This window comes from Methylotenera sp. (assembly GCF_029945535.1).
In the GTDB taxonomy this organism is placed as follows: Bacteria; Pseudomonadota; Gammaproteobacteria; order Burkholderiales; family Methylophilaceae; genus Methylotenera.
Genome location: NZ_JAQSCU010000001.1, coordinates 1 through 55875 on the forward strand (window position 1 = coordinate 1; position 55875 = coordinate 55875).

Sequence of the window (55875 nt, forward strand, 5' to 3'; positions counted from 1 at the left end):
CTAGTGCAATTTATATTGCTAGGTGGGTCAATTCTGAGTGCAATTCAACATATAGCATACAACTCAAATATTCTGCGTTCGCGAATGGCGAATATTTTAAATAAGCTATTGATATTTTTATTTATGTTGTTTATATTCTTTATTCGCGAATAGCGAATAAAGAATATATGAGAATTAGAATGGCAAAATCAATTGCTAACCCACAAATTTCTTTAAAACCACAAGATTTGGTGGTGTTGTTACGTCTATCTCTTGGTAAAGATGTGATGCCTACCTATGCGCAATTAGCGGATGAGTTGGGGATTACTGCGTCTGAGATTCATGCAAGTTTAGGGCGTGCGCAATTGGCGCAGCTGGTTTATAAAAATTCGCAAAATAAACCTTGCTTGGTGTTAGAGGCGTTTAAGCAGTTTGTGTTGCATGGCGCTCGCTATGCTTTCCCCGCTATGCGCGGTGAAATGACACGGGGTGTAGCTACTTTGTATGCAGCACCTCCACTCAAAAATATGATTGTGCAGCCCAATGACCCCCCGCCTGTTTGGCCTAGCGCCACTGGCGATGTGCGTGGTATGGCGCTGCAACCGCTTTACCCAAGTGTGCCCAATGCCGCACAACGTAACCCTGCATTGTATGAGTTGCTGGTGTTGTTTGATGCCTTGCGTGCAGGTAGCGCACGTGAGCGCGCACTTGCGCAAGATTTGCTTAATGAGCGATTGAGCGCATGAGCATGAATGCCAACGACCCCAATGTAGTGTTGTTAGAGTTGGTTGCGCACCATTTAGGCGATGCTTTGCATGCGCAAATGATGTTTGTAGGCGGCGCTGTGGTGGGTTTGCTGATTACCGACCCAGCCATGCCTGCCATTAGACCTACTGAAGATGTTGATTTGGTGGTGCAAGCCACTGTGTTACGTGAGTATCATCAGGTTGAAGTCGCATTAATAGCACGCGGCTTTGTGCATGATATGTCGGTTGATGCGCCCATTTGCCGTTGGCGTATAGGCGCAGTGGCTGTAGATGTAATGCCGATGGAAAAAACCGTACTAGGCTTTGCTAACCGTTGGTATCCGCTAGCGATGGATACTGCTAACGGTTTTACTTTACCCAGTCAAAAAGTGATTAAGCTGATCAGCGCGCCTGTATTTATTGCCACCAAATTAGAGGCCTTTGCTGACCGTGGTAAAGGTGATTTTTTGATGAGTCATGATTTAGGTGACATTATTGCGGTTGTTGATGGGCGAGAGTCTTTATTAGACGAATGCAAGGTTCAAGCACCTGAGCTGGTTGAGTATTTGCAAGCTCAATTTGCGACACTGCTTGCTAATCGTGCGTTTATGCAGGCTCTTTCTGGGCATTTGTCGCCCGATGGTGCCAGCCAAGCCCGCTTGCCTTTACTTGAGCGTAAACTGGGTGATCTAGCTAACTTGGTTTAGGTGGTTTGTAAGTATTGAGGTTTTAAGCTATGTTAATGAAAAAAACAAGAATCTAATTTAAATGAACGAAGCCGAAACTCGCGCGGAACATATAGACCCAGCCATTAAAGCCGCAGGGCGTTCGCCGAAAGTAAGATCCATCAACACTTCGCAGATAAGCAATCGGCTTTTATTGATTTTGTTTTAGGCCAATATATCAAACAAGGTGTAGATGAATTAAACCAAGAAAAACTAAAAGATTTAATCGGTCTTAAATATCAGTCCATTCACGATGCAACGACTGAACTAGGTAATACTTCAGAAATCAGGCAACTATTTGTAGGATTCCAAAAAATATCTATATCAAGCAAATTGGCAAGTAAATATTTAATTAACCTACAATTGACTTAAAATTGTACGAAGTAACTTTTGGTAACTATAAATGCTTAAAAATTACCTCCCTCGTTTTTATATAGTTAGCAAACTTTGTAACGCATTATTTTAAAAACTGGAGAACATGATGTCACATCACACTTACAAAATTATTGAGTTAGTAGGATCTTCACCCATCGGTACGGACGATGCAATTAAAAGCGCCATTGCCAAGGCATCTCTTACGGTTAAGCATTTGGAGTGGTTTGAAGTAGTTGAAACGCGTGGGCATATTGTTGATGGAGCAGTTGCTCACTTTCAAGTCACTCTTAAGGTGGGCTTTAGAATAGAAGATTAAACTTGGTTGCTTGTTTTAATGCCAATTAAAAAGCCCAATGATTTCTCACTGGGCTTATATTTTTCAATCAATTAACTGATTACTTATTCAGCTTATTTATTCATAACATACATTGTTACTTCAAAGCCAAAACGCATTTCTGTAGCTGCTGGTGTTGTCCACATGATTCAGTATCCTTTTTAGTTTGGCGACTCACAATGATTCGCTCCATGTGTTGCATTATGAGCGCATCTCCAAAACCTACCCTATGTAGTTGGCGTAATTATCCCTAATGATTTTGCTTAAATCACATTAATGTTCTGATATATATGTTGAGCATGTGCATGTACTTCGGCTTTATCAGCTTCGCTAAATCGATCTACGTTTTTAGTCATAAAGGCGGTGCGTGGGTTGCGACTAAAGGTATCGTAATGTTTAATTAAAAAATTCCAGTAAAGCGTGGTAGTCGGGCAAGCTGTTTCGCCTGTTTTAAGTTCTGGCTTGTATTTGCAATTGCTGCAATAGTTGCTCATGCGCTTAATATACGCACCACTAGCGACGTAGGGCTTACTGGTAAAGCGCCCGCCGTTGGCGTACAAGGCCATGCCAGCCACGTTGGGAAGCTCTACCCATTCAACTGCATCTACGTACACGGCAAGATACCAAGCTTCAACTTCACGTGGATTTAGTTCGGCTAAAATTCCAAACATACCCGTCACCATTAATCGTTGAATATGATGCGCATAGCCGTGCTGCATGGTGTCACTTATAGTTTGCTTCATGCAGTTCATGTGCGTATCGCCAGTCCAGTACCAGCTTGGCAGTGCACGTGTATGCTTGTAATGATTAGCTTCACCCATTTTGGGCATATCTAGCCAATATACGCCGCGTATAAATTCGCGCCATCCTAAAACTTGCCTAATAAATCCTTCTACACTGGCTAAAGGTAATTGTTGTTGATGATAAGCTACGACCGCAGCAGCAATGACTTCTCGCGGATTAAGCAATTTTAAATTAAGCGAAGCAGAAAGCAGAGAGTGCCATAAATATGGACTTTGGCTACTATTGGCTGATTGCCACATCGCATCTTGATGGTCACCAAACCCTGCCAGCTTATGTTTGATAAAATCATCTAAAAACCGAAGCGCAGCCGCGCGGGTGACTGGCCAAATAAAGTTTTTTAATGATCCTGGATGATTTGGAAAGTGCTTTTCTACAATATCAATCGCAGCCTGAGTAATGCCATCAATACACACCATTGGCGCTACAGGCACATTTTGCGGACCAGTTTTGCCAAAGGTTTTGCGATTTTCAGCATCATAATTCCACGCGCCGCCTAACGGCTCATTACCTTGCATTAGCACATCATATTTTTGACGCATTTGGCGGTAAAAAAACTCCATGCGTAATTGCTTATTGCCCTTTGCCCAATGTATGAAGTCTGCTTTGGAACACATAAAATGTGTGTCATCACGCACTACTAACTCAGTGTTCACTTCTTCACATAGCGCAATTAAATCTTGCTCTATTCGATACTCACCAGGCTCACAAACAATCACTTTTTGTGGTTTTAATACGCTGATTTTCTGTGCCCATGCGGCTTTAAGTGTTGCAAAGTTGTGTTCTCCTAACTTTAAATAACCACCTTGTAAGCCGCTTGAATATTGGCGAACGAGCTCTTCATAGAAATGACGCATGGCAGATAAAAATAAGACAATTCGCGCTTTGTGGCTCCAAACCTGAGTTGCTTCATGGTTCACCTCCGCCATGAAAATGGCATCTTGTGTAGAGTCAAAATCCTCTAATGCTGGATTATCAAGATTTAATTGGTCGCCCAAGATTAAAATAAGGTGTCGTGTCATGGATTCATTGGATTGAGTGTTGATTAGAATTACTTGGCGGCTTTGCGGCACTTGTCAGAACAATATTTGATCTCATCCCAGTTTTTGGCCCAAGATTTTCGCCACGTCATGCTTAAGCCGCATTGTGTGCAAACTTTGCTGGGCAAATTACTTTTATTGCCTTTAAATGTGTTTTTAATTTTCAACTGATAATTGCTGATTTACTCAGCAACCACTTGACCATCTTTGTAAGTGGTTGTGGACTTAATGCTGCCATCTTTCGCCCAAGCGTACTCAACACCATCTTTTTTACCGTGTATAAAATTCGCCTCCAGCCTTTTTTGTCCGTTGTCGTACCACTGCGTAAACATTCCATGCTCTTGCCCTGCTTGGTAATGCGCCTCTAGTTTAAGCTGACCATTTTCGTACCATTGGTTCCAAACACCATCTTCTTTATCGTCAACATAGCTAGTTTGAATCTGTTTACTGCCATTTGGGTAATAAAAAATCTCCAAACCTTCTTTTTTACCTTTTTTAATGTTTACTTCGTATTTTGGTTTGCCGTCTGCAAACTTCTCTACATGCTTACCAGTAAATGACTCATCAAAAAAAGTTTGTGCGCTAGCAATGCTGCTTATTGTAAATAACATGACAGCGATTAAATTGACGCTTAATTTATACATAATTTAAATATCGAATGAATTGAACACATAGGATGCCAATGAGATTGAAATGTTCCCGCAGGTGCTAAATTTAGCCATTTGTGGGTTGTAATACAGTCAGTCACTTCAAAAATGAACGTCATCACAAAGTACTAGTCTACGTTAGGTGTAATACAACACTTTTTTATAAAGGATATTGTATGAAAATTTTACAAATTTTAGCAGTAGCGGCTTTGGCATTAGGCTTAACGCAAATGGCATATGCAACCCATGATGGTAAAGATGGCATGCATTGCGACCATAAGCACACCATGCAAGATGCTGACACCAACAAAGACGGTGTAATAAGCCACGATGAGTTTACCGCGGCACATCAAAAAATGGCTGATGAGATGTTTGCTAAAATGGATACCAATAAAGATGGCAAAATCGACCAAGCCGAGCGAGATGCAATGAAAGACAAAATGGGCATGCACTCCAAAATGAAAGACCACAAAATGGAGGATATGGCTAAATAGCCTGACTCATTCAGCCTGTACAAAGCCACAACTTAGATTGTGGCTTTTGTATTTTTAGGCGGATAATTTATCAATTATTTATTAGAGGATTTAGCAATGACTTACCAAGTGTTAATTACTGGCGCCAATCGTGGTATTGGCTTGGAGTTCACTCAACAATATGCGCAAGATGGCTGGAACGTGTTGGCGTGCTGTCGCGACCCTGAACACGCTAGCGCCTTGGGGGCTTTGGCAAAAGCGCATGCCAACATTCGCGTATTGCATTTAGATGTAGCAGATTTTGCACAAATTGATGCGCTGGCTTTACAACTAAAAAATGAAAAGATTGATGTATTAATCAACAATGCAGGTGTTTACCCTGAAAGTAGTTTGGGCGATGCGGATACAAACGATTGGCTGAACGCGTTTAAAATCAACAGTATTGCACCACTAAAAATGGCTACGGCTTTTACTACACATATTGCAAATAGCGAACTTAAAAAGATAGCGACTCTTTCTAGCAAAATGGGCAGCATGAGCGACAACACTAGCGGCGGCAGTTACATTTATCGTAGTACAAAAACGGCTGTGAATATGGTGATGAAAAGCCTTTCAATAGACGTACAACCCGCAGACATTGCGGTAGTGACTTTGCACCCAGGCTGGGTAATAACCGATATGGGCGGCAGCAATGCATTGATAGATACAAAAACTAGCGTGGCAGGTTTACGTAAGGTGATTGAGAATTTGAACTTGAGTAATACTGGAAAATTTATTGCTTATGATGGTAAAGAGATTGCTTGGTAAAGCATAGTGCTATCACTTAAACATAGTCAAGAATGACTTGAATGAGCCTACTGCGCTTTAAACGGCGCACGCTCTTCTAGCTCGTTAGTATAAGCAGCAATACCTTGCGTTTCTAGTGTGACAAACGCCTTAATGGCATGTGCAAAATCAGGGTGTGAAATTTTGTGAAACGAGCAAGTTGGGCGTGGCTTAAAACCGCGAGCTAACTTGTGTTCACCTTGCGCGCCACCTTCAAAATACTGAATATTTTCTGCGATACAAAACTCTTGGGCTTGGTAATAACAAAGCTCAAAATGCAAGTTAGGCACATATTTCAGCCCCCCCCAATAGCGGCCATACAAGGTAGTTTGATGGTAAATATTCAGCGCAGCGGCTATTGGCTCACCCTCTAAATACGCCAATACCAGCAAAATATTCTGCGGCATACTACGGCCAATTTTCTGAAAAAATTCTGGAGTTAAATAAGGCGTTGAGTGATGTTCAAGGTAAGTGTTTTCATAGCATTCGTAGAAGAACTGCCATTGCTCCGGTGTAATGTCTGCACCTTTGATGCGTTTACAAACCACACCAGAAGCAGTCACTTTTTTACGCTCTTGGTGAATCTTTTTACGTTTATCGTGGCTGAGCGTACGTAAGAAATCTTCAAAATCCGTAAAACTGTCGTTTTGCCATCTAAACTGCACACCGTTGCGCTGCAGCCAACCAGCTTGCTCAAACGCTGTTGCAGAAGCGTCATCAGGGAAAAGCACATGTGCAGACGATAACTGATGTTTGTGCATAACTTCAGTAAACGCTTCTACCATCAACGCTTGTGTTTGCGGGCTATTTGCAATCAACCTCTGGCTAGTAATGGGCGTAAACGGAATCGCTGAAACTAATTTAGGATAGTAATTCAACCCATTGCGCTCGTAAGCCTCTGCCCATGCCCAATCAAATACGTATTCACCATAAGAGTGGCTTTTAATATATAGCGGCATTGCACCCACTAATTTGCCATCATCATGCACCAGCATTGGGTAAGGCTGCCAGCCTGTTCCTTTGCCAACTGAGCCTGAACTTTCTAAGGCGCTTAAAAACGCATGGCTGAGTAGTGGCATATCTCCCACCAGTGCATCCCAGCTTTGCGCATCAACTTGCTGGATGCTATCGGTGATTTCTAGAATCAAGCTCATTAATCGCTTATATTAAGCTGCAAAGAAATGGTCAGACTGACTTGGGGAAGTAACGTTGAATACAACGTAATGTTAGCTTGATAGCTAATAAGTGCGCTTTTTGGAGTTATTAGAGGCTTGCTTGCTTTTAGATTTTGTTGCTGCTGAGGCATCTGTTGCCTGTAACTTTTGCGCTTCTATCGCAGCTTCTGCAGCACCTCTACGTTCAGCTGCCCTAGATTGTGCATCTTGAAGCTCTTCTAATGAAATAACACCGTCTTGATTCGTATCCACTTGACTAAAAAGTCTTGCGATTTGCGGTAGCTTTTCTGTAGCTTCTTGCCTATCAATGGTGCCGTCATTATCATTATCTGCGTCGAGAAAGCGCTCTTTTAAGCTCTCTTGCATAGCACGACGACGCTCTTCGATTCGGTCATGATCTTGGTCGACCGATTTGGCGTAATCATCTAATGCTTTACGAATCTTTTCGCGATTCTCAGGGCTAAAATTAAGATTGAGCGTTTGTCGCATGCCATCGCCTGCGGCTTCTTCACCAGCAACTGGCCTTTCAACACTACCTGCTGCAATGAAGTTGGTTTTTCCTGCAGCGTCCACATTAAACGACATTCCAAAGCCCACACACATCGCGATGCATGTGTATTTAACTGTTAAAATAGGTTTTGAAGTGAGTTTAATCAATGCTCTAACTTTATAATAAATAAGTTGAAAAACAATCTAGCTTAACTTAACCGCATCATAATGAAGTACGATTGTTAACTGATTGTTTCATTGCACATTGAAATTGTAATTAATTGTAACGATAAAAAAGCGGTCATTTTCATCCCTAAAACTAAGTAGAGTTCGTCTGATTTAATTTAAAGCGTTATTTTAAATTGACTCAATTTAGCTTACACTTTGTAATAGTTTAGTATTCTGGTTTTTGACAAATGAATATTAAACTTAGTTTCATCACATTTGCATCAAAAGTCAATTTCAATTAACTGAATAATAAGACGCGAGCTAAATAACTATGGTTGATCAAAATAAAAAAATATTAGTCGTTGACGATGACGTGCGCTTACGTGAGTTATTGCAGCGCTACCTGACCGAGCAAGGCTTTACAGTGAAAGTGGCTTCTGATGCTAAGGAGATGGATGTCGTTTTAGCGGCAGAACCTATTGACCTGTTAGTGCTAGATTTAATGCTTCCTGGCGAAGACGGTTTATCTATTTGCAGAAGGATACGTGGCTCTGGTACTTTGTTGCCAATTGTGATGCTGACCGCGCGAGGTGATGAAGTAGATAGAATTATCGGCTTAGAAATGGGCGCAGATGATTACTTACCAAAACCATTTAATCCACGCGAATTGCTTGCCAGAATTAATGCGGTAATGCGTAGACACGAGCGTTTGCAACCAAGTGCACCTGCTGCGAATACCGATAGCGTGACCATTGGTGAATTTGTATTTAATGCTTCAACACGTTCACTGAGCAAAGATGGCGCTTCTGTCACCATTACCAGTGGGGAATTTGCCTTGCTAAAAGTATTTGTGGATCATCCACGTCAGCCGCTATCTCGTGATAGATTGATGCAACTGGCACGCGGACGTGAGCTAGATGTATTTGACCGTAGCATTGATGTGCAAGTATCCCGTTTACGCAAACTCATTGAACCTGATGCCGCACATCCACGTTATCTACAAACCATGTGGGGCTTTGGTTATGTGTTTATTCCTGATGGTGAAGTTGACTAAGGCCAAGATTGATTAGCAAAAGTAAATTAAATAGCGAGGACGATTAATTGCGTCTGAATTATTCACAAATACTTTTGTCTTTCAAAACATGACTAAACCAATTACAGAACACTCAGTTTGAAATTCACTTTTCTACCTAAAACATTGCTCGCACGAGGCATGTTGCTTATTGCCTTTTTGCTAGCCATTGGGCAAATTGCGTCATTACAAATCTTTGAGTACTTTGAACGAGAGCCGCGTGCAGAGGCCACTGCACTGCAAGCGGTTACTGTAGTGAATTACACCCGAGCATCGCTCATCGCATCGCAAGACAACCTCCGCCTAGCCCTGCTTTCTGAACTCACAGGTAAAGAAGGTGTACGTGTTTATTATGCCGACTTTATGGAGGATATTGAGCCCCTGCCCCCTGACCCGTTTATTAACATGGTTGCTGAAAAAATTAGAGAGCGCCTAGGCGTAGAAACGATTATTACCGTAAATCACTATGGCGTTCAGGGACTTTGGGTGAGCTTTAATATCGGGCAAGATGATTTTTGGGTGGTTATTCCGAAACTGCATGTTGAACGCCGCTTTCCTTGGCAGTGGTTAGGTTGGGGTGCATTGATATTGTTGCTCTCACTAGCAGGTGGTTACTTTATCGCCTTGCGCATTAATCGACCTATGCACTTATTAATGAATGCTGCGAACAGGTTGCGTAAGGGTGAGCAGCCCGAAAAACTGCCCGAAGGCAGTTTTGCTGAATTGCGTGAGGTGAATGAAACTTTTAATAAAATGGCAGATTCTTTAGCTGAGCTCGATGCAGAAAGAACCCTGATTCTGGCAGGCGTTTCACATGATATTCGTACGCCACTAGCGAGGTTGCGCTTAGCAGTGGAAATGTTACCCGACGAGGGTTGTGGCAGCCTAAAAAATGGCATGATACAAGACATTGCCGATATGGATAATATCATTCACCAGTTTTTAGATTTTGTGAAAGGTGTCGAAGGCGAACCCACACAAATGATTGACATCAACACCTTATTGCAAGCGGTGCATGATAGACAACTCCGCGCTGGGCGTGACTTAGTAGTGCAGTTAGCACCCACTTACTTTATTCCTATTAAGCCCTTAGCCATGCAACGCTTGTTGGATAATTTAGTAGGGAATGCCTATGCCTATGGCAAGGGGCAAGCACGCATAGCAGGCAAAGTCACGGCTGAACATATTGTGATAAGTGTGTTTGACAATGGTCCTGGGATTCCTGAAAGCCACTTACAAAAGCTACTACGTCCATTTGAAAGACTAGATACCGCACGCAGCAACGCAGGCGGTAGCGGCTTAGGTTTAGCGATTGCTGACCGCATTGCCAAATTACATCATGGTAAATTAGAGTTAATCAACCGACCAGAAGGTGGTTTAGAAGCTAGGTTGAGCATTCCGATTAAAAGCTAGATTTTTTAATTTTGCAACTATCTACCTTTTTTACTACTTTCAGACTCAAACCAATTAAGTTTGTCGCGCAACTGCACCACTTCTCCAATAATAGTTAAGCAAGGCGCTTTAATTTCCGCCATGGTAACTTGGTCAAACAAATCTTTCAGTGTTGCCACAACTACGCGTTGCTTTTGGGTCGTGCCTTGCTGAACCACAGCGGCAGGCATATCTGGCGATACGCCATGCGCGATGAGCTGCTCACAAATCTTTTCCATTCCAACCAAGCCCATGTAAATCACAACGGTTTGGCGTGGGCGCGACATCGCTACCCAATCTAGGTCTACAGTCCCTTCTTTTAAATGCCCTGTGATGAACAAGCAAGCTTGCGCATAATCTCGATGTGTAAGCGGGATGCCCGCATAGCTAGAAACACCATTAGCTGCAGTAATGCCAGGCACCACTTGAAACGGCACGCCGCGTTGCATCAAGGTTTCAATTTCTTCACCACCTCGTCCAAAAATAAATGGGTCGCCGCCTTTTAAGCGCAGTACGCGTTTACCTTCTAATGCTAGTCTTGCCAATAACTCGTTAATCTCTTCTTGTGGAAGCGTATGTTGGTCGCGAGACTTACCTACGTAAATGAGCTCTGCATCACGACGCACCAACTCCATCACCTCTGGGCTGACTAATTTATCGTACACACAGACATCACATTGCTGCATGAGACGCAAAGCCCTAAATGTGAGTAGATCTGGATCGCCTGGACCACCACCTACTAAATAGACTTCACCGTGATGCTTAGGGTCAGCTTTATCAGACAACAGATCATCTAACGCCCTTCTTGCCGCTTCATCTTGCCCGGACAAAATACGTTCGACAATCGGCCCTTGCAACACACCTTCCCAAAAAATACGACGTTGTTGCGTGGTAGTAAACTTTGCTTTGACTTTATCTCTAAATTCACCAGCAATTTCAGCGATGCGTCCATAACTTGCAGGCAACATAGTTTCAATTTTCGTCCGAATATAGCGCGCCAATACTGGAGCATTGCCTTCACTTGAAATGGCAATGACAATAGGCGACCTTTCAACGATGGATGCCATCGTGAAGGTACACAATGCAGGTGAGTCAACCACGTTCACAGGAATATTGAGCGCCTTTGCAGCAAGCGAAACGGCCGTATTTACAGCCTCATCATCCGTAGCAGCAATCACTAAACATGCACCTTCTAGCTGATTTGGCTCAAAGTTGGCATTGATATGAGTGATTTTCCCTGCACTCACTAAAGCACTTAACTCATGACAAAGCTCAGGCGAATAAAGCACCACAGCCGCGTTCGCTTTCAGCAGCATAGTGACTTTACGCGCAGCCACATCGCCACCGCCGATGACCACACAGCGGCGGTTAGTAATATTAATAAAAATTGGGAGTGCTTGCATGCCTAGCCTTTATTGCCTTGATTAACTGAATTCGCTACTTTAATAAATTTCGATGAATCACTTACTCTTTTAATACCATATCGATACATAACACCGCAGCCATAATCAGCACACGCGCCGTATCATTAGCGGCCACGCTGTTATCAATGGTCAGCATATAATTATCTGCGCTGGTAAATAGCTCTTTACCCAAACCAGCCCACTTTTTTGAAACGTTAGCGAGCTCTTTTTCGCCCTTCATAAACCTAAAATCCCAGCTAGTCCATTTGCCTTGCAATGTACAAATCACCGTGCCTTGTGCATCCAACACATCAAACTTGCCACCAATCGAAAAAAACTTGCGGCTGAAGGTACCCGCTAATTTACCTTGCTCATCAAACACTTCTACTCTTGAATCGAATATAGAAAAACCACGCTTCACGCTTAGAATATTTTGACCTTCTGGCGTACGCACTTCTACATCAAAGGGCGTCATACGCTTGTAATCGGTAAAGCGAAAAATCTTGGTAAAAATGCCAAGATTAGGTTCACGGCACTCTATGATTTTTTGATTGGTGCTAGGGTCATAAATATCGTAATTGTTAGCGGCTTTAAACATAGCCACTTGTTCTTTAACAAAAAATAGATTGTTACGAAGCACTGCGTGCATAGACGACCCTTGATATAATTTTAGGTGAGTTAGATAAAAACGTAATTTTAATGGATTAAGAAGTTAGCGCATACTTAAATCGTCAGCAGCACATTGATCAGGCTTTTTATAAGACCAAGGTAATTAGTACTAGGGTAGCAAAATGCGTTAAAATTATGCTTTACAAACGCACGCGGCTGTTGAAAAACAGCCTTGAAAACCAATATTGAAAACCTGCCTTGAAAACCACTGAAAATAAATTAGATTCGCTCACGCCCATTAGCAGTTCACCTAAAAAAGTGTTCATTAAAACTTTTGGCTGCCAAATGAACGAGTACGACTCATCGCGCATGGCTGATATGCTTAATGCGACCGACGGCATGGTAGAAACACTCACGCCTGAAGATGCAGATGTAATACTGCTCAATACCTGCTCAGTACGTGAAAAAGCTGAAGATAAAGTATTTAGCCATCTTGGACGATTTATCCCACTCAAAAAAGCCAATCCAAATTTAGTAATTGGCGTGGGTGGCTGTGTGGCGAGTCAAGAAGGCGATAACATCATTAAACGTGCACCTTACGTAGATGTGGTATTTGGCCCACAAACTTTGCATCGCCTGCCTGACATGATTAAAAACAGCCAATCTAGTGGTGTTTCTCAGGTAGATATTAGCTTTCCTGAAATTGAAAAGTTTGATCACTTACCGCCTCCGCGTATTGAAGGCGCCAGTGCTTTTCTCAGCATTATGGAAGGCTGCAGTAAATATTGCAGCTTCTGCGTAGTACCTTACACGCGCGGCGAGGAAGTCTCGCGTCCGTTTGAAGCTATTTTGACTGAAGCCGCACAACTAGCTGAACAAGGCGTGAAAGAAATTACCCTGCTCGGACAAAACGTAAATGCCTATCGTGCCCAATATAATGACCTAGAAGCTGATTTAGCGATGTTGATTGAATACATTGCTGAGATTCCACAAATCGAACGCATCCGCTTCACCACTAGCCACCCTAATGAAATGAATCAGCGATTGATAGATTGTTTCGCGAACATTCCAAAGTTAGCTGTGCAGTTACATTTACCAGTGCAAGCGGGTAGCGACCGCGTACTGATGGCGATGAAGCGCAACTATACTGCACTGCAATTTAAATCCACTATACGCAAACTGCGCGTGGCAAACCCTAACCTTACATTCACTTCAGATTTTATCGTAGGCTTTCCGGGCGAATCAGAAGCTGAATTTGAAGCCACGGCAAAACTCATGCAAGACGTAGGTTTTGATTACAGTTTTAGCTTTTTATACAGCCCGCGCCCGGGTACGCCAGCCTCTTACCTTGCCGACGAAACTTCGCAAGAAGTTAAATTGGCGCGATTAACAAAACTGCAAGCCATCAACGAAGAGTTAGGTAAAAACATCAGTACGCAAATGCTTGGCACCGTTCAACGCGTGTTGATTGAAAGTGCCTCGTGGAAAAACGCCAATGAGCTAGCAGGCAAAACCGATAACAATCGCATTGTCGACATTGTAGGAGATGAAAGCCTGATACACACATTTGTGAACGTGCGCATTACCGATGTGAGCAACCCTAAACGCTTACGCGGCGAAATTGTTTAATTATTGAAATTTGAGTCGTAATGGAAATCAACCTAACCCCAGAAGACAACACACGTTTAGCCAATCTATGCGGCGTACTTGATGAAAATATCAAGCAAATTGAGGATGCGCTAGAAGTACAAATCGCAAGACGTGGCGCGCACATGCGCTTTACAGGCGATGTTCACAATATGCGCTTGGCTGTGCAGTTGATTGAGAGCTTTTATATTCGCGCTAAAAATCCAATTGGTCTTGATGAGATTCAGTTGGGTTTAGTCGAAATCAATAAGCTCAAGCCTGAAGATGTAGCCACTTCAAACGCGCCAACTTTAATGACGCGCCGCACTGAACTACATGGCCGCACGCCTAGACAAATCGCCTATTTGCAGCAGATTCAAGACCATGACATCACTTTTGGCATAGGCCCTGCAGGTACAGGTAAAACCTATTTAGCCGTTGCCAGCGCAGTAGATGCGATGAGTCGTGACCGAGTAAAACGTATTGTTCTAGTGCGCCCAGCGGTAGAAGCTGGCGAAAAATTAGGCTTTTTACCTGGCGACTTAAACCAAAAAGTTGATCCCTATTTACGCCCTTTATACGACGCGCTATATGACTTAGCGGGCTACGACACCGTGAATAAAATGTTTGAACGTGGTGCAATTGAAGTAGCGCCTTTAGCTTACATGCGTGGGCGTACGCTCAACCAAAGCTTTATCATTTTAGATGAAGCGCAAAACACCACACCTGAGCAAATGAAGATGTTTTTAACGCGCATTGGCTTTGGCACTAAAGCCGTGATTACTGGCGATGTGACGCAAATTGACTTACAGCGCCATCAAAAAAGCGGGTTGGTTGAAGCACAAAAAGTGTTAAAAGACATCAAAGGCATTGCCATGACGCACTTTTTATCTGCCGATGTAGTACGCCACCCTTTGGTACAAAAAATCGTCAATGCGTATGAAGAATACGAGAAAAATAACGAGAAATAAAACCTTACAAGTAGTAAGGTATAATTGATTTTCCATTTGAAGATTTAGGTTTAAAAATGACGCCCAATAAATTTAGCAAACTGATGCAACGCGGACTTGGTTATGTCGAACAAACCGTACTAATTACCATTGCATTTGCCACTATTTTTGCGGTATTTCAGGCGATTACGCATATCTGGTTGGCTGGCGCGATCACGGTAGGTGATTTGCTATTGCTATTTTTATACCTAGAAGTCATGTCTATGCTCAACCACTACCTTGGCTCTGGTAACCTGCCTGTGCGCTATCCGCTATATATCGGCATTATTGCTTTGGCACGATTTTTGGTATTGGAAGTCGCGGAGATAGACGCTTGGCGCATGTTTGCGCTATCAGGCTCAATTTTCTTGATTGCGATTGCCATCCTCATCATCCGCTTCGGTCATGTGCGCTATCCTTATGTAGACTGCCCGACGCAGCAATCTAATAACAATTAATCACCTAATAACTTACTGCCAACTTAAATAATATGCCCAACCTTAATTTGGCAGTTCAATACGCATCAACCTTAGCTGACTTGCCCAGTAGATCACAGTTTAGACTATGGGCTAAAGCCGCTATTCGAGTTAATACCGAAGCAACGATAAGAATCGTCGATGAAGCTGAAGGCCGTGAGCTTAACAAAGCTTATCGTGGCAAAGATTATGCGACCAATGTGCTGACGTTTCCACTCACCGAAGAGCCGCACTTAATGGGCGACATTATCATTTGCGCGCCAGTAGTTGCCGCAGAGGCGCTAGCGCAAAACAAACCGCTTGTAGCTCATTACGCACATTTAACAGTGCATGGCATTTTACATTTGCATGGCTATGACCATGAAGTTGAAGCGCAAGCGGAGCTGATGGAAGGTTTAGAGACTGCAATTATCACAAAATTAGGGTATGCTGATCCCTATCTCATTACATAGGACGCCACTAATGGCTGCCGAGTCGGAAAAACCTAGCAACAAACCCACTAATCATAAGTTAAATAACAAGCCAAGCTTGTTGGAACGCCTCAGTCACTTTTTATTACGTGAACCTGAAGACCGCGAACAACTTGTAACGCTACTACACGGCGCTTACGAAAACAGCTTGATGGATGCAGACTCTCTCGCAATGATAGAAGGTGTGCTGCAAGTCAGTGAAATGCAAGTGCGCGACATCATGATTCCGCGCTCCCAGATGGATGTCATCGACATCACCGACCCTCCTGAGACCTTTATCCCACATGTGATTGAAACCGCGCACTCGCGCTTTCCTGTCATTGAAGATGACAAAAACGATGTAATCGGCATATTACTAGCCAAAGATTTATTACGTTATTACGCAGGTGAAGACTTTGAAGTACGCGATATGCTGCGCCCTGCTGTATTCATACCTGAATCTAAACGCTTGAATATTTTGCTCAAAGAGTTTCGCAGTAATCGTAACCATATTGCCATTGTCGTTGACGAGTATGGCGGCGTAGCAGGCATGGTGACCATTGAGGACGTGCTTGAGCAAATCGTCGGCGATATTGAGGATGAATACGATTACGACGAAGATGAAGACAATGTCATTCAAAATGCGGATGGTCAGTATCGCGTCAAAGCACTGACAGAAATTGCAGACTTTAACGAAATTATCGGCACTGATTTAACGGATGAAGAATTTTCGACCATTGGTGGTTTGGTCGTGCATCAATTTGGAAGATTACCAAAGCGTGACGACGAAATCACATTGAGCGGTTTGCGCTTTAGAGTATTGAAAGCTGACAGTCGCCGATTGCACACTTTGCTGGTAGAAGTGCTAACTGACACCAATGAAGGCTGACTTCATAGTTAAGTTGTAATAAAAAAGGGCTAAAAGCCCTTTTTTATTACTCTGATGATATCCAGTAATGTCGAGTACTACTTTTTCAATGCATCACGAATTTCACGTAACAACACAACATCTTCTGGCGTTGGTGCTGGCGCTGCAGGTGGTTCCGCTTTTTTCATTCTGTTCATCATTTTAACCATTTGAAAAATCACAAAAGCTAAAATCAGAAAGTTGATAGAAATCGTCAAAAAGTTACCGTAAGCAAGCACTGAACCCGCCTTTTTAGCGTCAGCTAAAGACAAACCCGCGGCTTGACCACTAAGTGCAACATACATATTTGAAAAATCTACATTGCCAATGATTTTCCCGATAATAGGCATAATAATATCACCCACCATTGAGTCAATAATCTTACCAAAAGCACCGCCAATAATTACACCGACAGCTAAATCCATTACATTGCCTTTTAAGGCAAATTCTTTAAACTCAGATGTCATGCTCATACGTTTCTCCCATAAAATTAAAGATGACCAATTAAATTAATTGTTGTAACAGCCCGTAATATAGGTTCTAAAGGTATTTCATGTCAATCGACACAATATTTTCACAGCGTTTACATTGTAAATTTTTGTTATCTGGCGCTATCAAGCTACAATTCAGCCCATGCAAATAATCACAAAAAATAGATTCATCAGGTCACTCACAGTTTTTTTACTTGGCGCTTTGTGCGTACTTGGTTTTGCACCATTCTATTTTTATCCTGCCAGCATTTTATCGCTGATTGGCTTATTCTACTTTTGGCATCAGGATTACACACCTAAGCAAGCAGCCATATCAGGTTTTATCTACGGTCTAGGATTATTTAGCACAGGTATTTATTGGATTTATATCAGCCTGCACGACTTTGGCAATATGCCCAGTGCAGCGGCTGGTTTAGCTACATTTTTGTTATGTGCATTTATGGCACTATTCACGGCCTTAGTCGGCGCATTAAGTGTAAAAATCTCAAAACCTCAATCCTCACAACTACTCATCAGCATTCCTATATTTTGGGGATTAGCTGATTGGACACGTAGCTGGATTTTCACAGGCTTTCCGTGGCTCACTATGGGTTATAGCCAAGTGCCTCATAGCCCATTGGCAGGCTACTTGCCGATTATCGGCGTATATGGAGTGTCTATGATCACGGTATTTATTGCGAGTTTGATTGGCTATTGGCTTGCTAAAAAACCGACATTAGTGATTTGGAAACGCTATTCTATTGCACTATTAGTGCTCATTTTAGTGACTGGTAGCCTATTAAAACTGGTTGAATGGACCAAGCCAACATCCAAACCAATCTCAGTGGCGTTACTACAAGGCAATATTGCGCAAGATATTAAATGGTCGCCCGAAGTCGCTGAAAAGACTTTAAGCTTATACCTTCACATGGCAGAAGCGAGTACAGCAAAACTCATCATCATGCCAGAAACTGCAATGCCAGTGCTTTCCAGCCAAATTCCGCAAGAACTAATTGTCCGTTTACAAACTCATGCAGTTAAAAATCAAGGTGCAATTCTAGTCGGCGCGGTTGAGCACGAAAATGATGAGTATTTCAACAGCGTATTGAGTATTGATGGCGGCAAACCTGAAGTTTATCGCAAGTCTCACTTGGTACCTTTTGGTGAGTTCATTCCATTAAAAGTCGCTTTCGGCTGGATTTATCGCGACTTACTCAATATGCCACTCAGTGACTTAACCAGAGGTAGTATTCACCAACAACCGATGAACATCGCTGATGAAAAAGTTGCCATCAACATTTGTTATGAAGACGTATTCGGCGAAGAAATTATCCGTCAACTACCTGCCGCCACGCTCTTAGTGAACGCTAGTAATGATGCTTGGTATGGTCAATCCAACGCGGCATTTCAACACATGCAATTCTCGCAGGCTCGCGCTTTAGAAACTGGTCGTACCGTTTTACGTGCAACTAACACTGGCGCTACTGCCATCATCGACCCTCATGGCAATGTATTAGCCCATGCACCACATTTTACTGAAACTACGTTGAATGGCATGGCGCAAGGTTACAGTGGCAGTACGCCTTATGTACGTTGGGGCAACTGGTTGTTTCTGATTATTTGCCTGATTGGCCTCACCGCTATCTGTTTGCCCAATTTTTTGGCAAGTAAGCGTAAAACAAAGTAAAATCACTACTTTCTTAAATACTACGATTTAAAGCTGTACCACTTAAATCTATTAGACTAGAACCATTTAGAATCGAACCTTAGAATCAAACCATGGCACTCACTTTTCAACAAATCATTCTCACCCTGCAAAACTACTGGAGCGATAAAGGCTGCGCATTACTGCAATCTTACGACATGGAGGTTGGCGCAGGCACTTCACACACAGCAACTTTTTTGCGCTCATTAGGCCCAGAGCCATGGAAGGCAGCTTATGTGCAACCAAGCCGCCGCCCAAAAGATGGTCGTTATGGTGAAAACCCAAACCGTTTGCAACATTACTACCAATTTCAAGTAGTGTTAAAGCCAGCACCTGCAGATATTTTAGAGCTGTATTTGGGCTCACTTGAAGCGCTTGGGTTTGATTTAAAAAAGAATGACATTCGCTTTGTTGAAGATGACTGGGAAAATCCAACGCTAGGCGCATGGGGCTTGGGTTGGGAAGTTTGGTTAAACGGTATGGAAGTCACACAATTCACCTACTTTCAACAAGTCGGCGGCATTAACTGCAAACCAATTACAGGTGAAATCACCTACGGATTAGAGCGTTTGGCGATGTATCTACAAGGCGTAGACAACGTTTACGACTTAACTTGGACAGATGGTTTGAGCTATGGTGACGTCTATCTGCAGAATGAAAAAGAGCAATCAACCTACAACTTTGAACACTCAGATGCTGATTTCCTGTTTACCGCATTCACGGCACATGAAAAACAAGCTTTGCATCTCATTGAAGAAAAACTCTCACTACCTGCTTACGAGCAAGTGCTAAAAGCTGCTCATACCTTCAACTTGCTAGATGCACGTGGCGCGATTTCTGTGACAGAACGCGCAGGCTATATTGGCCGCATCCGCAACCTTGCCCGTTCAGTCGCGGCAGGCTACTTGGAAAGCCGCGCCAGACTTGGCTTCCCAATGGCACCAAAAGATTGGGCAGATGAAGTATTAACAGAATTAGCTAAGAAAGCCGCAGCATGAGTACGCAAAATTTATTAGTAGAATTATTTGTAGAAGAACTACCTCCGAAAGCCCTGAATAAACTAGGCGAGGCATTTTCAAACGTATTGTTTGAAACACTGAAATCACAAGGCTTAGCTACTGCTGATTCAGTTGTAACTGCTTTTGCATCGCCACGTCGTCTTGCTGTGCATGCGACAAATATACTAGCGGTCGCGCCAGATAAAACCTCCACACAAAAACTCATGCCTGTAAGTGTGGGTTTAGATGCTAATGGCAACCCAACACCAGCCTTAATCAAACGTTTAAACGGTATGGGATTGGATGAAAGCGCTGTCGCAAATTTAACCAAGCAAGCCGATGGCAAAAATGAAGCTTTGTTTTTAGATGTTTTACAAAAAGGCGTTTCGCTTAAAGATGGCTTGCAAAGCGCATTGAATGAAGCAATCTCAAAATTGCCGATTCCAAAAGTGATGACTTACCAATTAGCAGATGGCTGGACGAGCGTGAACTTTGTGCGCCCTGCGCATAGCTTAGTGGCACTTCATGGCAATGAAGTGATTGCAGTTACAGCCCTTGGTTTAACTGCTGGTAATGCTACTCAAGGTCATAGATTTGAAGCTAAAGTTTCCCCAGTTGTTTTAAAAAATGCTGATAGTTACGCAGAACAATTGAAAACTGAAGGCGCAGTCATTGCCAGCTTTTCTGAACGCCGTGCAGAAATCGTACGTCAACTCAATGCTGCCTCAGCAAAACAAAACCTAAAACCCATTGAAGATGATGCCCTTTTAGATGAAGTCACCGCACTGGTGGAGCGTCCAAATGTATTACTCGGTCAGTTTGAAGAAATTTACCTAGAAGTACCGCAAGAGTGTTTGATTTTGACCATGAAGGCAAATCAAAAATACTTCCCGCTACTGGATGCCAATGACAAACTAACTAATAAGTTTTTGATTGTCTCTAATATCAGTCCAGATGATGCCAGTGCTGTCATCGGCGGTAATGAGCGTGTTGTCCGCCCTCGCCTTGCTGATGCCAAGTTCTTCTTTGACCAAGACCGTAAGAAAACTTTGGAAAGCCGCTTAGAAGGTTTGAATAAGGTGGTTTACCACAACAAACTCGGCAGCCAAGGCGAAAGAATGCAGAGAGTAAGAGTTATTACTGAAATAATAGCAATGATCACTAACCCTATGCTAGTTGCCGATGCACAAAAAGCTGCAGAGTTGGCAAAGACTGATTTGCTAACTGATATGGTAGGGGAATTCCCAGAGTTACAAGGCATTATGGGGCGCTATTATGCGCAGCATGAAGGCTTAAATAGCGATGTAGCATTTGCAATTGAGGACCACTACAAACCTCGATTTGCTGGTGATGAGTTACCTCGTAATGAAGTGGGAGTTGTAGTTGCTTTAGCAGACAAATTAGATACATTAGTTGGCCTATTCAGTATTGGCGAAAAACCAACTGGTGATAAAGACCCATTCGGCTTGCGCAGACAAGCATTAGGCATTATTCGCATGCTAATTGAATGCAAACTACCTCTAGAATTTAGCAAACTCATTGAAGGTGTTCTAAAGCAATTTAATGCTGAAGCTAGTACCCAATCTGCTACTGTTCAAGCTATTAAAGAATTTTGCTTCGATCGCCTAAGCGTAAACCTGCGTGAACAAGGCGCAAGCCCACAAGAAGTTGATGCCGTACTGTCGCTAAACCCTGAGATTTTAAGTGATATTCCACAGTGTTTAAATGCAGTACGCTCATTCTCAGCCTTGGAAGAAGCCCCTGCCCTAGCAGCTGCCAACAAACGTGTCGGTAATATTCTGAAAAAAGTTGAAGGCGAAGTAAAAGCTGAAGTAAATGCTAACTTACTGCAAGAACCAGCTGAAATCGCACTCAACGATGCATTAAGCAAAGTAAAACCTGAAGCTGATAAGTTGTTTGAAAGTGGCGATTACACAGCATCTCTTAAATCACTCTCAGCTTTAAAAGCACCTGTAGATGCTTTCTTTGACAATGTCATGGTAAATGCTGACGACCCTGCGCTTAAAGCGAACCGTCTTGGTTTATTGGCGATTTTGCACCAAACCATGAACCGTGTTGCAGATTTATCTAAACTAGCTAGTTAACCAACAAAGCGAGCCCCCCATGAAACTAGTGATTCTAGATAGAGACGGCGTGATCAATCAAGATTCTGCCAATTTCATCAAAAGTCCAAATGAGTGGATTTCTGTTGCAGGTAGCCTAGAGGCAATTGCCTTGCTGAATCAATCTGGCTTTAGAGTGGCGGTGGCGACTAATCAATCTGGCATTAGTCGTGGTTTGTTTGACATGACTACGCTCAACAGTATTCACGACAAAATGCATAGAGAGCTAGCCGTTGTAGGTGGGCGAATCGATGCGATATTTTACTGCCCTCATGCGGCGGATGAGCATTGTCATTGCCGAAAACCTGATACGGGCATGATAGAAGAAATTGGCTTACGCTTTTCAATGGAATTGGATGGTGTGCCTGCTGTTGGCGATGCGCTACGTGATTTACAAGCCTTCGCCAGTGCTGGTTGCCAGCCTATTTTAGTGCTTACAGGTAAGGGTGAAGCCACTTTAGCGGCATCCAAACAAAATCCTGAAAAAGCCTTACCGCCAAACACTTGGATTTGTGCAGATTTAGCAGAAGCTGTGCAGCGCATTGTCACCGATCTAGACTAAACCTAAACACACGGCTAAACACTCTCGAAAGTCAGTATGCTATTTTTGCGTTCTTTGTTGTTTTTTATCGGCCAAGTCATTACCGCGCCAATTTTCACGCTAGTTGCCCTGCTCGCCATGCCGCTTAACCCGATATTGCGTAACGATTTAATCTCAGGCTGGGCACGCAGTATGTTGTGGTGGCTAAAAGTTACTTGCAACATTCGCCATGAAATTACAGGCTTAGAAAACATCTCAGATTCGCCGACAATCGTCTTGTCCAAACATCAATCTGCTTGGGAAACACTGGCTTTTCAAGCTATTTTTCCAACGCAAGTTTACGTGCTAAAACGTGAATTATTATGGATTCCAATCTTTGGCTGGGGCTTAGCGATGTCATCGCCCATCGCCATTGACCGCAGCGCTGGTCGTGAAGCACTTAAAAAATTAGTGGCAAATGGTCAGGCTAGATTGAACCGTGGGTTTTGGGTAGTCATATTTCCAGAAGGCACGCGTATTACGCCAGGTGAACGCAGTAAATATCATATTGGTGGCGCATGGTTAGCAACGCACACAAAAACTCAAGTGCTACCAGTTGCACACAATGCAGGTGAATATTGGGCTAAAAACACGTTCATCAAAAAACCTGGCGTGATTAAAATGCATATCGGCAAGCCGATTCTGACTGCTGGCTTGAAAGCAGATGCATTAAATCATCAAGTAGAAAGCTGGATTGAAGCTGAGATGCTCACATTAAATTAATGAGCCACTCCCTAACTTTGCCCTCTGGCGACCAATTACATTACCAATTAGAACGCCGCCAACGCCGTACCGTAGGCTTAAAAATCACCCAAGCAGGCTTAGTCATACATGCTCCTAAACGCATTTCACAGTCGCAGCTTGAAGACATCATCGTGCAAAAGGCTGACTGGGTACTTAGAAAACTCGCCTCCGTCACCGCCAATAGAATTCCAGAAATACAGTGGCAACATGGCGAACAGTTACTATTTTTAGGTAACGCGATTACGCTAACAATTGAACACAATGCTCGTTCAAAAGCGGTGGAGTATGAGCCAGGTGTTTTGCAATTGGCGATGCCCAATCAAGATGAAATGTTAATCGCGCGTAAAGTGGTTCAGTGGTACAAAAAGCAGGCAATCACTGACTTTACAAGGCGTTTAGAGATTTTCTCAAGCAAACTTGGCGTTAAATTCACATCGCTCACTTTATCCAATGCAGCCTCACGCTGGGGAAGCTGCAACTCAAAAAAAGAGATTAGGTTGAATTGGCGCTTACTGCAAGCTCCGCCACATATCATCAACTACGTAGTTTGCCACGAGCTTGCGCACATCAAAGAAATGAATCATTCAGCCAAATTTTGGGCAACTGTTGCTAGCATATTCCCCGATTACAAAGCTGCTGAAAAAGAATTGAAAGCCTTATCACCACAACTACACAGGTTTTAAAGTTAACCATATTTAATATTATTTACATGGCTATCATGCTAATATTTTAAGCGCTACAACAACTTACGAAAATAACTGGAGGGGCAAAATGAACTTTCAAGATGCAGTAAAAACATGCTTTCAAAAATATGTAGATTTTAGTGGCCGCGCAAAACTACCGGAATTTTGGTGGTTCTTTCTATTCTGTTTCGCAGTCGCGGTGGTGTTAGAATTTGTAGGCAGCTACGTTTCATGGGCTTTTTCACTTGCAACATTCTTACCTTCATTGGCGGTAGGTGCACGTCGTTTGCACGACACAAACAAAAGTGGCTGGTTTCAACTGATTTGGATTATTCCAATTTTAGGTTGGATTGCGATGATTTACTTGTTGGTTCAACCGAGCGACCCAGCAGATAATCAATATGGCACAGCACCAAACAATTAAGCCAGGTTAGCCAATTCAATTATAAAAAAGGGGCTTAGCGCCCCTTTTTAAACTTCAAATTTTCGTATCAGAGTATTTGCTTAATATCATTGGTAATATCGGCAGGCTTTTCTCCGTAATCGACATACAGCCTTATTTTTCCTGTTTTATCAAATATATACATTCCAGCACTATGGTCTAAGGTATAACCGCCTTTACCTTGCGCTTCTACCTTCTTTGCGTATATTTTGAAAGTGGCGGCTGTAGCAGCGATAGTTGGCTCATCGCCTCTAAGACCAATAAATCGTTTATCGAATGATGGTACAAATTGCGCTAACACTTCTTGCGAATCTCTTGCTGGGTCTAGCGTGACAAACAACACTTGTACTTCATCAGCACGCGGCCCAAGCAACTTCATAGTTTGTTTCAAATCCAGCATCGTGGTGGGGCATACATCTGGGCAATGTGTATAACCAAAAAACAATGCCACCGCCTTTCCTTTAAAATCAGCCAGCGTACGAGTTTTACCTGTGTGATCAGTCAAACTGAATGATTGGCCAAAATCTGCGCCTGTAATATCAGTTGCGACCAACTGACTGGCTTCGCCCGCAGGCTTGCAAGCCGATAAAAAACTTAAGAAAACAACAAGGCATATTGATTTTAGTAAATGTTGCACAAAAAACTCCAAATAAGTTTTAAATTTATACGCTTTTGATTTTAACATGCGCTAAGAATTCCGCGCTTTAGTTTACAATAATGCTTTTACAAAATTCGTTAATAAGGCAGCAATAATGGCAATTCCAACCTCAATGGCAGACCGTGATGGCGTAATTTGGTATGACGGTAAAATGGTTAACTGGCGTGACGCGACTACACACGTTTTAACACACACTTTGCACTATGGCATGGGCGTGTTTGAGGGTGTACGTGCTTACAAAACTGATAAAGGCACTGCCATTTTCCGTTTGCAAGAACATACAGACAGATTGTTTCGCAGCGCGCACATTTTGCAAATGAAAATGCCATTTACAAAAGAAGAGATGATGGAAGCGCAGAAAGCAGCCGTGCGTGAAAATAACCTAGAGTCAGCTTATATGCGCCCAATGGCGTTTTATGGCGCTGAAGCGATGGGTATTTCTGCTAAAACATTGTCAACCCACGTGATTGTTGCCGCTTGGAAATGGGGCGCATACATGGGTCAAGAAGCGCTAGATAACGGCATTCGCGTAAAAACATCTTCATTTTCACGTCATCATGTGAACATCACCATGTGTAAAGCCAAAGCTAACGGCAACTACATGAACTCAATTTTAGCGCATCAAGAAGCTGCACAAGATGGCTACGAAGAAGCCTTGTTACTAGATGTAGACGGTTTTGTTGCTGAAGGTTCCGGCGAGAACATATTTATTGTTCGCAATGGCAAACTTTACACACCAGACCTAACTAGCGCGCTAGAAGGCATTACACGCGATACGATTGTTCAGCTTGCTGCTGAAGTCGGCTTAACTGTGATTGAAAAACGCATTACCCGCGATGAGGTATATGGCGCAGATGAAGCTTTCTTTACTGGCACCGCCGCTGAAGTGACACCGATTCGCGAATTAGATCGCCGCGCAATCGGAGCTGGTACAGCTGGTCCTATAACTAAGCAATTACAAAAAATGTATTTTGATGTAGTGACTGGCAAATCAGCTAAACATGCTGATTGGTTAACACTGGTTTAAATTTATATAGTTTAACTTTGTACAAGTTTAACTATTCACACCATTAGAATTTTTGGTCGTTATTCTCGCTTGGGCGGGAATAACGAATTGGGAGCAAATCAGTATGTCCAACATTAACGAAATTGAAGTCTCTGCAAAAGACCTACCTTTGCATTGCCCAACTGCTGAAGTTGCGCTTTGGTCATCTCATCCACGTGTATTTTTAGATGTAGCTAAAACCGGCCACGTTGCATGCCCTTACTGCGGCACAAAATACAAACTTAAAGCAGGCGAAGTAGTCGCGCACCATTAAACTTGTAGCTTTAAATTCACTTTAAAAGCAGCTACAGCACCAACACTTCTGCGTCACCGCCCCACAACTGCTCAATCACTACTTTAGCATTTGGATTTTCACTATTCGTCCAAAACTGCACGTTATTCATTGAAATATGCGCTTCCACCACTTGAGAGCGGTTTGATAACAATCCTTTTTCTTCTAACTGACGTTTCAACTGCTTTGCGACCGCCGCTCCAGTATCAATCAAGGCAACATTAGAACCAACCACTTGCTCAATCACGTGTCGCACAAAGGGGTAATGGGTACAACCTAGCACAATCGTATCAGCACCTTCCGCTAACAACGGCGCGCAATATTGCTGAATGAGCATCTTGGTATTGTCCGCATCCAGTTCGCCGCGCTCGATACACTCCACCAAGCCGACACAAGCTTGCGTCACCACTTTGACATTGCGACCATAGCTTTCTAGCAAGCCAGCAAACTGAGCACTTTTAAGCGTACCTGTAGTTGCTAGCACACCAATAATGCCATTTCTGGAAGCTTCGGCGGCTGGTTTAACTGCAGGCTCCATGCCTATGATTGGTAAAGAGTACTTTTCACGTAAGGAGTCAATGGCTGCGGCAGTCGCTGTATTACAAGCCACTACAAGCGCTTTGGCATCTTTAGCGATTAAAAATTCGGCAATTTCAAAACAGCGTGCTTGAATTTCTGCTGCTGTTTTGTTGCCATAAGGAGCGTATTTGCTATCAGCCACATAAAGCAATTGTTCATTCGGCAATAACGCTTGAATATGTTTTAAAACGGAAATTCCGCCGACGCCAGAATCGAATACGGCAATAGGTTTTTCAATGGGCTTATCAACAGGTGTTTCGTTAGACTTAATGGTTTGAGCGCTCATTACAAGGTCGTCATCAGTTACAATGCAAGTATTATAGAGGAAATATTATGGGAAACAGACTCAGTAAAATTTATACCCGCACAGGTGATAGCGGCACAACTGGCTTGGGTGATGGTAGCCGCATCAACAAAGATAGCTTGCGTGTTGAAGCAATGGGCGATGTTGATGAATTAAACTCAGTCATTGGGGTGATGATGACTGAGGCATTGCCCAACACGCTAGTAGATCCTCTTACACAGATTCAACATGATTTATTCAATGTGGGTGGTGAAATCTGCATTCCAGGCTATGTCATATTGCAGCAATCTCGCATCAGCGATTTAGAGAGCCTGATTGATGAACTCAACAGCCAATTGTCGCCACTTAAAGAGTTTATCTTACCAGGTGGTACCAAAACCGCAGCATACTGCCACCTTGCCCGCACTGTGTGTCGACGTGCCGAACGCAAGCTAGTTGAGCTTCATCGCAATGAAAAAGTCACCGATATTTCACTGCAATATTTGAATCGCTTGTCCGATTTGTTGTTTGTCATGTGTCGTGTCATTAACAAAGAGGCTGGCGTGAGTGACGTTCTTTGGAAAAACGAACATGCTTAATTTTTAGCTTAATTTTTAGAAGTTCTCTTCGTAAGTTATAATTCGACCATGATTAAAAAACTGCTTGATAGAATTTTTAAGCCCAATAGTGCCAAACCTGAGCACGCTAAAGTCGCCGCGGTTAAAACGCAGCAAGCGCATACGCATCGCCCGACACTTAGAACTAAAAAAACAGCACATAAAAATGTCGATAGCGTTAACCATGGCGCAACGGTAATTGCGCATAAAACACATAAAATTGACCGTGACTTGTTAAGCAACGCTGCGCTAAAAACCACAGAAGGTTTACATAAAGCAGGTTTCGAGGCTTATATTGTCGGTGGCGCTGTACGCGACTTACTGCTAAAACGCACACCAAAAGACTTTGATGTTGCGACTGATGCCACGCCAGAAGAAGTGAATCGCATATTTAGACGCTCACGCATTATCGGCAAAAGATTCAGATTAGTACACGTACTCTTTGGTGATGAAACCATAGAAGTTTCAACCTTTCGCGGTAGCCACCTAGAAACTGAAGGTAATCCAAAAGGTGACTCTAAAACCACGGATTCAGGTCGCATCATCCGCGACAATGTATTTGGCTCAATAGTAGATGATGCCGTTCGCCGTGACTTTACGGCAAACGCGCTGTATTACAACCCGGCAAGCCAAGAAGTACTGGATTTTCATCATGGCTATACGGACATAAAAGCTGGCATTCTACGCATGATAGGCAAGCCAGAAACACGCTATGCCGAAGACCCTGTGCGCATGTTGCGTGCGGTTCGCTTGTCTGCAAAGTTAGGGTTAAAGATAGACCAAGCCACACAAGCGCCTATCGCCAAAATGGCAGATTTACTGCAAGACGTGCCCCCTAGCCGCTTGTTTGATGAAATGCTCAAGTTGTTTTTGTCTGGTCATGCCATGGAAAGCGTCAATGCTTTACGCGAACAACACCTGCACCATGGATTACTGCCGATGTTAGACGTAGTGCTTGAACAGCCTATGGGCGAGCGCTTCGTTATGCTGGCACTTAAAAATACCGATGACCGCATCCTTTCTGGCAAATCAGCTAACCCTAGCTTTTTATTTGCTACCCTACTTTGGCATGAAATGTTAGCGGCTTGGGAAAGCTACAAAGAAGAAGGTCAGCACGCAATTCCAGCACTACATATGGCAATGAGTGAAGTAATTGCCACACAAGCTGAGAAAATGGCGATTCATAACCGCTACACTGCCACTATGAAAGAAATTTGGGGCATGCAACCACGTTTTGAACAGCGCGCTGGCAAACGACCTTTTGGCTTGCTTACACACCCACGCTACCGCGCTGGCTATGATTTTTTACTTTTACGTTGTGAATCTGGTGAGTTACCAATGGAATTAGGCGAGTGGTGGACTGAGTTCGCTAACGCTGATGGTGAAGGTCGTACCGCCATGTTACAAGCAGATACCGCACCTAAAAAACGTAAGAAAAGAAGCCGCAAAAAACCTGCTGGTACAAGCTCGACTGTTAGCACAACTGAGTAAATTCCTGTACTTATGAAACAAGCTTTTGTTGCGCTAGGGAGTAATTTAGCAAATCCAATTTCACAAGTAGAATCTGCCTTTGCAGCACTTGAAAACCTACCAAGCACGCGTGTAGTAAAGAAGTCATCTTTATATAAAACGGCGCCGATAGGCTATGAAGCTGATCAACTAAACCAGATTCCAGACTTTATAAATGCAGTAGCAGAGCTTGAAACAGATTTAACCCCGCTTGAGTTGCTCGATGCGCTTTTGGAAATTGAAAATCAGGCTGGGCGTGAACGCCCTTTCCCAAACGCTCCAAGAGTGTTGGATTGTGATTTATTACTTTATGAAAATGTAAGTATGGAGTCCAACAAGCTCATATTGCCACACCCAAGAATGCATCAACGCGGTTTCGTTTTATTACCATTATTTGAAATCGCAGCACAATTATCCATCCCGAATCATGGCAAAATAGCGACATTGATTCATGAGCAGCAATTTACTGGCATTACAAAACTATAGGCAGCACACTAATCGCATGAGCATTTTTAATAAATACCCTTATATCGTTGTTGAAGGCCCTATTGGCTGCGGCAAAACTACGCTAGCCAAAATGTTAGCCGATAAGTTTCCTGTAGATTATTTATCTGAAAAAGCCGAAGCGAATCCATTTTTGCCGCGCTTTTATCAAGATGCACAACGTTATGCATTGCCTACACAGCTGTTTTTTTTGTTTCAGCGCGCTAATCAGATGAAAGATTTGAGCCAGCGTGACATGTTCGCCAAACCAATTATTGCTGACTTTTTCTTAGAAAAAGACCCGATATTTGCGCGACTGAATTTGGATGATGAAGAGTACGCGCTATATCACAACATTTATCAGCATTTGCAATTAAAAGCGCCTAAACCAGACTTGGTGATTTACCTACAAACGCCTATTGACGCACTGATGGAGCGTATTGAAGAGCGCAGTGTCACTTACGAACAAGACATTCCGCGTGAATATATAGAGCGTTTAGCAAATGCGTATAGCGAGTTTTTTCATAATTATGACGCTTCACCAGTACTGATTGTGAATAATGAAAAACTTAATGTGCTAAAAAATGAAGATGCGCTGGATCTGTTGCTTAACCGTATTATGCAAATTAAAGGTCAGCGCGAATTCTTTAATCCGAACTTTGATTAGCTTTCCAAATGAACTTAGCCCAATTACATGAAATGGCGGCGGCAGGCGAGAAAATCGTCATGCTGACTAGTTACGATTCCACTTTTGCCAAGCTTTCTGAAGAAGCTGGTGTAGATATCCTACTTGTAGGCGATTCACTGGGCATGGTGCTGCAAGGCGCAGAAAATACGCTCAATGTCAGTATGCATCACATGACTTATCACACCAAAAGCGTCTCTGCAGGAGCTTTAAATACCTTTATCATGGCGGATATGTCACTTGGCAGCTATGAACACGATAATGAAGCTGCTTACAAAAATGCTGAATGGCTGATTAAATCAGGCGCACACATGGTGAAATTTGAAGGCGGCGGTAGCAAGGTGAAAACGGCTCGTTACTTAGTGGAACGAGGCATTCCAGTCTGTGCACACTTAGGCTTTACGCCACAATCAGTCAATCAGCTTGGCGGCTACAAAATTCAAGGTAAAACCGATGAAAGCGCCGCGCAAATCATGCAAGATGCTATCGCCATGAGTGAAGCTGGTGTTGGTTTTATTTTACTGGAAATGGTGCCTGCTGCCTTAGCCAAAAAAATCACCGAAACCATTAAAACACCAACTATAGGCATAGGTGCTGGGGTTGATTGCAGTGGGCAGGTATTAGTCCTTCAAGACTTACTTGGCATATACACCGGCCCTGCTCATAAAAAACCTAGTGAATTCAAATCACCACGTTTTGTAAGAAACTTCTTAAAAGACACCAACAGCATACAGGCTGCGGTTGCCGCTTACGTCAAAGCGGTTAAAGATAAAAGCTTCCCAGCGCTTGAACATAGCTATTGAGTAAATCACTCCATGCAAGTTATTAAAACCATAGACGAATTAAGAAGCGTTTTAAAAAACCAGTCAAATATCGCCTTTGTGCCAACGATGGGCAATCTGCATGCGGGTCATATTCAATTAGTTGAAGTCGCTAAACAGCAAGCCGAATGCGTGGTGGTGAGTATATTTGTAAATCCACTACAATTCGGGCCAACTGAAGATTTAGCGAGCTATCCTCGCACCTTGGAAGCGGATTGTGAGAAATTAAAAGCCGCTGGTGCGAGCATTGTTTTCACGCCTAGCGTTGAAGAAATGTATGCTGAATTTGACGGCAATAACCTCAATCAGACGATGACAATTACGCCGCCACCAATTGCCAATGAGCTATGTGGTGCAACGCGACCAGGTCACTTTGCTGGTGTTGCCACCGTAGTAATGAAGCTGTTCAATATGGTACAACCGAGTATTGCCGTGTTTGGCCAAAAAGATTTTCAGCAATTATTCATCATCAAACAAATGGTGAGACAGTTTAACTTGCCAATTAACATTATTGGCGTGGACACAGTACGTGAGCCTAGCGGATTAGCAATGAGTTCGCGAAATGGCTACTTATCCAATGAGCAACGTGCAGTTGCAAGCCAGTTAAATAGTGCATTAAAGGACATTGTTCAATCGGTAAAGAGTGGCAATAAAGATTATTCTCAACTAGAGAAAAATGCTAAATCCATACTCAATAGCCAAGGATGGCTAGCTGATTATGTTTCGATACGTTCTAGCCTAACGCTACAGCCTGCAAGTAGCACAGATAATGATTTAGTTGTTTTAGGCGCCGCTAAACTAGGTAATACCCGTCTAATCGACAATCTTACTTTCAATATTTAATACATCTTCCCAGGCAATATTTGAAAATAAAAGCCTGAGTCGCACCGCTATTATTAGTGGTGAATAGATGTTAAGTTACTATAAACCGTTGAATACACTATAATACTGTTTTTTCTATCTAAGAGTTTTCTGCATTATGCAAAGAACAATGCTTAAATCTAAATTACACCGTGTACATGTGACACACAGCGAACTTCATTACGAAGGCAGTTGTGCGATTGATGAAAACTTGCTTGAAGCCGCTAACATTAGTGAGTACGAGCAAATTCATTTGTACAACGTAACCAATGGTGAGCGCTTTAGCACATACGCGATTTTAGCTGAGCGTGGCTCAGGCATTATCTCGGTAAATGGTGCAGCCGCTCACAAAGCAGCGCCTGGCGATATTATGATTATTGCCAGCTATGCGAATTATAATGAATTAGAACTACAAAAGTTCTCTCCCCAACTTGTGTATGTGGACAATCACAACCACATACAATCTCAACGCAATGCAATACCAGCACAGGCCGCTTAAATGACAATTGATGTAAACGCAGTAAACTATTTAGAAACAATGAAACAAGCGGTGATTGATGCCATCGAAGATATTAAAGGCTTCGATATCACGCCTATGGATGTTCGCAAACTTACGAGCATGACCAGCTATATGATTGTTGCATCTGCAACATCAAGCCGCCAAGCAAAAGCGATTGCCGACAACGTGCGTGAAAAGCTTAAAGAAAAAGGCTATCACATTCGCGGTACTGAAGGCGAAAAAGAGGGCGAATGGGTACTGGTCGATTTAGATGACATCGTTGTTCACATCATGGTACCAACCACACGTGCTTATTACAACCTAGAGCAACTATGGGGCGAGGCTGAAAGCCGCCGTGGCCATATCAAAGCTGAGTAATTAGTTCATTCGCCAGCAGGGCTAGTACATGAAGCTGCGTATTATCTCTGTCGGCCACAAAATGCCAAGCTGGGTTGAAACCGCTTGCGCAGAATATACCAAGCGCATGCCGCGTGAAGCCACTGTTGAAATCATCGACATCAAGCCTGAAAAACGTGCCGCGGGCAACAGCACTGAGAACATCCAACTCATTGAAGCGAAACGTATTTTAGAAGCGGTCGGTAAAGACTTCTGCATTGCCTTAGATGAGCGCGGGCAAGAAGTCACCACACTACAACTTGCAGATAAATTCAAAGATTGGCAAGCTTCAAGCCGCGACGTTGCACTCATCATTGGCGGCGCTGACGGGTTGCATACTTCAGTCAAACAAAAAGCTGATTGGCTATGGGGGCTTTCTAAGCTCACATTGCCGCATGCGATGGTGCGCGTATTGCTGGTTGAGCAACTTTACCGCGCACACTCTGTCATTACCAATCATCCCTACCATCGCGAGTAAATATGTCTCAAGCACAGCAAAAATCAACCTATGAAAAATCTTTAGTTTGGTTTAGACGTGACTTACGAGATTACGACCATGCAGCGCTATACCACGCATTAAAATCCTCTAAAAATGTGTATTGCGTCTTTGTATTCGATACCGCTATTCTTAGTCAGTTAAATGATAAAGCGGATCGCCGAGTAGAGTTTATTTGGGAAAGTGTGCGTGAGTTAAAAACCTCGTTACAAAAACACGGTAGCGATTTAATCGTACTGCATGGCAAAGCTGGCGATGAAATTCCAAAATTAGCCAACTCACTTTTAGTGAATGCCGTATTTACCAACCATGATTACGAGCCTAGCGCCATTGCTCGCGATGCGCATGTGGCTGAGCAGCTCAGTATAAACAATATTGCTTTTCATCATTACAAGGATCATGTGATTTTTGAAAAAGATGAAGTATTAAACCTCTCTGGTAAGCCTTATGGTGTATTTACCCCTTATAAAAACATGTGGCTTAAAACAGTTAATGATTTCTTTTTCAAAGCTTATCCAGTAGACGCCTATTTAAGTAATTTGACTAAACTTAATGCCAGTCAGTTGATAAGTTTAGAAGACTTGGGGTTCAAGCGCACAAATTTAGCCAGCATGAGATTGCCTACAGGCATGAAAGGCGGACTAACACTCTTTAATGACTTTAAAGAACGTATGAGTCGTTACAAAGATGCGAGGGACTTTCCTGCAATAAAAGGCGTTTCGTATTTATCCGTACACCTACGTTTTGGCACTATCTCTATACGCCATCTAGCCCGCGAGGCGATGCAAGCTGCCAACACTGGGGCGCAGACTTGGCTAAGTGAACTTATCTGGCGTGATTTTTATGTGCAAATATTGCATCACAACCCAAGCGTTGCCGCAGGTAAAGCTTATAAAGCAGAGTTCGAATCTTTAAAATTTCCAAATGATACCGCACTTTTTCAAGCTTGGTGTGATGGCAAAACGGGCTACCCGCTTGTAGATGCCGCTATGCGACAACTTAACACCACAGGGTTTATGCATAACCGTTTGCGTATGGTGGCGGCGAGCTTTTTGGTGAAAGACTTACTGATAGATTGGCGCTGGGGCGAGCGCTATTTTGCTGAAAAATTAATCGATTTTGACTTAAGCGCCAATAATGGCGGCTGGCAATGGGCTGCCAGCACGGGCTGTGATGCCCAACCTTGGTTTCGCATCTTTAATCCAATCACGCAAAGTGAGCGTTTTGATGCACAAGGAAAATTCATTCGTAAATACGTTCCAGAATTGGCAAAATGTAACGACAAGGAAATTCATGCACCTTGGCTGATTCCGCCATTACGCTTACAAGAGCTAAATTTAAGCATAGGGAAAGACTACGCAGTTCCAGTAGTTGACCACGCCACACAAAGGTTGCAAGCACTAGCGCTCTATAAAAACATATAATATGTTTTATATAAGACATAAGTGTTATATAATTTACGCGCAATAACGAAGCACGCAGAAATACAGAACTTAAGTATACTCATACACATGTTTTAATTATTTGAAAGATCACTATGGCACTCGTTTCATTACGTCAATTGCTAGATCACGCTGCTGAGCACGATTACGGCCTAGCAGCTTTTAATGTTAACAACATGGAGCAAGTTCACGCCATTATGCAAGCGGCGGATGAAGTGAATAGCCCAGTAATTCTGCAAGGATCAGCTGGTGCCCGCAAATATGCAGGTGAAGCTTTTTTAAGGCATTTAGTGTTAGCCGCCATAGAAACCTACCCGCACATCCCCGTTGTCATGCATCAAGATCACGGCCAATCTCCCGCAGTGTGCATTCAGGCAATACGCTCGGGCTTTTCAAGCGTGATGATGGATGGCTCACTAATGGAAGATGCAAAAACGCCTTCCACTTACCAATATAACGTCGATGTGACCAGAAAAATCGTAGAAATCGCGCATGCGATTGGCGTGTCTGTTGAGGGCGAACTCGGTGTACTAGGCTCTTTAGAAACGGGCTTAGCCGGCGAAGAAGATGGCTCTGGCGCAGTTGGCGTATTAAACCACGACCAAATGCTCACCGACCCAGAGGAAGCCGCCGACTTTGTGCGTAGAACAGGTGTAGATGCATTAGCCATCGCCATCGGAACTTCACACGGCGCTTATAAATTTAGCAAGCCTCCAACAGGTAAAACCCTTGCGATTAGTCGCATAAAAGAAATTCATGCACGCATCCCCAACACGCATTTGGTAATGCATGGCTCATCTTCTGTGCCGCAAGAATGGCTACAGATTATCAATGAGTTTGGTGGCGACATGGGCGAAACATATGGCGTGCCCGTAGAAGAAATTGTCGAAGGCATTAAGCACGGTGTGCGCAAAATCAACATTGATACAGACTTACGCATGGCTTACACAGGTTCAATTCGCAAATTTTTCACTGAAAAAAGAAAAGAACTCGACCCAAGGAAATTCCTTAGCGCCTCTACTGTTGCCATGCGTGCCATTTGCAAAGAACGCTACGAAGCTTTTGGCTCCGCAGGGCAAGCTGCACTCATTAAACCTATCTCATGCGATCAAATGGCTTTACGTTATAAGGCAGGTGAATTAGATGCGATCGTTAAATCAAAGTAACTCGACTTATAAGTCAAAAATATCGCTGATCAAAAGTCTAGCGAGTTAGAAATAAGGAATAAAGAAATGCGGCGTAACCTAGTAGTAGGCAATTGGAAGATGCATGGCGATATCCATAGCAATGAAATTCTACTCAACACACTGATTACTGGATTAAGTGATTACAAAAGTGCTGATTATGTCGTTTGTGTTCCAAACCCATACTTACACCAAACAAGGTCATTACTAGAAAACACTGGTATTGCATGGGGTGGACAAAACGTTAACCAGTTCGAAGAAGGCGCATTTACTGGCGCCGTTTCCCCGCACATGCTCACAGATCTTGGCTGTACTTACGTGTTGCTAGGGCACTCGGAAAGACGCGTGTTGTTTCATGAAACCAATCTATCCGCCGCCGCTAGATTTGATGCCTCGATTAAAGCTAATCTAACTCCAATTTTATGTGTAGGGGAAACCTTAGCTGAACATGATGCAGGGCTGACAGAAGTCATTGTCGCAAGCCAAATGGATGCCGTAATGGCAACCCTTAATGATGAAAATTTTGCCAAGGCGATGGAACTGAATATGGTGTTTGCTTATGAGCCTGTGTGGGCGGTTGGTACAGGCAAAACTGCAACACCAGAACAAGCGCAAGAAGTACATCAATTTATAAGGCAACGCATCGCTAGACGTAATGCTGAAGCAGCTTCAAAAGTCCGTATTATTTACGGCGGCAGTGTGAAAGCTCAAAATGCTGCTAAATTATTCAGCATGCCAGATGTTGATGGCGGCTTGGTTGGCGGCGCATCATTGAATGCAGAAGAGTTTATCGCTATTTGCAAAGCAGCTAACGCTTAGATTAGTGCAGAGAGGTCCTACAGCTTTGTTGCACGTAAAACATCTTTTGCAGCATTAAACCAGCTTTTTATATAAGCATCTCCCAAGAGAGATTTATCACTTTCAACTTGCTCGATAAACCATCGAATCATGCCATCCCAATCGGCAAATTTACCTGCAGGCATTAAAGTCCATCCCAATTGCTCAAGTGTCCAGTGTGATTTAATGCTGTTTGTTAGCATGGAACAACATACCCAGTTTTCCACTTCATCTATACCGTTTAGCGCTACAGCCTGAATATGGTCGATGGTAGGAAATATCTCCCAATAAGCAAAATGGCCAGAATCCATCTTTCCATTTTTATGATAAGGGAATGCTTTATCTATGCGTTTTGAAATGACTCGTAGTGCAGGAGGGTAAACTAATTTAGTGCCTTTATATCTATCAATAAAACCGTCACGCAAAAACACTCTCGTCATTTCTCTCGGAGTATACGACCTTCCAGATTTAGTAGTCGGGGCAAATGGATAATCTCGGAAAATTACGGCTTCAGCCTGAACCCGCTCATTAAGCGAAAGTAACTTGCAAACCTCCTGAATCGTGGCACTTCTGTCGACCTGCATAAATATTGCTAACTAGAGCTATTTCCGCTTAGAAGTGACTTGGTGATAAGCAGCAATTCTATCTATTTCGCTTTTACAGCCCATCATCACTGGTACGCGCTGATGTATGCCACTAGGCTGCACTTCTAAAATACGCTGTGAGCCAGTCGTTGAAGCACCACCAGCTTGCTCAACGATAAAACTCATAGGATTAGCTTCATACATTAAACGCAACTTCCCAGACCGTGACTTAGTGTCAGTTGGGTACATAAACACACCACCTCGCACTAAGATGCGATGCACTTCTGCCACCATTGAAGCCACCCAGCGCATGTTAAAGTCTTTTTTACGATCGCCCTCTTCGCCTTGCAAACACTCATCAATATAGCGCTGCACAGGCTCTCGCCAAAAACGGTAGTTCGACATATTGATAGCGAACTCCTGCGTTTCTTTAGCAATCTGCATATTGGGATGCGTTAGCAAGAACTCATTAGAATCTGCATCTAACGTGAATCCATTCACGCCATTACCAGTAGTGAACACCAACATAGTAGAGGTGCCATACAAGGCATAACCAGCGCATATTTGAGCGGTACCCGGCTGCAAATAGTCAGCTAACTCTGGTTTATTACTTGCGCTTTTCAGAATAGAGAAAATAGTACCAACCGAAATATTCACATTCACGTTAGACGAGCCATCGAGCGGATCAAACATCAATAGATAATCACCATTTTTTTTGTGCTTATCATCAACGTCAATCACATCAACCAACTCTTCAGAAACCATCCCAGCAACGTAGCCACTATGCTGACAAGCTTCAACAAAGATGTCATTAGTAATCACATCCAAGGCTTTTTGCACTTCGCCCTGCACATTCTCAGAACGCAAGCTACCCATATTGCCAGCTATAGCGCCTTTATCAATGGCAACAGCAATTTTTTTACATACGTCCACCACGTCACTTAATATGGCATTAAGCGCAACACTATGTTCGCCTTGCAAATGCTGCTTTAAAAACTCTGAGATCTTGATATGCTTAGTCACACGGCTTCCTATATTTAGACGTCACATGATGAGTGACGAGTGAGTTTTATTAAGTTAAATCTACTTTGATAATTGTGCCACTTAAACGATTACTCCGCGAGCAAATCATGAAAAGCACACAAAAAGACCAGTTACATCCTCGATTCAAATAATCCATTACCCTATTAAAATTAAGGCTCACATAAGCAAATGCTGGACAATGACCATCCGCTAAGTTAAAGTAATGGTAAGTTTTTCCGTAGTTGCTCATATAGTTAGCTTAGCGGTTTATAAAATCACTTTAAACAACTTTTATGATAAAACCAGAGAAAAACCACAATTTGGGGTCTTGAATGCGTATTAAAACAATAAAAAATTATAAAACTATTATCCTTGCCACTTGTGTGCTCACACTTGCAGCGCTATCGGGCTGCGCTACACAAAGCAATAAAGATCCGCTTGAAGGATTTAATCGTGGCGTGTACAAATTTAACGATGTCGCCGACAAAGCAGTCATTAAACCGGTAGCTATTGCTTATAAAACCATCACGCCTACGCCGATTCGTACAGGATTTAATAACTTTTTTAGCAACCTAGGCTCACTCACCACCGTTTTAAATGACTTATTACAGCTTAAACTTGCTAATGCATTTACAGATGCGGGTCGTTTTGTCATCAATAGCACGTTTGGTATTGCTGGATTTATTGATGTAGCAGGTAAAGATAATATACGAAATCATAAAGAGGATTTTGGTCAAACTCTTGGTTACTGGGGTGTGGGTAACGGTGCTTACTTGGTTTTACCACTATTAGGGCCATCAAGCTTGCGTGATACGACTGGTTTGGTATTCGACACATTTACTACCGATCCGATCACCTATCCTCGTAACATTGGTCAGATTAGATTAAGCAACCAATTACGTGCTGCGCAATTTTTGGATAAACGCACTGAGTTACTGACTGCATCTGACTTGGTTGATGAGGCATCGCTAGATCCATATGCATTTACACGTGATGCTTATTTGCAAAAACGTGCGAGCTTGGTTCAAGATGGTTTAGTGCCTGAAGAATTAATCAAAGATGACTTTGAAGACGTTGATACAGAAACTGCGATAGACCCTGTGAAAGCAGATACTCCAGCTCAATAGACTGTAAAAAGTAATAAAAAAAGCTCCATTACTGGAGCTTTTTTTATTCAGCGTCACTAGTTTACTCGCTGGCTACTGTCATACGCTCTATTAAAATAGAACCCACTTGTTTTGAACCTTGTATACAAACATCATTGCCAATCGCAATGATCATTTTTAGCATTTCGGCCATATTGCTGGCAATGGTGATTTCTTCTACAGCATGAACAATCACACCATTCTCAACCCAAAAACCAGCAGCACCACGTGAATAGTCGCCAGTAACCATATTCATGCCGCTACCTAGCAGCTCCGTTACCAACAAGCCCGTTCCCATTTGCTTTAGCAGGCCCGCGAAGTCTTGCGCGCCAGATTGCACAATTAAATTGTGGTTTCCCCCTGCGTTACCAGTAGTTTGCATACCCAACTTACGTGCCGAATAACTGCCCATCACATAACCTTGCAATACACCGTCTTTTACTAATTGTCGCGAGTGTGTTGCCACGCCTTCGCTATCAAACGGGCTACTTGCCAACCCTTTTTTGAGGTGTGGTTCTTCATAGATATTAAGTAGCGGTGAGGCGACTTGCTTATCTAAGCTATCCAATAAGAATGAAGACTTGCGGTATAAATTGCCACCTGAAATTGCATTAATTAAACTAGAGATTAACCCGCTCGCTAATGGCGCTTCAAACATCACTGGCACTTGGCAAGTTTTGATTTTTTGTGAATTCAATCGCCTAATTGTTCGCTCACCAGCCCTCTTGCCAATAGCTGCGGCTGATTCTAAATCTGCGGCTGCGCGAGCGGTGCTATACCAATAATCGCGCTGCATGTTATCGTCAAACTCTGCAATGACTGAGCAACTCACGCCGTGACGCGAACTTGGATAGCCGCCGGTAAAGCCATGACTGTTACTATAGGCAAAGTATCCTGTACTTGTGGAAACACTAGCGCCTTCTGAATTAGTAATACGTGTATCTACACCCAGCGCAGTTGCTTCACATTCTTTTGCAATGACTATAGCTTCTTCTACCGAGATATTCCAAGGATGATGCAAGTCTAAATCAAGAACATCTTTCGCCATTAAATTCGCGTCAGCCAAACCACAAAACTCATCTTTTGCTGTGTATTTAGCAATATTGCAGGCTGCTGCTACCGTATCTTTAATCGCTAACGGGCTTAAATCTGAAGTGCTGGCATGGCCTTTTTGTTGACCAAAATATACCGTAACGGACATGCCTTTATCGCGATTGTATTCAATGTTTTCAACTTCGTTCAAGCGCACTGAAACGTTTTGACCTATGCTTAAGCTGAGCTCAGCTTCCGCCGAGCTTGCGCCTAAATCTTTTGCAACTTTAAGCACATCTCTCGACATTTGCTTAATTTCATCTAAAGAATAACTAAATCCAGAATCTGCCATAACTCTTCTACTATAAAAATACACACAAAATACTAAAGGAATGTCTATCAACATCTAGACTGTTATAATACCGCACTATGAAACCTCAAATATCAGCAAAACCTAAAAAGACCGCTAAAGACCGCGAATTAGACAATGAATTCAACAAGCAAGTTGAATCAGACGTTGACGAGCCTATTAGCAAAACCAAACTTAAAGCCGAAGCTGACGCGCAGCAAGCGCTTGGCGTTAGGTTATCTGAGTTGCCTAAAGATAAACTGCTTAAGTTAGATTTACCTGATGCAGTAACAACAGCTGTGCTCGATACTAAAAAAATAACGGCGAATGGCGCCATTAGACGCCATCGCCAATACTTAGGTAGATTGATGCGTGAGCTAGATAACGCGCCAATACTTGAACAATTAGCGCGCTGGGATGGTAAACATACGGCCGAAAATGCTTATTTTCATGGCTTAGAGCGCTGGCGTGATCGCATGATTGCTGACAGCAACGTACTTTCTGAGTTTATGGCGCTACACCCAAAGACAGATAGCCAGCAATTGCGTACCTTGATTCGCAATGCGCAAAAAGAACTAGAAGCCAATAAGCCGCCTAAGAGCAGTCGTGAGATTTTCAAATTGCTACGTGAAATCACGCAAGAATCTCAAGGCAATAGCGATGCTGACACTAGCTATACGCCTACCGATGAATTAGACAAAGGCAATTAAAGTACATTATTTAATGCCTTTGAAATAGCTAAAAAAGTAAATATGCTAAGCGCGCTCATCATCATTTTTATCGTTACCTATGCAGCTATCGCGCTTGAACATCCAATTAAAATAAATAAGTCAGCCTCCGCCTTGCTTGGTGCGGGTTTGCTGTGGACTATTTACGCGGTATTCAGCAACAACGACTCCCAAGTTAATCATCAACTGAGTGAATCGGTAGCCACTACAGCGCAGATCGTATTCTTCCTGATTGGTGCTATGACAATCGTTGAAGTAATAGATGCTCATAATGGATTTGAAGTCATTACATCTCGCATTAAGACTACTAAGTTATCGAGTTTAATGTGGCTTGTTGGTTTTGTGACTTTCTTCTTGAGCGCAATATTAGACAATTTAACCACCACCATCGTCATGATTTCGCTCATGAAAAAACTCCTAGATAAAAAGGAGGATCGTCTTCTATTTGCATCTATGGTTGTCATCGCAGCCAACGCTGGGGGAGCGTGGTCTCCTATCGGTGATGTCACTACAACCATGCTTTGGATAGGCGGGCAAATCACCGCCGCCTCTATTATAAAAGGTCTTTTGCTAGCATCTTTAGTCAACTTGATTGTGCCTCTATCTATCGTGAGCTATTCACTTAGAGGAAAAGCTGTAATATCGCCAGTTAAGCTAGAAAACACTATCACTTTGCAATCCAACGAATTCGAGCGCAAGGTAGTATTTTTTATGGGTTTAGGCATATTGGTATTAGTGCCCGCATTTAAAACCTTAACGCATCTACCTCCGTTTATGGGCATACTATTTGGCTTGGGCTTATTGTGGTTAGTCGGTGATTTATTACACCGAAATAAAGATGATCAAGACAAGCAACACTTATCCCTAGTCCACGCCCTCATGCGCATAGATATGAGTTCTATCGTTTTCTTTATCGGCATATTACTTGCTGTTGCGACGCTAGAACACAGTCAGATTCTCAGCTCTCTAGCTACATTCCTAGATCAAACTATTGGTCGTCAGGATGTCATAGTTACTATCATGGGCTTAATTAGTGCCATTGTGGACAACGTTCCCTTAGTGGCAGCCTCAATTGGAATGTATGACCTTACAACTTATCCGCCAGACAGTTTCTTGTGGGAGTTTGTTGCCTACTGTGCGGGCACTGGCGGTTCAATTTTAATTATAGGTTCAGCAGCGGGCGTTGCGGCGATGGGCTTAGAAAAAATACAATTTGTTTGGTATCTTAAGAAAATAAGCTGGCTAGCCTTGATTGGCTATTTAGCAGGCAATACCACTTATATTTTGCAATACAACATCACGCACTAAATATCGCTAGATTTATTTGAATCTTAAACCTAGCGATATACATTGAATTTTCTACTATTTTCGTGAGTTCAGCGCAACCGTAGCTTTAACATCCTCATCACCATGACGGAAAAGAACATCTACAGTTCGACCTTGATAGCGTTTCACCGCTCCAAATAAGTCATCGGCCTTCTCAAGCGCAACATCACCTATTTTAAGTAAAGTGTCACCGGTGGCAATCTTAGCTTTAGCGGCTGGCGAGTCTTTAATCACGGCTATAACCTTTAGGCCAGGTTGCACCACGCCCTCTTCACTTGGGTTAGGCGAAGCTTTCACCAACTTAATGACATGCACGCCAAGTAAAGGCATAGGCAGCTTTGCCCAATAACTAGCGTAATGAATGGTTCTCTCATTTTTAGCATTCTCTTCATTAACTTCTTTAATCATTTTATCGCCAGTTTCCGTGCCATCCATATTCACCATATTGGTGGTTAGCGAGGTAGGTTTATCAAAAACCAAAACGGTATCAGCTTTAATTTTCTTTCCATAAACTCTAGCTAACTCTGCAGGTACTTTTGTAGAAACAAATTCAGAAGTTCCCATCATGTCATACCCGTTTTCTAGCATACGGGTAGTATCTGCTTCTTGATTTTCACCTATTTCTAAAGTGGTGTCAGGTGAGGCATCCAGGGATTTAAGTTGGTGATCATTTTGCTCAACATATTTTTCTTCAAACAAATTTGAATTTGCTTTAACCACCTCATAAGCATGTGCTTTGGGTGCTAATAAAACAGCACCTAAACCTAGAAAACTCAGCAATATCAAACTGCCAGTCACTCGTCTCTGCAACACTAGGGTCCGCGCTTGTCTTTTCTGATTGAATTGCTGGTTATTTGGCTGCATAAAATGTCCTTTACCTTGATAATGTTATGATTAGCTTTTTTAAGCTACTTAACTCTTTTTTAACTACTTAACAACAGACAAGCGAATGACAAAAGAATTCATTAAAATTGGTTTAGTTTCAATTAGCGACCGCGCAAGCAGCGGCGTGTATGAAGATTTAGGTCTACCTACACTCAAAAACTGGCTTGATAGCGCGCTTGCTACGCCTTATCAAATGATTGCACGATTGATTGCCGATGAGCAAGATGAAATTGAATCCACCCTCATTGACTTGGTAGATAGTGAAGAGTGTAGTCTGATTTTAACTACAGGCGGCACAGGCCCAGCCTTGCGCGACGTGACACCAGAAGCAACACTCGCTGTTGCTGATAAAGAAATGCCGGGATTTGGCGAGCAGATGCGTCAAATTAGTTTAAATTTTGTGCCTACGGCGATACTGTCACGCCAAGTTGCAGTGATTCGTAAGCAGTGTTTAATCATCAATTTACCAGGTCAGCCGAAAGCCATCGCACAGACGCTAGAAGGTTTAAAGGATGAAGTGGGCAATACCAAGGTGCATGGTATATTTGCCGCCGTGCCTTACTGCTTAGACCTGATTGGCGCGCCTTATATTGAAACTAATGAGGTTTTGGTTAAAGCATTTCGACCAAAATCCGCAATAAAATAGCATCATGACAACACCTATCAATAACTTTCTACAAAAAATAAAAGGGAGCAATATGGAAAACAGTCCTTCAGTACAGTCGTCGATTAAATATATCGTCATAGGTGTCATTGTGGTGGTGTTGCTCACTTGGTTATGGCCTTTGCGCAGCGTGCCTACAGGTAGTCGTGGCGTTGTCACTGTCGGTGGCGCGATTAAGGGCATTGAAAGCGAAGGTTTCATGTTAGTTGCCCCTTGGCAAACTTTAAGCATTTTCAATATACGTGCTGAAGAAGCTGCAGTAGAAAACGCTGATGGCAGTACTAGTGACACGCAACCCGTGCGCGTGAGCCTCACGGTGCGATATAGCATCAAACCAGATAAAGTCGCTGAAGTATTTGAGAAGTATAGCCACGATGGTAATTTACAATCTTACGTGCAAACTGCCACGCAAGAAGTGTTTAAAGCGGTGACGGCAAGATATACCGCGCCAGATTTAATCGGTAAACGCTCTTTAGTTTCCAGTGACATTTTAGATGCGCTGCGCAAAAAATTAGAAGTCTATGGTGCTCAAGTGATTAATGTGGATATGCGCAACTTCTCATTCTCTCAAGACTATATGGCGGCCATTAGCGCCAAAGTGACACAAGAGCAATTACGTCTTGGCGCAGAGAATAAACTTAAAACCGTTGAGTCCGAACAAAAGCAAAAAGTCGCTATCGCCGAGGCTGAAGCTAGTGCGCTAAAAGCCCAAGCAGATGGCGAAGCGTATCAAATATTGAAATTAGCCACCGCGCAGGCTGATGCGCTGAAAGTGCAAAATGCTGCTTTAGCACAAAATAAAGACGTGCTGGAGTTACGCCGCATTGAGGTAGAGCAAACTAAAGCTGCAAAATGGAATGGCCAATTACCATCCGCAGTTTATGCAAGTGCGCCAATTCCTTTCTTTAATGCGCCATCCAGTAGCTCTAAATAGTGCCCATAGAATTTAAATTTAATGACGCCAGAGTTTAATTTAATCAAACAATACTTCACTCGAGCCACGCGTGATACGAAGTTGGGCATTGGCGACGATGCAGCATTAATTAGCCTATCAACAGGCATGGAGCTTGCCATTTCAGCAGATATGCTGGTAGCGGGTACTCACTTTTTTGCAGGTTGCGATGCTTATCAACTGGGCTGGAAATCGCTCGCCGTGAATATCTCCGACATGGCCGCGATGGGCGCGAACCCAAAGTGGGTAACATTGGCCATTGCCTTGCCTGAAATTAATGCGTCATGGTTAGCCGAATTCTCACGCGGTTTTTTTGCATGCGCCGATAACTTTAGTGTCGATTTAATCGGTGGCGACACCACGCGCGGACCACTGACCATCAGCGTGCAAATCATGGGGGAAGTACCGATTGGCAAAGCAATAAAACGCAGTGGCGCGAAGGTTGGAGATGAAATTTGGGTATCTGGTAAATTAGGAGATGCAGCTATCGCCTTGCAGCACATGCTAGGTAAAATAACATTGCCAATAGACGTCCTTACCACATGTGCAAAAGCACTACATGAACCGCAACCACGAGTGACCCTAGGTTTAGCATTGCAAGATATAGCCAATAGTGCGATTGATATTTCAGACGGCTTACTGGCAGATTTAGGTCACATCTTGGAACAATCGAATATTGGTGCAGCGCTAGAATTAAAAAGGATTCCTCATTCAACTTTTGTAGACTTTCCAATAGACCTGCGTGATGAGAGCCTGAGAAAAATGGTGTTAGCTGGCGGCGATGACTACGAGCTATGCTTTACGGCACCTGCAGAAAAACATACAGAAATCATTAAAATAAGTGAAATGACTAAACTCCAGTTAAGTTGCATAGGTCACGTTACAAGCAATACTGACTTAGTATTACATGGTTTAGATAACGAAATTTTAAACATGAAGGAAACTGGTTTTGACCACTTTAGTTAAATCGCCAAATGTTCAGTTTCTGTTACAGCACCCTGCTCATTTCTTTGGGCTAGGCTTTGGTAGCGGCCTCGCGCCAAAAGCGCCAGGTACGTTTGGCACACTGATCGGCTATCCACTATTCTGGCTGATTTCGGTCTATGCTTTATCAACGCAACTCATCATCATTTCTGCTTTATTTTTAATTGGCATTTATTTTTGCGGCGTAACCGGTAAAGCGCTTGGTGTATCAGATCATGGCGGCATTGTTTGGGACGAAATTGTCGCCATGATGTTAGTACTCGCTTTCACACCTAACCAATGGCAGTGGTGGATTGTGGCATTTTTACTATTTAGGTTGTTTGATATTTGGAAACCCTTCCCCATCAGGCAATTTGATGCCAAACTCAAAAACGGTTTTGGCGTAATGTTTGATGATTTACTCGCTGCAATCTATGCCATTATTGGCTTGCAGGGTTTGCAATGGGCGGTTGCACATGGATGATGTTGCTTTATCAAATTTAGCTTCCGAACTAGGCGCCGCACTTAAAGCGCGAGGCTATATATTAGCTTTAGCTGAATCCTGCACAGGGGGAATGGTCGCTCAAGCCGTCACCGGCATAGCTGGAAGTTCAGCATGGTTTGACCGCGGCTTTGTGACTTACAGTAACCAAGCAAAAGTTGAGGTGTTGGGTGTATCTAGTCTAACGTTAGAAAAATTTGGCGCAGTAAGCGAACAAATCGCCATTGAGATGGCTAATGGCGCATTAAAAAATAGTCAAGCTCAAATGACTGGTAGCATCACGGGCATTGCTGGCCCTGATGGTGGCACGCCTGAAAAGCCTGTCGGTACCGTTTGTTTTGCTTGGGCTGGTGCTCACAAACCCACATCAACTACAACCAAACACTTTAAAGGTAATCGTCAAGAGATCCGTCAACAAGCCACCATCGAGTTAATGACGGGGCTTATCGACAGGTTAAACGGTAAAGATTAGAGCATTAAAACTAGCGGTGACCGCCATGATGGCCTTCATCGTGACCTCCGCGATTCCAATCGCCTCGATCACCACCGCCATGACCCCAACCATGATGCTCACGACCTTCGTGACGCCAGCCTCTATCATAATCACGGTATCCTACATTGTAGTACTGGTGTGAAACAGCAGGCTGATAATACACAGGCTGTGGAGCACGGTAATAAACAGGTTGACTGTAATACACCACGGGCGGTGCAGGATAATAAGCAACTGGTGGCGCATATCCATAGCCGCCGATGTTAACACCCAAGCTAAAAGAATCTCGCGCAGATGCAGTAGATATAGAAGCCACACCAATGGCTAAAGCAATAACAGCAGAACGTAATAATTTCATTTTTTATCTCCAATCACAAAATACAGTTTGTGAGATTAAAAAACGTATTAACTTACATTTGGTTGACCTGATGACTAAATGACTATGAACAATTGCTCAAATTAAGCCAACCAAACTGCAGTGATCAGCAAACAAAATTGCACAAATAACAACCCCAACCCACGGTTAGATAGCCTATAACTGCCTCGTAATCGCTCGTCTAGCGTTCTTCCTGCCTGATACTTTGGGTTAATGTTGCTAAGCACATTGTCTAACTGGCTAATCTCAATGCTGTCCCAACGCTCAAACAAAGTAATATCTATGCGTATACGTAGCGCAAAGTAAAAAATTCCCAAACCCACTGCTAATATTAACGATGCCATCGCTTTGAGTAGCAATACGGGTGAATACATGAAAGTAACGATTGCAAGCAGATTATTCGCCAAAGCAAGCAGCTCGGCTAATTTAAATGCTTTGAGCAGAGACAGAATCACGCTTAATTTTGCATGCACTTTAGGCTTAGTGTGGCTTAACTCAGAATCACTCATCTCAATCCAACTCTTTTAGCGCTTGTTCGATATTAGCTTCATGCTCTTTGCTTAAAACTACACCTACTCTCTTAGTATCTATCATAGCAATGGCCTGTTGAACACTATCAGCATGCCCACGCCAAACTAGCCAGCAAGCTACTACACTGCTACTTCGCGACAATCCCAAAGCACAGTGCACCAACACGTCACCTTGCTGTTGTGTACGCTCTAACCAACGCACTGCACGGACTAGGGTTTTCGGCTTAGGTGGCGTTAAATCTAAAACTGGCAGATATTTTTGAATTGGGGCCTTAAGTACAGAAGCTGGAAACTCATTGGTTAAATCCATCACACCATGCCAATTTATGCCAAGATTGCTCACTGCAGTTCTTGGAAAGGCTCCCAGCCACACATTACTATGAATTTTATTGGGTAAAAATCGACGCTTGGTATACATGCGATAGCTACACCAACTTAAAAATAAATACGGTGCCAATAAAAATTTGGCTGGCCAACGCATATTGCCACGCCTGACGGATAGGCTATCCCGCTGAAATACCTGTTGCTCAAATCCCAAATATGCAAAACTTATGAGCGTTAATGCAATAGTCGTCCACATAAAAATAGCCGCGAGTAAAACTGAAACCTGATGAGCAAGCATTGATGCAACTATCGTGCATGCTGCTAATAGAGCATAGCGCATTGCTAGCTGCCTCATTTGCGCAGTTGGTTTCTGCCAACGCCATGAGAATGGCTGATCTGGAATCAGATACAAACAAGCAACGCCCACCAAAGCACCTGTCCAAACATCAATAAAATGATGCTGATAAACCAGCAGCACAGAAGCGGCAATGGCAAAAAACCAAATGTGCAAAGCCATACGCGCAAAGCCTTGCAGGCGCTTAGCGTACAACTCCCACAAGACTATCAGCAGACTGATATGTAATGAGGGTGCTTGGTTATATGGCTTATCAAAGCCCAGCAAAATTGCCTGCAATGCGCCATTAAACCCTTCGGCTTTCGGCACTTCAAAAGAGAACTGCAGTGGATACAGCAAAAAGCCGATAAGCGAAACTACCGTAGCCAGCAAGAGCCTGAGCGCATGCCTATCCAGTGTGCTGCGCTTACGAAACAAAAATAACGAGGCTGCATAAAATGCATCAATCGACATATAAGGCAGCATCAACCACGGTACAAATGGTAACTGATGCTCCCAAGCTTCAACTATCACGCCAACATCGCTACGCCCACTGGTGTAGTAATTCACCCAACCATAACTTAGAAAAAAGAATGGTCCTAGAAGCGCTAACCAAATGGCGCCGCTCTTCCATAAGATAGGTGGGTTCTTGATTTGCATAAACTTAACGACGTTTTGCTAGCGATACACTGAATATTCCCCAAGTATCGGTCAATTGGTCAATCTTCTCAAAACCTGCTTCTGCCACCAATTGATCCATCTCTCGCTGTGTGCGTCTACGCATTACCCACGCTTTATTTTGGCGATGACTGGTGAGTGTTCGCGCAATCAACTCCAGTTGAGGATGCCATGGTTGATTGGTATACACTAAGTATCCATCATCTTCTAAAGCTGCATGAACGCCTTTTAGCGATGTTTGTATTAATGAATTTTCAGGAAATAATTCATATAAGCCAGACACAATCGCTAATGTTGGTTTAGGCGTAACTGCTGCAATTGAAGCTGCATCAAACGCATCGGCTAATTCAAATTGAGCGATGTTTTCTAAATCATGCTTCTTAATCATTGCACGGCCAGCAGTCACATTCAGCTCGCTATAATCGCGCATTAATACACTGTCAGCTTTTACCGCTAGCGCTGCATCTAAAACATAACGACCATGCCCAGCTGCAATATCCATCATACGCACTGGCTTTTGAGCTTCTCGCAACAATGCTGCGGCTTTTGCCAAGATCGCTTCATTATGTACTTTACGTACACGAATACCGCGCCAGCCTATGGCATTGAGGTAAGTACGGTCAATAATTTCACCCAAAGCACCACCTACAAATGTTCTGCTTCGAGCTATATTTTCGTAAACATAATCCAGCGTGCTGCCAGAATCAAAGCCAGTATCCACACCCAGCTTCAAACCATGGGACATATTGCTGCCAAATCGAATGTTAGCTCGGGTAGCTGCAAAGTATAGATTTTTCAGACTGAAAGTAGGTAAAGGCTTTTTCAGTTGCTCGGCTTCATCAAAGGTATAGCCTGAAAGGTCTGCTTTGATTAAGTTAGGCTCAGTAAATGGAGTTAGAAACTGCTTTTCTATAAATTCACGCGCCTTTGCTAATGGTAAATGGCGATCTTTTTCACCCAGCGTATCGTGAAAAAAGCCCTCAAACTCGTGATACTCCTTAGTGCTAGCACCTAACTTTTCATATAAGTCTTTTACTGGCTGTTGATGCACCACCCAATCGCTACCTGACACTAAAAACTGCGTTGGCGTGGTAATTGCCGCCGCATCTTTAACCAAACGCTCCGCTGTGCTGTACAACTCCAGCAATATATTCACAGCAATTGGGCGGGTAATTAATGGGTCATTATCGTATGAGGCTATGCGTACTTCATCGTGAGTTAACCATTTGGCTTTGACATAAGAATTCACAAAAGCCAGTGCAGGCACTAATTTTGTAAGCCCTAACGTTTGCATTATGGCAAGAGAAGCTCTAGCAAACGGCACATACAATTTCACTTTTAGTGCAGGCGAGGCTAATACCAAACTGCGAATATTCGGCGCGTAATCGTGTACCCAAGCTGCAGCAATCACCCCGCCAACGCTTTGCGCAATGACTGAAATATCCTCCAACTTAAAGCCATATGTATTGCATATATGCTGCGCAAAAACATCAGCATCTTTGACCAGCACGCCAAAGTTTTCTGCATAACCACGCACACCGGGAGACTTACCTAAGCCACGAGCGTCCCAAGCGAAACAATCATAATCAGGCATATTTAAACCATCCACCACATCTTGCTGACGGCCAGAATGCTCATGCCCACGATGGAATAAAATGATTGCTCGTTTGTTATTACCCTGCTGCTGACTTGGCCAATGGCGATAAAAAATCTCAGCACCATCTATCGCGGTAAAGGTATGCTCTTCTGCTACTCTAATCATGACAAATTCCATTTATTAAGATTTAAACTAAAATCATTTTATAACATAACTATATAATTAGTTATTTAGTTTTATGTGTCAAGCGCTTTGTAAAATTAAGTGGTCAAAATGAGTTGATAGGCATGCCGAACGACGCAATTAAAGCTAGGCGGGAATTTGCTAACAATCAACATAAAATAAATGGTGAGTTATTTCTCAATAACGCACCATTGATTAAAATCATTCAAATTAAACTAAGATTTTTTACGACGTAAAAATATCATGCCCAACACGCCTAGTAGCAAACCAAGCGCTAAGCCGCCAATTGCATAATATTTAGTTGAGTCTTTTACTGCCGCAAAAATAGGATTGTCATAAAAGTTGGTACCTATATGCAAAGCTAATATGCGCCATTTACCATCAGCCTCTTTGACTACCGTCGCGGTCCAGCGCGTTTTCATGGCTAAATTACGGCCATCCACTAATTGGTAATTTTCCGTGCCACTACCGTAAACTAAGCCCCAACTTGGGTTTGCAGGGTCGCCATATAATTCTGTCAAAGCATCTGGCGTTAACTTAATGTCTAATTTTTTCAAATAGCCACCTGTGCCAAACCAGTCTTTAAAGTAAGCATCTATGCCCTCTGGCGTAGAAATTACATTTTGATTGATGGTAGTTATTTTTAACTTGTCATCAAAATATTGTTTTAAATCACTATATTTTTCAGTATTAATCGCAGTTTCTATGCCCTGCAATAATCCACGTAGTTCTTCATGTATCGCATGGTTAGGTTCTTCAGTGGCAGCAAAGCTCGTGCTACTCATTAACAAGCAAACGATTACTAATAATTTTTTCAACATACGATCAATCTCCCTTTTCATGATGCAAATTTTAAATTTGCAGTTTCAATAGTGCAGATAATACACAAAATGAAAAAACAATGGCGCGGTATAGGTCAGGCTGTCAACACGGTCAAGAATACCACCGTGACCTGGAATCAGATTGCCAGTATCTTTAAGACCCAAGTCGCGCTTCACCGCTGAAATACTCACATCCCCCACAAAACCAGCCAACCCAATCAACACGCCTGCTGCAAGAGGTTCCCAGCCGACTAGTGGCGTTAAATAGGGCGCTAGCAACCACGACAAAAAAGTAGTCGTTGCAATACCACCTAGTAAACCACCTAAAGTTTTATTAGGACTAACCTTAGGAATCACCTTGATGCTAGCCAGCAACTTACCCCAGACATACTGCATGATGTCATTGAATTGTGTAAGAAACACCAAAAATAAAAGTATGCCCGCGCTACCTGCCGCTGGATTAACCTGATTAGGCAATGCAAGTAAATACGCCGCATGAGAGAGTGAAAATACTGTTGTCATCAGCCCCCAGTGCAAAGTGCCAACGGCTTTCAAAAAACCTTGTGTTTCGCCACCTATCAGCATGCGAAGCGGCATCAACAAAAACATATAGACGGGAATGAAAATGATAAACATGCCATACCACCCCAGCCAAACCCATAAATACTGAAGTGGAATAGCGAGGTACACCCATAACAACATTCGTTTATCAGCAGCTCTGGTGGGAATAATACTGAGATATTCTCTTAGCGCTAAAAAGCTCACTAGCCCGAAAAATAACACGCCTAATGCACGGTTCACGGCAATGGCTAAAATAAACAAACCTGCCATCACCCACCAAGAACGCATGCGCAAACCAAGCTCATGGTCAGAGTCACTTGGGCGAAAAACGCGTTTTGACCAAATAATCAACGTACCTGCGACAAGTACAACGACGACCCCCCACAAAGCAATCTGCAAATTAATCGGCATGCAGAGCCTTTGCTGTTTCTTTTAACGCACCTTTAGCACGATTGAAAATCGTTATCACTAATAGCAACAGCATTACGACTAACAACCAGTTCACCCAACCGCCAAACGGCATGCCTATGCCAAGCGCAAGCGCGATTGCGCCTAACCAGAATGCACGATCACTTTTACCCATAGGCCCTTGATACTGGCGGGTTGCGCCAATCTGCACGGCAACCACCCCCATCATTTCGCTGATAGTTGCCAGTAGCACTAGCAACATAATCAAGCTTGCACAGACGCGAGGCAGCAAAGCTAAAGGCAAATACAAGGCAGCATCAGCAACCACATCGCCCAATTCATTCAATACTGCGCCCAATTTAGATTGTAGAGCATGCTCCCGAGCTAACATACCATCTATCGCATTCAAACCCATACGCAAAAACAGCACCAAAGGTAGAACCAACAAAGGCCAAGTGGCATAAGGCTGCCAAGCAATTAAAGCCCCGCCAATAAAAGATAAAATCACTGCTGTGATAGTCACTTGATTAGCGGTAACCCCCGCACGTGCAAGTGCATTGACAATAGGTCTTAACAAGGCTTGAAATCGTGGTTTTAAATCGTATATCGAAGGCAAAATAATTTCCTCATTCATTTAGATTTTTATTATTCGTAGGAGGCATTATGCCACCGCCTAGAGGACAAAGCACAATTCAGCTATGGTGCAGAGTTTTTAGCGTATGCGAAAACTAAATGTATGCGCATTTGTCAGTAAAACAATAATTTACAAATACTTAATTCACATTTAATCGCAATCTAAAGCCACTAGAGCCTTACTTTAGGGGCAAATTTATGGAATAATCATGCGATTAACTTAGCAACAAAATTCAAAGGCGATACATGGACGATAATAAAAGCAAAGCACTGAGCGCGGCACTTGCACAAATTGAAAAACAATTTGGTAAAGGTTCCATTATGCGCATGGGCGACGGCAATATTGGTGAAGATATTCAGGCGGTTTCAACGGGTTCATTAGGCCTTGATATTGCTTTAGGCATCGGCGGTTTACCGCGCGGTCGTGTGATTGAAATTTACGGTCCAGAATCTTCAGGTAAAACGACATTAACGCTTTCTGTGATTGCGCAAATGCAAAAATCTGGCGGTGTAGCAGCATTTATTGATGCTGAGCACGCGTTAGATCCGCAATATGCTGCAAAACTAGGCGTTAACGTGCCAGATTTATTGATTTCACAACCAGATACTGGTGAACAGGCATTAGAAATCGTTGATATGCTTGTGCGTTCAGGTTCTGTTGATATTGTAGTTATCGACTCTGTTGCTGCATTGACTCCACGTGCCGAAATTGAAGGCGAAATGGGCGATTCACACATGGGCTTACAAGCACGTCTAATGAGCCAGGCTTTGCGTAAACTTACTGGCAACATCAAACGTACTAACACGATGGTGATTTTCATTAATCAAATCCGTATGAAAATCGGCGTAATGTTTGGTAACCCAGAAACCACTACTGGTGGTAACGCGCTTAAATTCTACGCATCTGTGCGCTTAGATATTCGCCGTACTGGTGCGATTAAAAAAGGTGATGAAGTCATTGGTTCAGAAACACGTGTAAAAGTGATTAAGAACAAAGTCGCGCCGCCATTCAAACAAGCTGAATTTGATATTCTGTATGGCGAAGGCATCTCACGTGAAGGCGAAATTATTGAGCTTGGCGCAAACTTGAAGATGGTTGAAAAAGCAGGTTCTTGGTATAGCTACAACGGTGAAAAAATCGGCCAAGGTAAAGACAATGCGCGCGAATTCCTAAGATCAAACCCAGCCATCGCTAATGAAATTGACGCAAAAATCCGCGCCAATATGAAGTCGTTAAGCGAAGCAATGCCTGCAGTACGCTCTGAAGAAGATTAAACGTTCATTGAATCTGTAACGAGGTTGCGCAATCGAATTTAAACCAAAAAGCCTGCGGCAACGGGCGCTTGATTATCTGGGTAAGCGCGAGTATTCATACTTTGAGCTCACCCAGAAATTAAAACCGTTTGCAGAAGAGTCCGATGACATTTCGGCCATTCTGGATGACTTTAAAAAACGCGGCTGGCTTTCAGATGCAAGGTTCACAGAGCAGCTAGTACATGCAAGACAAAGTAAATTTGGTAGCGCACGCGTCGCCAATGAGTTGCGAGAAAAAGGCGTAGCTGACGATTTAATCGCTGACGCCGTTGAAGAAGTTAAAGTAAATGAACTGGATTTTG

General features: G+C 43.0%; 67 protein-coding genes (1 of these 67 only partly in view). 45 read left to right on the top strand and 22 right to left on the bottom strand.

The window, feature by feature from the left end; translation table 11 throughout:
- Positions 1-179: 179 nt before the first annotated feature.
- The 5 genes from PSU72_RS00005 to PSU72_RS00020 all read left to right on the top strand — a co-directional run bounded on the left by PSU72_RS00005 (position 180) and on the right by PSU72_RS00020 (position 2141).
- The gene (locus tag PSU72_RS00005) at positions 180-725 is read left to right on the top strand and encodes a hypothetical protein (protein WP_300429361.1); all 546 of its coding nucleotides are present in this window, start codon (positions 180-182) and stop codon (positions 723-725) included.
- On the top strand, positions 722-1432 hold the full coding sequence (locus tag PSU72_RS00010; protein WP_300429362.1) for a hypothetical protein: 711 nt from the start codon (positions 722-724) through the stop codon (positions 1430-1432). The genes PSU72_RS00005 and PSU72_RS00010 overlap by 4 nt, the downstream gene beginning before the upstream one ends.
- A gap of 61 nt (positions 1433-1493) precedes the next feature.
- The gene (locus PSU72_RS00015) at positions 1494-1619 is read left to right on the top strand and encodes a hypothetical protein (RefSeq protein WP_300429364.1); all 126 of its coding nucleotides are present in this window, start codon (positions 1494-1496) and stop codon (positions 1617-1619) included.
- Positions 1604-1822, top strand: coding sequence for a hypothetical protein (locus PSU72_RS14405; RefSeq protein ID WP_367186072.1), 219 nt, complete (start codon positions 1604-1606; stop codon positions 1820-1822). Before PSU72_RS00015 ends, PSU72_RS14405 begins: the two co-directional genes overlap by 16 nt.
- A gap of 106 nt (positions 1823-1928) precedes the next feature.
- Positions 1929-2141, top strand: coding sequence for a dodecin (locus PSU72_RS00020; RefSeq protein ID WP_202943934.1), 213 nt, complete (start codon positions 1929-1931; stop codon positions 2139-2141).
- A 92-nt stretch (positions 2142-2233) separates the two neighbouring features.
- Here the strand turns inward: PSU72_RS00020 and pqqA are convergent, their stop codons facing one another.
- From pqqA to PSU72_RS00040, 4 genes are all read right to left on the bottom strand, one after another.
- Positions 2234-2305 (bottom strand): pyrroloquinoline quinone precursor peptide PqqA, encoded by a 72-nt coding sequence (gene pqqA / locus PSU72_RS00025; RefSeq protein ID WP_012777389.1) that lies wholly within the window; start codon positions 2303-2305, stop codon positions 2234-2236.
- A 117-nt stretch (positions 2306-2422) separates the two neighbouring features.
- Positions 2423-3982, bottom strand: coding sequence for a cryptochrome/photolyase family protein (locus tag PSU72_RS00030; protein ID WP_300429367.1), 1560 nt, complete (start codon positions 3980-3982; stop codon positions 2423-2425).
- A gap of 29 nt (positions 3983-4011) precedes the next feature.
- Complete coding sequence (locus PSU72_RS00035; protein WP_367186071.1) at positions 4012-4167, bottom strand: DUF2256 domain-containing protein; 156 nt, start codon at positions 4165-4167, stop codon at positions 4012-4014.
- 15 nt (positions 4168-4182) lie between these two features.
- On the bottom strand, positions 4183-4611 hold the full coding sequence (locus tag PSU72_RS00040) for a toxin-antitoxin system YwqK family antitoxin (RefSeq protein ID WP_300429369.1): 429 nt from the start codon (positions 4609-4611) through the stop codon (positions 4183-4185).
- A gap of 212 nt (positions 4612-4823) precedes the next feature.
- On the opposite strand from PSU72_RS00040, the gene PSU72_RS00045 reads away from it, so the two are divergent.
- Both PSU72_RS00045 and PSU72_RS00050 read left to right on the top strand, forming a co-directional pair.
- Positions 4824-5141 carry an EF-hand domain-containing protein gene (locus PSU72_RS00045; RefSeq protein ID WP_300429371.1) on the top strand — a complete coding sequence of 106 codons (318 nt, stop codon included), beginning with the start codon at positions 4824-4826 and terminating at the stop codon, positions 5139-5141.
- Positions 5142-5237: 96 nt separating this feature from the next.
- Positions 5238-5927 (top strand): SDR family oxidoreductase, encoded by a 690-nt coding sequence (locus tag PSU72_RS00050; protein WP_300429374.1) that lies wholly within the window; start codon positions 5238-5240, stop codon positions 5925-5927.
- Between the two features lie 47 nt (positions 5928-5974).
- On the opposite strand, the gene PSU72_RS00055 is transcribed toward PSU72_RS00050, so the two are convergent.
- A complete protein-coding gene (locus PSU72_RS00055; RefSeq protein WP_300429376.1) occupies positions 5975-7099 on the bottom strand; it encodes a GNAT family N-acetyltransferase in 1125 nt (374 codons plus the stop codon).
- 84 nt (positions 7100-7183) lie between these two features.
- The gene (locus PSU72_RS00060) at positions 7184-7777 is read right to left on the bottom strand and encodes an EF-hand domain-containing protein (protein WP_300429378.1); all 594 of its coding nucleotides are present in this window, start codon (positions 7775-7777) and stop codon (positions 7184-7186) included.
- Positions 7778-8108: 331 nt separating this feature from the next.
- Between PSU72_RS00060 and ompR the strand changes: the two genes are divergently transcribed.
- Both ompR and PSU72_RS00070 read left to right on the top strand, forming a co-directional pair.
- The gene (gene ompR, locus PSU72_RS00065; protein ID WP_300429380.1) at positions 8109-8831 is read left to right on the top strand and encodes a two-component system response regulator OmpR; all 723 of its coding nucleotides are present in this window, start codon (positions 8109-8111) and stop codon (positions 8829-8831) included.
- 159 nt (positions 8832-8990) lie between these two features.
- Positions 8991-10262, top strand: a complete 1272-nt coding sequence (locus PSU72_RS00070; protein WP_300429486.1) for an ATP-binding protein — start codon at positions 8991-8993, stop codon at positions 10260-10262.
- 17 nt (positions 10263-10279) lie between these two features.
- On the opposite strand, the gene cysG is transcribed toward PSU72_RS00070, so the two are convergent.
- Both cysG and PSU72_RS00080 read right to left on the bottom strand, forming a co-directional pair.
- Complete coding sequence (cysG, locus tag PSU72_RS00075) at positions 10280-11683, bottom strand: siroheme synthase CysG (RefSeq protein WP_300429382.1); 1404 nt, start codon at positions 11681-11683, stop codon at positions 10280-10282.
- Positions 11684-11744: 61 nt separating this feature from the next.
- Positions 11745-12332, bottom strand: a complete 588-nt coding sequence (locus PSU72_RS00080) for a phospholipid scramblase-related protein (protein ID WP_300429384.1) — start codon at positions 12330-12332, stop codon at positions 11745-11747.
- Between the two features lie 218 nt (positions 12333-12550).
- Between PSU72_RS00080 and miaB the strand changes: the two genes are divergently transcribed.
- Genes miaB through PSU72_RS00105 form a run of 5 tightly spaced genes read left to right on the top strand, consistent with a single transcriptional unit; the run spans position 12551 to position 16721 of the window.
- A complete protein-coding gene (gene miaB / locus PSU72_RS00085; RefSeq protein ID WP_300429386.1) occupies positions 12551-13921 on the top strand; it encodes a tRNA (N6-isopentenyl adenosine(37)-C2)-methylthiotransferase MiaB in 1371 nt (456 codons plus the stop codon).
- A 20-nt stretch (positions 13922-13941) separates the two neighbouring features.
- Entirely contained in the window at positions 13942-14889 is a 948-nt protein-coding gene (locus tag PSU72_RS00090) for a PhoH family protein (RefSeq protein ID WP_300429388.1), read from the top strand.
- A 56-nt stretch (positions 14890-14945) separates the two neighbouring features.
- The gene (locus tag PSU72_RS00095; protein WP_300429390.1) at positions 14946-15365 is read left to right on the top strand and encodes a phosphate-starvation-inducible PsiE family protein; all 420 of its coding nucleotides are present in this window, start codon (positions 14946-14948) and stop codon (positions 15363-15365) included.
- 32 nt (positions 15366-15397) lie between these two features.
- Positions 15398-15835 carry an rRNA maturation RNase YbeY gene (gene ybeY / locus PSU72_RS00100; RefSeq protein WP_300429392.1) on the top strand — a complete coding sequence of 146 codons (438 nt, stop codon included), beginning with the start codon at positions 15398-15400 and terminating at the stop codon, positions 15833-15835.
- A 10-nt stretch (positions 15836-15845) separates the two neighbouring features.
- Entirely contained in the window at positions 15846-16721 is an 876-nt protein-coding gene (locus PSU72_RS00105) for an HlyC/CorC family transporter (RefSeq protein WP_300429394.1), read from the top strand.
- 77 nt (positions 16722-16798) lie between these two features.
- Here PSU72_RS00105 and mscL read toward each other — a convergent pair whose 3' ends face one another.
- A complete protein-coding gene (gene mscL, locus PSU72_RS00110) occupies positions 16799-17212 on the bottom strand; it encodes a large conductance mechanosensitive channel protein MscL (RefSeq protein WP_300429395.1) in 414 nt (137 codons plus the stop codon).
- A gap of 160 nt (positions 17213-17372) precedes the next feature.
- Here mscL and lnt point away from each other — a divergent pair, with 160 nt between their 5' ends.
- The 7 genes from lnt (at position 17373) to PSU72_RS00145 (ending at position 24466) form a co-directional block, all read left to right on the top strand.
- Positions 17373-18896, top strand: coding sequence for an apolipoprotein N-acyltransferase (gene lnt / locus PSU72_RS00115; protein WP_300429397.1), 1524 nt, complete (start codon positions 17373-17375; stop codon positions 18894-18896).
- 92 nt (positions 18897-18988) lie between these two features.
- Entirely contained in the window at positions 18989-19912 is a 924-nt protein-coding gene (glyQ, locus tag PSU72_RS00120; RefSeq protein ID WP_300383025.1) for a glycine--tRNA ligase subunit alpha, read from the top strand.
- On the top strand, positions 19909-22017 hold the full coding sequence (gene glyS, locus PSU72_RS00125) for a glycine--tRNA ligase subunit beta (protein ID WP_300429399.1): 2109 nt from the start codon (positions 19909-19911) through the stop codon (positions 22015-22017). Before glyQ ends, glyS begins: the two co-directional genes overlap by 4 nt.
- Positions 22018-22036: 19 nt before the next feature.
- On the top strand, positions 22037-22597 hold the full coding sequence (gmhB, locus tag PSU72_RS00130) for a D-glycero-beta-D-manno-heptose 1,7-bisphosphate 7-phosphatase (protein WP_300429401.1): 561 nt from the start codon (positions 22037-22039) through the stop codon (positions 22595-22597).
- A 36-nt stretch (positions 22598-22633) separates the two neighbouring features.
- Positions 22634-23338: a lysophospholipid acyltransferase family protein gene (locus PSU72_RS00135; protein ID WP_300429403.1), complete on the top strand. Its 705-nt coding sequence runs from the start codon at positions 22634-22636 to the stop codon at positions 23336-23338.
- Entirely contained in the window at positions 23338-24042 is a 705-nt protein-coding gene (locus PSU72_RS00140) for a SprT family zinc-dependent metalloprotease (protein ID WP_300429405.1), read from the top strand. The genes PSU72_RS00135 and PSU72_RS00140 overlap by 1 nt, the downstream gene beginning before the upstream one ends.
- 88 nt (positions 24043-24130) lie before the next feature.
- Positions 24131-24466: a DUF805 domain-containing protein gene (locus PSU72_RS00145; protein WP_300429406.1), complete on the top strand. Its 336-nt coding sequence runs from the start codon at positions 24131-24133 to the stop codon at positions 24464-24466.
- 67 nt (positions 24467-24533) lie between these two features.
- Here the strand turns inward: PSU72_RS00145 and PSU72_RS00150 are convergent, their stop codons facing one another.
- On the bottom strand, positions 24534-25169 hold the full coding sequence (locus PSU72_RS00150) for an SCO family protein (RefSeq protein WP_300429408.1): 636 nt from the start codon (positions 25167-25169) through the stop codon (positions 24534-24536).
- Between the two features lie 85 nt (positions 25170-25254).
- Here PSU72_RS00150 and PSU72_RS00155 point away from each other — a divergent pair, with 85 nt between their 5' ends.
- Entirely contained in the window at positions 25255-26169 is a 915-nt protein-coding gene (locus PSU72_RS00155) for a branched-chain amino acid transaminase (RefSeq protein ID WP_300429487.1), read from the top strand.
- Between the two features lie 103 nt (positions 26170-26272).
- A complete protein-coding gene (locus tag PSU72_RS00160; protein WP_013148828.1) occupies positions 26273-26461 on the top strand; it encodes a zinc-finger domain-containing protein in 189 nt (62 codons plus the stop codon).
- A 31-nt stretch (positions 26462-26492) separates the two neighbouring features.
- Here the strand turns inward: PSU72_RS00160 and murI are convergent, their stop codons facing one another.
- Positions 26493-27344: a glutamate racemase gene (murI, locus tag PSU72_RS00165; protein WP_300429414.1), complete on the bottom strand. Its 852-nt coding sequence runs from the start codon at positions 27342-27344 to the stop codon at positions 26493-26495.
- Between the two features lie 47 nt (positions 27345-27391).
- Between murI and PSU72_RS00170 the strand changes: the two genes are divergently transcribed.
- The 12 genes from PSU72_RS00170 to tpiA all read left to right on the top strand — a co-directional run bounded on the left by PSU72_RS00170 (position 27392) and on the right by tpiA (position 37153).
- A complete protein-coding gene (locus PSU72_RS00170) occupies positions 27392-27940 on the top strand; it encodes a cob(I)yrinic acid a,c-diamide adenosyltransferase (protein ID WP_300429416.1) in 549 nt (182 codons plus the stop codon).
- 48 nt (positions 27941-27988) lie between these two features.
- Positions 27989-29449 carry a polynucleotide adenylyltransferase PcnB gene (gene pcnB, locus PSU72_RS00175; RefSeq protein WP_300429417.1) on the top strand — a complete coding sequence of 487 codons (1461 nt, stop codon included), beginning with the start codon at positions 27989-27991 and terminating at the stop codon, positions 29447-29449.
- A 12-nt stretch (positions 29450-29461) separates the two neighbouring features.
- A complete protein-coding gene (folK, locus tag PSU72_RS00180) occupies positions 29462-29953 on the top strand; it encodes a 2-amino-4-hydroxy-6-hydroxymethyldihydropteridine diphosphokinase (RefSeq protein WP_300429419.1) in 492 nt (163 codons plus the stop codon).
- 16 nt (positions 29954-29969) lie between these two features.
- On the top strand, positions 29970-30617 hold the full coding sequence (locus PSU72_RS00185; RefSeq protein ID WP_300429421.1) for a deoxynucleoside kinase: 648 nt from the start codon (positions 29970-29972) through the stop codon (positions 30615-30617).
- Positions 30618-30625: 8 nt separating this feature from the next.
- Entirely contained in the window at positions 30626-31438 is an 813-nt protein-coding gene (gene panB, locus PSU72_RS00190; RefSeq protein ID WP_300429423.1) for a 3-methyl-2-oxobutanoate hydroxymethyltransferase, read from the top strand.
- Positions 31439-31450: 12 nt separating this feature from the next.
- Entirely contained in the window at positions 31451-32299 is an 849-nt protein-coding gene (panC, locus tag PSU72_RS00195; protein ID WP_300429425.1) for a pantoate--beta-alanine ligase, read from the top strand.
- Positions 32300-32435: 136 nt separating this feature from the next.
- Positions 32436-32816: an aspartate 1-decarboxylase gene (gene panD, locus PSU72_RS00200; protein WP_300429427.1), complete on the top strand. Its 381-nt coding sequence runs from the start codon at positions 32436-32438 to the stop codon at positions 32814-32816.
- Positions 32817-33194, top strand: a complete 378-nt coding sequence (gene rsfS / locus PSU72_RS00205; protein ID WP_013148837.1) for a ribosome silencing factor — start codon at positions 32817-32819, stop codon at positions 33192-33194.
- A 28-nt stretch (positions 33195-33222) separates the two neighbouring features.
- Positions 33223-33690 carry a 23S rRNA (pseudouridine(1915)-N(3))-methyltransferase RlmH gene (rlmH, locus tag PSU72_RS00210; RefSeq protein WP_013148838.1) on the top strand — a complete coding sequence of 156 codons (468 nt, stop codon included), beginning with the start codon at positions 33223-33225 and terminating at the stop codon, positions 33688-33690.
- A 2-nt stretch (positions 33691-33692) separates the two neighbouring features.
- The gene (locus PSU72_RS00215; protein ID WP_300429430.1) at positions 33693-35132 is read left to right on the top strand and encodes a deoxyribodipyrimidine photo-lyase; all 1440 of its coding nucleotides are present in this window, start codon (positions 33693-33695) and stop codon (positions 35130-35132) included.
- 113 nt (positions 35133-35245) lie between these two features.
- On the top strand, positions 35246-36316 hold the full coding sequence (fba, locus tag PSU72_RS00220; RefSeq protein WP_300429432.1) for a class II fructose-bisphosphate aldolase: 1071 nt from the start codon (positions 35246-35248) through the stop codon (positions 36314-36316).
- A 66-nt stretch (positions 36317-36382) separates the two neighbouring features.
- Positions 36383-37153, top strand: coding sequence for a triose-phosphate isomerase (gene tpiA, locus PSU72_RS00225; RefSeq protein ID WP_300429435.1), 771 nt, complete (start codon positions 36383-36385; stop codon positions 37151-37153).
- Between the two features lie 17 nt (positions 37154-37170).
- Here the strand turns inward: tpiA and PSU72_RS00230 are convergent, their stop codons facing one another.
- Complete coding sequence (locus PSU72_RS00230; protein WP_300429436.1) at positions 37171-37755, bottom strand: hypothetical protein; 585 nt, start codon at positions 37753-37755, stop codon at positions 37171-37173.
- 18 nt (positions 37756-37773) lie between these two features.
- A complete protein-coding gene (locus PSU72_RS00235) occupies positions 37774-38778 on the bottom strand; it encodes a class 1 fructose-bisphosphatase (RefSeq protein ID WP_300429438.1) in 1005 nt (334 codons plus the stop codon).
- A 332-nt stretch (positions 38779-39110) separates the two neighbouring features.
- Here PSU72_RS00235 and PSU72_RS00240 point away from each other — a divergent pair, with 332 nt between their 5' ends.
- Positions 39111-39905, top strand: coding sequence for a VacJ family lipoprotein (locus tag PSU72_RS00240; protein ID WP_300429440.1), 795 nt, complete (start codon positions 39111-39113; stop codon positions 39903-39905).
- Positions 39906-39966: 61 nt separating this feature from the next.
- On the opposite strand, the gene pmbA is transcribed toward PSU72_RS00240, so the two are convergent.
- Complete coding sequence (gene pmbA, locus PSU72_RS00245) at positions 39967-41307, bottom strand: metalloprotease PmbA (protein WP_300429442.1); 1341 nt, start codon at positions 41305-41307, stop codon at positions 39967-39969.
- 77 nt (positions 41308-41384) lie between these two features.
- Between pmbA and yjgA the strand changes: the two genes are divergently transcribed.
- Positions 41385-42014, top strand: coding sequence for a ribosome biogenesis factor YjgA (gene yjgA, locus PSU72_RS00250; protein WP_300429444.1), 630 nt, complete (start codon positions 41385-41387; stop codon positions 42012-42014).
- Between the two features lie 42 nt (positions 42015-42056).
- Positions 42057-43340 carry a sodium:proton antiporter NhaD gene (nhaD, locus tag PSU72_RS00255; protein WP_300429446.1) on the top strand — a complete coding sequence of 428 codons (1284 nt, stop codon included), beginning with the start codon at positions 42057-42059 and terminating at the stop codon, positions 43338-43340.
- Positions 43341-43394: 54 nt separating this feature from the next.
- Here nhaD and PSU72_RS00260 read toward each other — a convergent pair whose 3' ends face one another.
- Positions 43395-44222, bottom strand: a complete 828-nt coding sequence (locus tag PSU72_RS00260) for a PDZ domain-containing protein (protein WP_300429448.1) — start codon at positions 44220-44222, stop codon at positions 43395-43397.
- A gap of 85 nt (positions 44223-44307) precedes the next feature.
- Here PSU72_RS00260 and mog point away from each other — a divergent pair, with 85 nt between their 5' ends.
- The 5 genes from mog to PSU72_RS00285 are packed head-to-tail and all read left to right on the top strand — an operon-like array spanning position 44308 to position 47796.
- On the top strand, positions 44308-44889 hold the full coding sequence (gene mog, locus PSU72_RS00265) for a molybdopterin adenylyltransferase (protein WP_300429449.1): 582 nt from the start codon (positions 44308-44310) through the stop codon (positions 44887-44889).
- Positions 44890-44941: 52 nt separating this feature from the next.
- Positions 44942-45841, top strand: a complete 900-nt coding sequence (locus PSU72_RS00270; protein WP_013148850.1) for a prohibitin family protein — start codon at positions 44942-44944, stop codon at positions 45839-45841.
- A 21-nt stretch (positions 45842-45862) separates the two neighbouring features.
- Positions 45863-46825, top strand: coding sequence for a thiamine-phosphate kinase (gene thiL, locus PSU72_RS00275; RefSeq protein WP_300429452.1), 963 nt, complete (start codon positions 45863-45865; stop codon positions 46823-46825).
- The gene (locus PSU72_RS00280; protein ID WP_300429455.1) at positions 46809-47306 is read left to right on the top strand and encodes a phosphatidylglycerophosphatase A; all 498 of its coding nucleotides are present in this window, start codon (positions 46809-46811) and stop codon (positions 47304-47306) included. Before thiL ends, PSU72_RS00280 begins: the two co-directional genes overlap by 17 nt.
- Positions 47299-47796, top strand: a complete 498-nt coding sequence (locus tag PSU72_RS00285) for a nicotinamide-nucleotide amidohydrolase family protein (protein ID WP_300429457.1) — start codon at positions 47299-47301, stop codon at positions 47794-47796. Before PSU72_RS00280 ends, PSU72_RS00285 begins: the two co-directional genes overlap by 8 nt.
- Before the next feature lie 10 nt (positions 47797-47806).
- Here the strand turns inward: PSU72_RS00285 and PSU72_RS00290 are convergent, their stop codons facing one another.
- The 7 genes from PSU72_RS00290 to PSU72_RS00320 all read right to left on the bottom strand — a co-directional run bounded on the left by PSU72_RS00290 (position 47807) and on the right by PSU72_RS00320 (position 54260).
- Positions 47807-48172 carry a hypothetical protein gene (locus PSU72_RS00290; RefSeq protein WP_300429459.1) on the bottom strand — a complete coding sequence of 122 codons (366 nt, stop codon included), beginning with the start codon at positions 48170-48172 and terminating at the stop codon, positions 47807-47809.
- 101 nt (positions 48173-48273) lie between these two features.
- A complete protein-coding gene (locus tag PSU72_RS00295) occupies positions 48274-48699 on the bottom strand; it encodes a hypothetical protein (protein ID WP_300429460.1) in 426 nt (141 codons plus the stop codon).
- A 1-nt stretch (position 48700) separates the two neighbouring features.
- Positions 48701-50038 carry a phosphatase PAP2/dual specificity phosphatase family protein gene (locus PSU72_RS00300; protein ID WP_300429462.1) on the bottom strand — a complete coding sequence of 446 codons (1338 nt, stop codon included), beginning with the start codon at positions 50036-50038 and terminating at the stop codon, positions 48701-48703.
- A gap of 4 nt (positions 50039-50042) precedes the next feature.
- The gene (locus PSU72_RS00305; protein ID WP_300429464.1) at positions 50043-51818 is read right to left on the bottom strand and encodes a bifunctional alpha/beta hydrolase/class I SAM-dependent methyltransferase; all 1776 of its coding nucleotides are present in this window, start codon (positions 51816-51818) and stop codon (positions 50043-50045) included.
- A gap of 233 nt (positions 51819-52051) precedes the next feature.
- Positions 52052-52657, bottom strand: a complete 606-nt coding sequence (locus PSU72_RS00310) for a DUF4440 domain-containing protein (protein WP_300429467.1) — start codon at positions 52655-52657, stop codon at positions 52052-52054.
- 45 nt (positions 52658-52702) lie between these two features.
- Positions 52703-53629 (bottom strand): phosphatidate cytidylyltransferase, encoded by a 927-nt coding sequence (locus PSU72_RS00315; protein ID WP_300429469.1) that lies wholly within the window; start codon positions 53627-53629, stop codon positions 52703-52705.
- Positions 53619-54260, bottom strand: a complete 642-nt coding sequence (locus PSU72_RS00320) for a CDP-alcohol phosphatidyltransferase family protein (RefSeq protein ID WP_300429471.1) — start codon at positions 54258-54260, stop codon at positions 53619-53621. The genes PSU72_RS00315 and PSU72_RS00320 overlap by 11 nt, the downstream gene beginning before the upstream one ends.
- A gap of 245 nt (positions 54261-54505) precedes the next feature.
- On the opposite strand from PSU72_RS00320, the gene recA reads away from it, so the two are divergent.
- Both recA and recX read left to right on the top strand, forming a co-directional pair.
- On the top strand, positions 54506-55534 hold the full coding sequence (gene recA / locus PSU72_RS00325) for a recombinase RecA (protein WP_013148861.1): 1029 nt from the start codon (positions 54506-54508) through the stop codon (positions 55532-55534).
- A 31-nt stretch (positions 55535-55565) separates the two neighbouring features.
- Positions 55566-55875: the 5' portion of a recombination regulator RecX gene (gene recX / locus PSU72_RS00330; protein WP_300429489.1), read on the top strand. Its footprint extends 155 nt past the window's final position; 310 of the gene's 465 nt are visible here — the first part of the coding sequence; it begins with the start codon at positions 55566-55568; its stop codon lies off the right edge, out of view.

What these genes read in the sequence shown, in the direction of transcription:
- PSU72_RS00005 (WP_300429361.1), top strand. Translation starts at nt 180, where the DNA reads ATGGCAAAATCAATTGCTAACCCACAAATTTCTTTAAAACCACAAGAT.
- PSU72_RS00010 (WP_300429362.1), top strand. Translation starts at nt 722, where the DNA reads ATGAGCATGAATGCCAACGACCCCAATGTAGTGTTGTTAGAGTTGGTT.
- PSU72_RS00015 (WP_300429364.1), top strand. Translation starts at nt 1,494, where the DNA reads ATGAACGAAGCCGAAACTCGCGCGGAACATATAGACCCAGCCATTAAA.
- PSU72_RS00020 (WP_202943934.1), top strand. Translation starts at nt 1,929, where the DNA reads ATGATGTCACATCACACTTACAAAATTATTGAGTTAGTAGGATCTTCA.
- PSU72_RS00030 (WP_300429367.1), bottom strand. Translation starts at nt 3,982, where the DNA reads ATGACACGACACCTTATTTTAATCTTGGGCGACCAATTAAATCTTGAT.
- PSU72_RS00040 (WP_300429369.1), bottom strand. Translation starts at nt 4,611, where the DNA reads ATGTTATTTACAATAAGCAGCATTGCTAGCGCACAAACTTTTTTTGAT.
- PSU72_RS00045 (WP_300429371.1), top strand. Translation starts at nt 4,824, where the DNA reads ATGAAAATTTTACAAATTTTAGCAGTAGCGGCTTTGGCATTAGGCTTA.
- PSU72_RS00050 (WP_300429374.1), top strand. Translation starts at nt 5,238, where the DNA reads ATGACTTACCAAGTGTTAATTACTGGCGCCAATCGTGGTATTGGCTTG.
- PSU72_RS00055 (WP_300429376.1), bottom strand. Translation starts at nt 7,099, where the DNA reads ATGAGCTTGATTCTAGAAATCACCGATAGCATCCAGCAAGTTGATGCG.
- ompR (WP_300429380.1), top strand. Translation starts at nt 8,109, where the DNA reads ATGGTTGATCAAAATAAAAAAATATTAGTCGTTGACGATGACGTGCGC.
- PSU72_RS00070 (WP_300429486.1), top strand. Translation starts at nt 8,991, where the DNA reads ATGTTGCTTATTGCCTTTTTGCTAGCCATTGGGCAAATTGCGTCATTA.
- cysG (WP_300429382.1), bottom strand. Translation starts at nt 11,683, where the DNA reads ATGCAAGCACTCCCAATTTTTATTAATATTACTAACCGCCGCTGTGTG.
- PSU72_RS00080 (WP_300429384.1), bottom strand. Translation starts at nt 12,332, where the DNA reads ATGCACGCAGTGCTTCGTAACAATCTATTTTTTGTTAAAGAACAAGTG.
- PSU72_RS00090 (WP_300429388.1), top strand. Translation starts at nt 13,942, where the DNA reads ATGGAAATCAACCTAACCCCAGAAGACAACACACGTTTAGCCAATCTA.
- PSU72_RS00095 (WP_300429390.1), top strand. Translation starts at nt 14,946, where the DNA reads ATGACGCCCAATAAATTTAGCAAACTGATGCAACGCGGACTTGGTTAT.
- ybeY (WP_300429392.1), top strand. Translation starts at nt 15,398, where the DNA reads ATGCCCAACCTTAATTTGGCAGTTCAATACGCATCAACCTTAGCTGAC.
- PSU72_RS00105 (WP_300429394.1), top strand. Translation starts at nt 15,846, where the DNA reads ATGGCTGCCGAGTCGGAAAAACCTAGCAACAAACCCACTAATCATAAG.
- mscL (WP_300429395.1), bottom strand. Translation starts at nt 17,212, where the DNA reads ATGAGCATGACATCTGAGTTTAAAGAATTTGCCTTAAAAGGCAATGTA.
- lnt (WP_300429397.1), top strand. Translation starts at nt 17,373, where the DNA reads ATGCAAATAATCACAAAAAATAGATTCATCAGGTCACTCACAGTTTTT.
- glyQ (WP_300383025.1), top strand. Translation starts at nt 18,989, where the DNA reads ATGGCACTCACTTTTCAACAAATCATTCTCACCCTGCAAAACTACTGG.
- glyS (WP_300429399.1), top strand. Translation starts at nt 19,909, where the DNA reads ATGAGTACGCAAAATTTATTAGTAGAATTATTTGTAGAAGAACTACCT.
- gmhB (WP_300429401.1), top strand. Translation starts at nt 22,037, where the DNA reads ATGAAACTAGTGATTCTAGATAGAGACGGCGTGATCAATCAAGATTCT.
- PSU72_RS00135 (WP_300429403.1), top strand. Translation starts at nt 22,634, where the DNA reads ATGCTATTTTTGCGTTCTTTGTTGTTTTTTATCGGCCAAGTCATTACC.
- PSU72_RS00140 (WP_300429405.1), top strand. Translation starts at nt 23,338, where the DNA reads ATGAGCCACTCCCTAACTTTGCCCTCTGGCGACCAATTACATTACCAA.
- PSU72_RS00145 (WP_300429406.1), top strand. Translation starts at nt 24,131, where the DNA reads ATGAACTTTCAAGATGCAGTAAAAACATGCTTTCAAAAATATGTAGAT.
- PSU72_RS00150 (WP_300429408.1), bottom strand. Translation starts at nt 25,169, where the DNA reads ATGTTAAAATCAAAAGCGTATAAATTTAAAACTTATTTGGAGTTTTTT.
- PSU72_RS00155 (WP_300429487.1), top strand. Translation starts at nt 25,255, where the DNA reads ATGGCAGACCGTGATGGCGTAATTTGGTATGACGGTAAAATGGTTAAC.
- PSU72_RS00160 (WP_013148828.1), top strand. Translation starts at nt 26,273, where the DNA reads ATGTCCAACATTAACGAAATTGAAGTCTCTGCAAAAGACCTACCTTTG.
- murI (WP_300429414.1), bottom strand. Translation starts at nt 27,344, where the DNA reads ATGAGCGCTCAAACCATTAAGTCTAACGAAACACCTGTTGATAAGCCC.
- PSU72_RS00170 (WP_300429416.1), top strand. Translation starts at nt 27,392, where the DNA reads ATGGGAAACAGACTCAGTAAAATTTATACCCGCACAGGTGATAGCGGC.
- pcnB (WP_300429417.1), top strand. Translation starts at nt 27,989, where the DNA reads ATGATTAAAAAACTGCTTGATAGAATTTTTAAGCCCAATAGTGCCAAA.
- folK (WP_300429419.1), top strand. Translation starts at nt 29,462, where the DNA reads ATGAAACAAGCTTTTGTTGCGCTAGGGAGTAATTTAGCAAATCCAATT.
- PSU72_RS00185 (WP_300429421.1), top strand. Translation starts at nt 29,970, where the DNA reads ATGAGCATTTTTAATAAATACCCTTATATCGTTGTTGAAGGCCCTATT.
- panB (WP_300429423.1), top strand. Translation starts at nt 30,626, where the DNA reads ATGAACTTAGCCCAATTACATGAAATGGCGGCGGCAGGCGAGAAAATC.
- panC (WP_300429425.1), top strand. Translation starts at nt 31,451, where the DNA reads ATGCAAGTTATTAAAACCATAGACGAATTAAGAAGCGTTTTAAAAAAC.
- panD (WP_300429427.1), top strand. Translation starts at nt 32,436, where the DNA reads ATGCAAAGAACAATGCTTAAATCTAAATTACACCGTGTACATGTGACA.
- rsfS (WP_013148837.1), top strand. Translation starts at nt 32,817, where the DNA reads ATGACAATTGATGTAAACGCAGTAAACTATTTAGAAACAATGAAACAA.
- rlmH (WP_013148838.1), top strand. Translation starts at nt 33,223, where the DNA reads ATGAAGCTGCGTATTATCTCTGTCGGCCACAAAATGCCAAGCTGGGTT.
- PSU72_RS00215 (WP_300429430.1), top strand. Translation starts at nt 33,693, where the DNA reads ATGTCTCAAGCACAGCAAAAATCAACCTATGAAAAATCTTTAGTTTGG.
- fba (WP_300429432.1), top strand. Translation starts at nt 35,246, where the DNA reads ATGGCACTCGTTTCATTACGTCAATTGCTAGATCACGCTGCTGAGCAC.
- tpiA (WP_300429435.1), top strand. Translation starts at nt 36,383, where the DNA reads ATGCGGCGTAACCTAGTAGTAGGCAATTGGAAGATGCATGGCGATATC.
- PSU72_RS00230 (WP_300429436.1), bottom strand. Translation starts at nt 37,755, where the DNA reads ATGCAGGTCGACAGAAGTGCCACGATTCAGGAGGTTTGCAAGTTACTT.
- PSU72_RS00240 (WP_300429440.1), top strand. Translation starts at nt 39,111, where the DNA reads ATGCGTATTAAAACAATAAAAAATTATAAAACTATTATCCTTGCCACT.
- pmbA (WP_300429442.1), bottom strand. Translation starts at nt 41,307, where the DNA reads ATGGCAGATTCTGGATTTAGTTATTCTTTAGATGAAATTAAGCAAATG.
- yjgA (WP_300429444.1), top strand. Translation starts at nt 41,385, where the DNA reads ATGAAACCTCAAATATCAGCAAAACCTAAAAAGACCGCTAAAGACCGC.
- nhaD (WP_300429446.1), top strand. Translation starts at nt 42,057, where the DNA reads ATGCTAAGCGCGCTCATCATCATTTTTATCGTTACCTATGCAGCTATC.
- PSU72_RS00260 (WP_300429448.1), bottom strand. Translation starts at nt 44,222, where the DNA reads ATGCAGCCAAATAACCAGCAATTCAATCAGAAAAGACAAGCGCGGACC.
- mog (WP_300429449.1), top strand. Translation starts at nt 44,308, where the DNA reads ATGACAAAAGAATTCATTAAAATTGGTTTAGTTTCAATTAGCGACCGC.
- PSU72_RS00270 (WP_013148850.1), top strand. Translation starts at nt 44,942, where the DNA reads ATGGAAAACAGTCCTTCAGTACAGTCGTCGATTAAATATATCGTCATA.
- thiL (WP_300429452.1), top strand. Translation starts at nt 45,863, where the DNA reads ATGACGCCAGAGTTTAATTTAATCAAACAATACTTCACTCGAGCCACG.
- PSU72_RS00285 (WP_300429457.1), top strand. Translation starts at nt 47,299, where the DNA reads ATGGATGATGTTGCTTTATCAAATTTAGCTTCCGAACTAGGCGCCGCA.
- PSU72_RS00290 (WP_300429459.1), bottom strand. Translation starts at nt 48,172, where the DNA reads ATGAAATTATTACGTTCTGCTGTTATTGCTTTAGCCATTGGTGTGGCT.
- PSU72_RS00295 (WP_300429460.1), bottom strand. Translation starts at nt 48,699, where the DNA reads ATGAGTGATTCTGAGTTAAGCCACACTAAGCCTAAAGTGCATGCAAAA.
- PSU72_RS00300 (WP_300429462.1), bottom strand. Translation starts at nt 50,038, where the DNA reads ATGCAAATCAAGAACCCACCTATCTTATGGAAGAGCGGCGCCATTTGG.
- PSU72_RS00305 (WP_300429464.1), bottom strand. Translation starts at nt 51,818, where the DNA reads ATGATTAGAGTAGCAGAAGAGCATACCTTTACCGCGATAGATGGTGCT.
- PSU72_RS00310 (WP_300429467.1), bottom strand. Translation starts at nt 52,657, where the DNA reads ATGTTGAAAAAATTATTAGTAATCGTTTGCTTGTTAATGAGTAGCACG.
- PSU72_RS00315 (WP_300429469.1), bottom strand. Translation starts at nt 53,629, where the DNA reads ATGCCGATTAATTTGCAGATTGCTTTGTGGGGGGTCGTCGTTGTACTT.
- PSU72_RS00320 (WP_300429471.1), bottom strand. Translation starts at nt 54,260, where the DNA reads ATGAATGAGGAAATTATTTTGCCTTCGATATACGATTTAAAACCACGA.
- recA (WP_013148861.1), top strand. Translation starts at nt 54,506, where the DNA reads ATGGACGATAATAAAAGCAAAGCACTGAGCGCGGCACTTGCACAAATT.